This window comes from Selenomonas sp. WCT3, from assembly GCA_900100835.1.
Lineage (GTDB): Bacteria > Bacillota > Negativicutes > Selenomonadales > Selenomonadaceae > Selenomonas_A > Selenomonas_A ruminantium_E.
This window is the reverse complement of the sequence record FNCM01000013.1, coordinates 1-57,671: the sequence shown is the minus strand read 5'-3', so window position 1 is coordinate 57,671 and position 57,671 is coordinate 1. Positions and strand designations below refer to the sequence as shown.

Here is a 57,671-nt window from a genome sequence, read left to right as displayed (position 1 = left end):
CCAACGTCAAAAAGCCCTGCGGCCGTTCGCCGCCCCCCACCCGTTCCACATGACGGAAGCTCTTTTCTGCCTCTGGGTGCTGACGCGCGCAGGCCATTTCGCAGGCCCGGCAGCCGACACATTTGGACAAATCTACCTCAAATCCCAGTTGATGTGGTTTCATATCCACGCCTCCTTCCTAATCTATCTATGTTATAATGATAGCACAAAAATAGTCAGAAAGGGGAGTTTCTCATTGAACCGGCAAACCTATACCATCACCCGGCACATGTGTCCACGCAACTGCTACGACTCCTGCCCCATGCTTGCCTATACCAGTCACGGGCGCATCGACCACATAACGGGCGATTCCCTGACCCCCGGTGCCGCCAAACAGCTTTGCTCCAAGAGCAATCAAATCCTCTCCACCGTCTATCACAAAGACCGGCTCCTCTATCCCATGCTCCAGCACGAACGCGGCAGCGGGCACTGGCAGCGCATCTCCTGGGACACAGCCATCGATATCATCGCCCACAAAATTCTGGATCTCAAAGAACGCTTTCATTCCACACTGCCACTCTGCCTCAACAAATACTCGGGCAATTTTGGCCTGCTTCGCAACGCCTGCGAAGGCATGTTCAACAGTCTCGGCCCAACGACCCAGACCATCGGTACACCTTGTTTCTCCTCGGGAATTGATGCACAAAAATTGGATTTTGGCGGCAACGTCACCTCCCAGACGCAAGGCCTCGTCAACTCCAAACTCATCCTGCTATGGGGCGTCAATCCAGCCTGGACAGCTATTCATACGATGCCGGCTCTCTACGCGGCCCGCGAATGCGGCGCAAAAATCGTCGTAATCGACCCCATCCGCACCGAGACCGCCAGCAAAGCCGATTACTACATCCAGCTGCGCCCCGGAAGCGACGCCGCCCTAGCCTTGCTGCTGCTGTGCCGCCTCTATGCCCGCCACGATCTAATCACCGAATCCAATAAAATCAAAGGGCTTGAGGAATTCCTGACGGGACTTACGAAAATTGACCAGTCAAAACTACTGGCCGCTGTTGATCAAACCGATGAAACCATCGATTTTCTCGTGGAGCTCATCGCCGCCCACCATCCCATGCATATCTGGGCCGGTTTTGGCCTCCAGCGCCATTTGCAAGGCGGCCTTACCATCCGGCTTATCGACGCACTTTCCATGCTGACCAACAACATCGGCATCGCCGGCGGCGGCGTCAACTTTGCCGACCGTGAAGCCTTCCAGCTGCCATACTTCATCAAACAGTGCCGCGACGATACCCGCTTTGTCAACATCAATCAATTCTCCCATACCCTGCAAACGTTAAAAGACCCTCCTGTCCGCCTGCTTTGGATTGCCTGTCGCAATCTATGGTCGCAGGACGTCGGCCTCCAAGAACTCCACGCCCTCTGGCAAAACCTCGAGCTCATCGTCACGGCCGATAAATTCCTAACGCCAACGGCCCAAATGTCTGACATCGTCCTGCCTGTCACCACCGAATTCGAGGACCTCGATATCTACACAGGGTATTTCCAGCAGTGGCTCGGCATCAACGAACGAGCCATCCCACCCCAGGGCGAAACCAAAAGCGACCTCGAAATCGCCCGGCTGCTGACCCACCGCCTAAACGAACTGGCTCCAGGCACCAGCACCTTCCCCGCCCATCTCACCGATGAAGAATTTCTGGACCGGGAACTCCCCGAATCACTCTGTCTTTCCATCGGCATCAAAAACTGGCGCCAGCTGCGCAAAGGCGCCATCAAAGTGCGCCCCACGCCCATTGCCTGGGAGGGCCAGCACTTTGCCACCGACGACGGCAAATTCCACTGCTGTCCCATTCCCCAAAACCTTGTCCAACTACTCCCCTCGGAGGAAATGCCCTTCTACTTCATCACGCCACATGCACAACAGAACATCAACAGCCAGATTCACACGCGGCTAAAAGAACTTTCCGAATACCCCATCGTCTACCTGCACCCCCAACCAGCCAAACAGCGTGGGCTTTCGGAATCCCAGCAGGTTATCCTCTGGAACCAATACGGAAAACTGACCGGAATCGTCTGCTTCGACAGCAGCCTGCCTCCTGACGTCATCCTCTGTTATCAAGGCAGCAGCAAACACGGGACCGTCAACGCCCTAAACGGCGGCCGCGTCAGCGACCTTGGCAGCCTAAGCACCGGTGCCCCCGGCGTCGCTCTCTATGACGTATTAGTAAATATCCGCAGGAAATAAAATCGTGTTATAAATCCCAAAACGCCTTCCTATAGGAAGGCGTTTTTGCGTAGCAATCAATATCTATCAAATTGAAGCAATTAGGGGCAATGACTCGAGATTTAACTTAAACCTATGTGCACGATGACTTTTATCGACGCAAACATACTCCGATGGAATATTATTAATATGTGTCTTTATCGTCCGTTCATTCTTTCGCAAAGTTCCTGCAATCTCTGCTAGTGTTGCCCCATCCTCCGAAAACAAAGCAGCTTGGAGTAATACATAACAAATACTTTTATCCGTTCGATTATCAACAGCCTCAAGCCGTTCTAACAACCTGCTGTATTCTTCTAACAATCGCTCCTTCTCCTTTAAATCTTCTTTAACACGCACGATACTCTTTTCTATAATCCATAAAAAACCTGTAATGAATGGGGTTAAATCTCCCCTATTTCCATAGGAATTTGTCTCCTCAAACAATTTATAGTACATGCGAAGCGATTTTTTTATGGTTATGGACAACCGAATTGCCACTAGCGGGCTCAAAATACGCGCAAGATAAAACGAGGTGATAAATCGTGACGTACGACCATTGCCATCATAAAATGGGTGTATATAACCAAACAGGTAATGGAAAATTGCTACTCGCACCAAATTAGGAATTTGAGAATCATGCAATATCGCTAGTGCTTTATCCATGCTATCGATAATGCGTCTTTCTGGAAAAACGCCACGATGTATCACTTTTGTTTTTGACCATACCTCCACACTGTTTTTTCGAAATATTTCGCCATCAGGAATATTTTTAGGATCATCTCTGCGAATTTCATCTAAAATAAATTCATCATAGAATTTGCGCAAATCCGAACTGTTGCTAAAAGAAATATCCTGTTTATTCTGCAACTTGATATACTTATTAACAGTACTCCAAAGGCGTGTAGTTTCCGCTACCGATATATTATCCTGCGCATCAAGCGCCTGACTGATTTCCTTTCGCGTACTATTAACCCCTTCGATATCATTACTGGATTTTATTTCCTCTATCAAACATGCCCGTTGGAATGCCTCGATAGCAATAGCAGGAATACGGTTGGCAATTTTCGTCAACTCGTTCATTTGGCTCATCAGCGAGATAGTTGTTTGCATAAGTTCTTCCGTATAATAAAAGAACGCTGGATAGTGACGCTGACTCTTCGCAGGATGAATATCGAATGCAAGTACATGCGTCAAGGGCGAATTGTACAGCGATTGGTAAAGTTCATTCCATTTGTGCTCATCAGAATGAAACAGCGCGTTTAAATGAATACTCTCCATACGAACATCCCTTCTTATGACATAATTTCAGTACCCCAACTAGGAAAGAACAGCGTTTTTTTCCTAGTTGCTAATTTATGTAGGAAAAAACAGCGCTTTTTTCCTACATAAATTAGCTTCACTCCTGCAAAACTAAGAAATCCACTTTCCTTTGTTATATAATAACTTCCCTACTACGAAAACACAAGCTAACCAAAAGAGGCTGGTTCACATGCTCAAAACATGCACCAGCCCCTTGACTATGATTAAATTTTATACATTAAAGCGGAAGTTTACGACATCGCCATCCTGCATGACGTAGTCCTTACCCTCAACACGTACCTGTCCTTTTTCGCGGGCTGCGGCGACGCTGCCGTTCGCTACGAGATCGTCGTAGTTGACAATCTCGGCACGGATAAAGCCACGCTCGAAATCCGTGTGGATTTTGCCAGCAGCTTTCGGTGCCGTCGTACCTTTGACGATCGTCCAAGCACGGCATTCATCCGGGCCAGCCGTCAGGAACGTCTGCAGTCCCAAAAGGTCAAAGGCCGCCTTAATCAAACGGTCAAGACCACTCTCCGTCTCGCCGAGATCTTCGAGGAATGCTTTCGCCTCTTCTTCGTCGAGTTCAGCAATCTCCGACTCAACTTTCGCCGAGATAGCAACTACCTCTGCGCCCTCCTGAGCCGCGAATTCCTTAACCTTCTGCACATACGCATTTTCCTCGAAAGCCGTTGCCACTTCATCTTCAGCCACATTCGTGACATAAAGCGTCGGTTTCAGCGTGATGAGATTCATATCCTTAATGACCTCGAGGTCATCGTCGCTCAAATCAACCTGACGGGCCGGTTTCGCCTCATCCAGAGCTTCCTTGATACGACGCAGGATTTCATCCTCGACGCGGGCTTCCTTGGCACCGGATTTCGCCAATTTCGCCACCTTCATGATGCGCTTCTCCACGACCTCAAGGTCAGCGAGGCAAAGCTCCGTCTGGATGATGTCGATATCGCGCAACGGGTCGATTCCCCCCTCAACATGCGTGATATTCGGGTCTTCAAAGCAACGGACAACATGAGCGACTGCATCGACCTGACGGATGTGCTCCAAGAATTTATTGCCGAGGCCCTCACCTTTCGATGCGCCTTTTACGAGACCGGCAATATCCACAAAACGAACCGATGCCGGCGTCGTTTTCTTGGAATCATAGAGCTCGTGGAGCACCTTGAGGCGCTCATCCGGAACCGCTACAACGCCGACATTCGGCTCAATCGTGCAAAACGGGAAGTTGGCCGCCTCAGCGCCAGCCTTCGTAATCGCATTAAAAAGCGTACTCTTGCCGACATTTGGCAGGCCGACAATACCTACTTCTAAATTACTCAAAATACTTACTCCTTTAAATCAATCAAAGCGTGCCGAAGATACGGTCGCCAGCATCGCCCAGACCCGGTACGATATAGCCCTTTTCGTTGAGCTTCTCGTCGATGGCCGCAACGTAGAGCGGTACATCCGGATGATCTTCGTTGATGACCTTGATGCCTTCCGGTGCAGCTACGAGGCACATGAGAATCAAAGACTTCGCACCTTTTTCCTTGAGCAGGGAAAGCGCTGCCGACGCACTGCCGCCCGTTGCGAGCATCGGGTCAACGACGATAAGCGTACGCTCCTCGACATCATTCGGCAGTTTGCAATAATACTCTACCGGTTTGAGCGTCTTCGGATCGCGATACATGCCGACATGACCGACACGAGCTGCCGGAATCATGTTGACCACACCATTTAACATGCCCAGACCTGCACGCAGGATGGGAACTACGCCCACCTTCTTGCCCTCGAGAACCTTGGCCTTGCATTTTGCGACCGGCGTCTCAATCTCGATTTCCTTCAGCGGGAAATCGCGGGTAATCTCGTACGCCATGAGCATAGCAATCTCTTCCAAAAGCTCACGGAAATCCTTCGTTCCCGTATCCTTCTGGCGCATCAGCGTCAACTTGTGCTGAATCAGCGGGTGATCGATTACGGTAACTTTCATATCTTCAGACATTTTCTTTCTTCTCCTTTTTACTCATAAAGCGGGTACTTTTCGCAGAGAACAGCAACGCGCTTGCGTGCCTCCTCTTTCGTGGCTTCATCCTGTGGATTCGAAAGGACCATTGCTATGATGTTGCCTACTTCTATCATATCATCCTCTTTAAATCCACGGGTCGTAAGGGCCGGCGAGCCCAAACGGATACCACTCGTGACGAACGGGGAGAGCGGCTCGAAAGGTATCGTGTTGCGGTTGGCGGTGATATTGACCTCATCGAGCACAAACTGGGCCTCTTTGCCCGTGATGCCCTTGCTCGTGAGGTCGACGAGCATCAGATGGTTATCCGTACCGCCCGAAACGATGCGGAATCCATCCTGAATCAAAGTGTCCGCCAAGGCCTTGGCATTCTTCTTGAGCTGCTTTGCATACTCCTTGAACTCCGGACGCAGGGCCTCGCCCAGTGCGACAGCCTTAGCCGCGATGACATGCATCAGCGGGCCGCCCTGGATACCAGGGAACACCGCCTTATTGAACTGCTTGCCAAACTCGGCATCGCGGCAAAGGATCATTCCTCCGCGCGGACCGCGCAGCGTCTTATGGGTTGTCGTCGTGACAACATCAGCATAAGGAACCGGACTTGGATGCTCTCCAGCAGCGACGAGTCCAGCAATATGCGCAATATCCACCATCAGATAGGCGCCAACCTTCTTTGCGATCTCGGAAAGACGCGGGAAATCAATGACGCGTGCATAGGCAGAAGCACCTGCCACAATCAGCTTTGGCTTGCATTCCTCTGCCTGTTTCTCCAAGGCATCATAATCAATAGTCTCGGTCTCCTTCGTAACACCATACGGAACAATGTTGAAATACTTCCCAGACATATTGACCGGACTGCCATGCGTCAAATGGCCGCCATCCGTCAGATTCATTCCCATGACCGTATCCCCTGGCTGCAGCAGCGCAAAGAACACCGCCATATTGGCCTGCGCCCCCGAATGCGGCTGCACATTGGCATAAGCCGCCCCAAAGAGCTTTTTCGCACGTTCAATGGCCAGCGTTTCCACCTCATCCACGAATTCGCAGCCGCCATAGTAACGTTTACCAGGATACCCTTCCGCATACTTATTCGTCAGCACACTGCCCTGGGCTTCCAGAACGGCCTTGCTCACGATATTTTCCGATGCGATAAGCTCCAGCTTCGTACGCTGGCGGTTCAGCTCACGATCGAGCTGTGCAGCGATTTCGGGGTCAGACTTCTTCAGTGTTTCCATAAGACTCATAGGGAGAACCTCCTACAAAACAGATGATGAATGCGGACACTTGCTTCATTAAATTTTACAGTATAGCGGCAAATACAGGATTACTTCTGCTCGATTGCCATGATTTTATTTACCCGGCGCTCATGACGGCCGCCCTCGAACTCGCCTTCCACCCAGGCGCGAACGATTTCGCCAGCCGGGCCGAAGCCAACAACACGGCCGCCCATAGCCAACACATTGGCATTGTTATGCTGACGGGACATCTTAGCCGAATAAACATCATTGCAAAGCGCACAGCGGATTCCCTTCACCTTGTTGCAGGCAATGGAAATGCCAATACCCGTACCACAGAGCGCAATACCGCGGTCAGCCTTGCCCGAAACGACATCGGCACAGATCTTCTCTGCAATATCCGGATAGTCAACCGATTCCGTGCCAAACGTACCGACATCCGTAACTTCGATATCGCCGTATTCCTTGAGCACCATTTTGACTTCTTCTTTCAGCTGGACAGCACCATGATCGCTGCCAATGGTGATTTTCATGCTCCATTCCACCTTTCATACATACTAATCTTTATTGTATCATAAGCCAAACGAAAAAGATAGAAGTTCCCTCATGCAGGCCTCCGCTGAACAAACACAAAAATGATTAAAGCCGCGGAGAGCTACCTCCCCACGGCTTTTCCTTTTACATGACGTCGCTATCCACGAAGACAACAACGCGCCATTTTTATCTTATACTATCAAAAATATGCTTCATCCCCTCTTCTGAAATTGCCTCGGAAAAGTATTTTTTGAAGCACGCCTGGCATACCGACCTGCCATTGTATCCATTTTTCTCCATAATTGACTCCCACCCATCCCATGTATTCCTTTTTCCATCCGCAAAGTCTTCACTTCTTATATCTACGTCATCATAGCATACAAACCTCTCCCCATCCTCGTATTTATGCAGACAGGCTGCACAATGCGTGTTCGTTAATGTGTCCTGTGCCTCATATTCGTTCCCATCACACCAATGCACCGCCTTCGGAAAGACTGCTACCATTTCCAGGGCTGCCTCTTGGGAAATTTTTCCATCATCATACATTTCAAGTACCTTGGCCATTATTGTATCGACTCCACGGCCAATATCATGACAACTCATAATAAAACTACCTCTTTTCGTTTAAGTTAATATCACACCAAGCTATTTTATACTATATTAGTTAATTTTTCAAGTATAATTATTAGCTAAAACAACATTTTTTTTATTTTTCTATCCATATATACTTATTTACACAAGGAGTGATTACCATGTCCCGTTTTAAAGAACTTCGCAAAAAAATCGGCCTTACACAAGAAGAACTGATTGAGCAATTCAATTTAAACTATGGCAAAAAATATACTCCTGCAGCAATCTCTCAATTCGAAAACAACAAACGGATCCCCGAGACCCATTCTCTAGCAGATTTTGCAAACTTTTTTGGTGTGTCCATAGAATACCTGCTAGGGCGCGAAGGCCCCATCTCTTCAATTAAGTTGCGCCCTGAGGAGCAAGAACTTATAAAGGCCTATCGCCGTGCCCCAGATAATATCACCGTTGCGATTAACAAACTACTTGAACCATACAGCAAAGATGGCGAGTAAATAATCATTTATCGAAGCAAGAAGGAGGCTCTACTAACCACAGTAGAGCCTCCTTCTTGCTTCTTCACACAATCACAACAGATACGATATGTATACATCTTCTTTTATAGAATTTACGTTCTCCATGTGATATAATAATATTAAGAACATAAGTTCGTGCGTAATACTAATACCCCACCTACATTCTTCATGTTATAATATAAGAAAGGAGTGCTCCATTATGTCCGGTTACAAAATCAAACCTTGGGAAGAGCTCACCATCACCGATGACTACATGTTCAAATTGGTCATGCGGCACAAGCGATTTTGTAAACGTCTAATCGAACGAATCCTCAACATCAAAATCAAGGAGATCAAATACCTCGAGGAAGAGAAATCCTTCAAATTCAAGTACGACAGCAAAGGCATACGGCTCGATGTTTATGTCGAAGGTGATGATACCATCTACGACATCGAAATGCAGGTTCGCGACTACGGCGACCAGGAACTAGCATCCCGCAGCCGCTACTACCAATCTATGATTGACATGGATTCACTGGCCAGAGGCGCACTCTATAAGGAACTGCGTTCATCCATAATCATCTTTCTCTGTCCATTCCCGCTTTTTGACAAAGACCGCCATATCTACACATTCCGCAATCTATGCTGTGAAGATACGAGCCTCGAACTAAACGACGGCGCTACCAAAATCTTCCTCAGCAGTCAGGGCACCGCCAATGACGTAGCCCCAGATGTAAAAGCCTTTCTAGACTACATGAACGGCCTGCCCATAGCCGATGACTTCATCAAAGAAATCGACTCCTATATTAATGAAACGAAAACCAACCACGAAGAAAGGGTGAGTTACATGACCTACGAAATGAAAATGCAGGAAGCTCACGACGATGGCCGAGCTGAGGGCCGAGCTGAAGGCCGAGCTGAAGGCGAACGCAAAAATCAGGAACAAACCGCCCTTGATATGCTACGCGACAATATGGATATTCAGTTGATTATGAAATACACCCATCTTTCCGCCGAACGTATCGCCGAGCTTGCTAAGACACTTTAAAATCAACTTACCGCAATAACTACACAAAACCAGGTTCGTGCCATCGGCTTTTACCGATTGCACAGACCTGGTTTTTATTTGCTTCATCAACAGCAATCTCACAATCCATTTGGATATTCACACGCCATAAGGCTTTTAGCGATCCTTCGCAAAACCCATCAGAAACCTCTCACAGAATATGTACGCGCACAGGAAACATTCCCACACACTTTGCTTTTACCATCAAACATACTTTCGACCAAAATGCATTTCCAACCTATACTAAAAGCAAACGAAAGGAGATGTTCCTATGAACAACATGAACAAAACCGACGAAGACAACCTCATCGCCCAAGCCGCATCCGGAGACGAAAAAGCCACCGCCATCCTCTACCATCACTACGAAGGCCTCCTCATCAAAGAATCCCGTCAGCGCCACCTTGCTGCCATGAATCTCAGTGACGAAGCCCCCGGCATCGCCCGACTTGCCTTCTACGAAGCCATCAAAAGCTATGACGCCACCCGCGGCATCTACTTCGCCGCCTATCTCCAGCGCCAAGTCCGCGGCACCCTCTACACCGAATTCAAACGCCAGCGCCGCTACCTAGCCCGCACCATTCACCCAGACCAAACCGCCACCGAAGATATAAACTTCTGGGATGTCTACGAAGACACCGAAAGCAGCCAAAGCCACGAAGAGAAAATCTGCCACCGTGAACTCCTCCGCCAAGCCATCCACCTGCTAACCCCCGCCGAAAAACGACTCCTCTCCCTAATCTATCTCTACGAAATCCCTCAAAAGCAAATCGCCAGCCTCCTCCACATCACCCACCAAAGCATAACCAAAGCAAAACAGCGCCTCCTGAAACACCTCCGCCAAGCCATCTGCCAGCCAAAACTCGCAATCGAATAAAAAGCCCCTACCAATATATTTATACACGCCGCCCTATAGAATTATGTTTGCCATATGATATAACAGCACAATGAAAATATAAGAAGCTCACGACAATGGCCGGACTGGAGGCCGCAGTGAAGACCACACCGTGGGATTGCTCTTAGCCATTCGCAACCTAATGGCCGCATAAAACCTCAGTGTCCAAGAAGCCATGGATATCCTCAACCTTCCTGAGGAAACAAAAAAGACACTATTACCACAAATATAAACGAATCATACACCCCAAAGAGCCGTGGGGCACTGCATCTCCACGGTAACCGCAAAACCATCCAGTATGTCCCAGAATGAAAACGAGGATAATCGCATCAGCGATTATCCTCAAAGTTTTATTTGCATTATCTGTCAACTCTTTCTCCAGAGCAAACAATTCATTGATTCTCTTTATGACCTGTCCACTGATGGACGCATCTGCCTCTTCCAGGCTGAGTCCTTGGGGCAGATCATCTACAAAGTATCTGCGGACATGTGCCCAGCACAGAACGTGGCTCTGACTGTCCAATGCTCATAGCCAGCATAGCTGCTGCTCGGAAATTTCCAGCAGGTCGTCTGGTTTATCTGGCCATTGGTATTTACCATTCTCCAGCCGCTTATATAGGAGCAGAAAACCTGTCTCGTCCCAAAGCAATCCCTTTATACGGTCTTTTCGTCGGCCGCAAAACAAGAACAAGGGTCCATGACAACCTGCTTCCAATATTCCATGGATTTCTGATGTTTGATCTGTTGAATTTTTGTCAAAACTAAGGCCTCCCTGTGTGAAATATGGCTAAAATGACTTTTCTGGATTTTCTGGCTTTTTCATGTAAGTCATTTTTAGTCGACGAACTCGCGTCATTGGAACTTTTCCAGATGGAGAAAGCGCTTTGATGCTTGTTTGTGCCAGGCTTCGCCACATTGTAAGCACACAATGGGGTTCATGATTTTGCGAAAAAATATTGACAGTACCGAGTCATTCTTCACTTATTTTCAATCTCTTCGATAAATATCTCTCGTATAAACTTTATATCGCACATCCATCAATACATCACTCCACCGATTAGCTATAATAATATCGCTTCGATTCTTAAATTCAATTATGTTATCAACTACTTCAGAACAGAAAAAAGTATTTTCCTTCAATGTAGGTTCATAAACAATACAAGGTATACCTTTCGCCTTAATACGTTTCATAACACCTTGAACAGCACTTGCTCTAAAATTATCCGATGCTGTTTTCATCGTCAAACGATAAATCCCCACTAACCTCGGATGCTTAGCGATAATTGCATCTGCAATAAAGTCCTTACGCGTCCGATTAGCTTCCACTACAGCGCCAATAAGATTCTGTGGTACATCATGATAATTGGCTAATAGCTGTTTAGTGTCTTTAGGTAAACAATATCCGCCGTAACCGAATGATGGATTATTGTAGAAGTTGCCAATACGTGGATCAAGACAAACACCACGTATGATATCAGCTGTATTCAAAGATCGAGCATCAGCATACGAATCAAGCTCATTAAAAAATGCTACCCGTAATGCTAAACAAGTATTTGCGAATAACTTAATAGCTTCAGCTTCTGTAGAATCAGTATATAATATAGGAATATCTGCCTTAAATGCACCTTGTACTAACAAGTCAGCAAATATCTTTGCTGACTCCGAACGTTCGCCAACTATGATCCGTGAAGGATAAAGATTATCATGAAGTGCTTTACCTTCACGCAAAAATTCAGGAGAAAAAATGATATTATCCGTCTTATAATTTTTTTTCATCTTCTCTGTGTACCCTACAGGCACCGTAGACTTAATAACGATAATTGTCTTTGGATTAATAGATAATACTTCTTCAATTGACTTTTCTACAGATGAAGTATCAAAAAAATTTTTTTCAGGATCATAGTTTGTCGGGGTAGCTATAATGACAAAGTCAGCTCCATCTATTGCCATCCCAACATCTAAAGTTGCTCGGAAGTTCAACTTCTTATTCGCTAAAAAATCAATAATATCATCATCAACTATCGGAGATATTCCCTGATTCAACATCGTTACTTTTTCAGGAACAATATCTAGTGCCACCACTTCATTATGTTGCGCCAATAAAATTCCATTTGACAAACCAACATATCCAGTTCCTACAATTGCGATTTTCAAAACTACATGCTCCCTTCCTTAATCATAAAAAATGCAAACCAAACAATACAGTTATAGCAAAGCTATATATATTTGTCGATTTTATGAAACAAAAACTCATAAACCACTCCCGCCACACTCCCAATCGACGTTATTAATATCAGAAAAAAAACAATCAGTACAGCATCTGAAAGTAAATCACATTTTTTGTATAGTAAAAACCATTTAACAATATATTCGAACATACATTTTGTCGAGTGAAATATATATATATATATAACATATCTACTAATCTTTGCAAGATAATATTCAATTCTGCCGCCGCTCCTATTTAAAAAGAATAAAAACAAACAAATTGCAGCCCCCAAAACCAAAGGATTATTATACGAATACATATGCCAAGCATAAGCATACTTATTTGCTAAAATAAACTGATATATAATAAAAATATTTATCAAAACGAATAAACTAAAACCGCAACCATAAATAATGTTATCTTTTTTTATATGATAATTGTTTTTTCTTATCAACGCACCTGTTAAATATAAAAACACTGCATAATTCAACGAATATCCATCATTCACTCCAACAACCATATCTTTCACAACAAATCCATAGATACAAAAAATCCCAAAAAGAACGCAACACAAATATAACAATTCTTTTGTATTTAAAACATCTATTAATTTATTCAACCATACAGACAACGCCGACAGTATTACGTAAACAAAAACGAACCAAAATTTTGATATTGGAAAAACAAATCCCTTCAAGATATCAGTTGTTATGCTCAAATCGTTAAATAAATAAAACAAAACATTAATCGTGTAATAAAAAAAATATACTGCGATAATCAGTTTTAAAATTTTTCGAATCTTGAATTTTATTTTAAAATATCCTGAAATCAAAAAAAACACATCAACAGCGCATACCAAAACAGCGTTAATAAGGGTATATATACACTCTCCACTATACGCATTTATCTCTAACTGTCTCACTCCCTCTCCTCGCAATAATAAGTGATGTGTTACAATCATAACTATTAGTAAAACTCGCATAGAATCTATACTGAAATTTCTTGTTTGATTCATTTTTAGTCTCCGAAAATAAAACATTTATCAAAAAGAGGGTAGAATTTTAAAGAACACTATCGATGTCATTCCGTAAATAAAAATCCAACCAAACGCCTTAACTAATAAAAAAATTATATCAGAATCGACACATAACCCTATACTTATCGAAATATAATATAACACAGCGCCTACTAATAAAAATACACATCCCCAGGCACTAAATTGTAGCAAAGGCAAATCTTCCTTTACGTAATATGACTGTATAAAAGTCACACACAGCTCAGTTGCAATCGTTGCAACAATCGCACCATATGCGTTATATCTGGGTATCAACAATATATTTAATATTATATTCAATATCGCCCCCATCATCACAGCAAAAATATAAACATTATCCATATTATTGGGCAACAAATACTGCATTCGTATCACATTTGCCCACGCTATAATTGGTATCGTAATTGATAACAATACGATCATGTCTCCACAATTTGAAAACTCTGGACCAAAATACAAAACCGAAAACGATGGCGAAAAAGCAGCTAAGCCAAAAGCCACCCCGATTGAACTTGCCAACGTAAATTTCATTGATTTTCCTATATATTCAAAAACATTATTATTTGATTTTTGGGATATTAAATTAGAAATTCTCGGCAACATAACAGTCCCTAGTGATGTTATAATAGCTAGCGGCAACACTGTTATTTTTTGTGAATTATCAAAAAAAGCCAGCTCCTCATATGACGACATATACCCTAACATGATTTTGTCTACGATTGTATACAAACTAACCGCTACAACGGGAACAAATAATACCAAGCATTTTTTATAATGCTTAATATATTTCTTATAATCAAAATTAAATTCCACCTTGACATATTTATCAATATTTTTCCACAAAACAATTTGACTAATAAAATCCCCTAATGATACTATAAAAATATAAATCCATAGCCCATCTCTTGAAACCAAAGAAAAAATTCCAACAATAACTATTATCTTAGCTATTAAATTTCTGATTACTATTAATTTAAAATTCTCCATACCAGAAAAGAACCAGCTAATATCAAGACTAGCGGAAATAACGTAAAATCCCCATAATATTGTTATAAAGAAAATTTCCTTCTCGTAAAAAAATATATACAATGAGTAGATACTATATATAAGAGAAAAAAATATGCCGTTAACCAATTGTACAGATACTATTTCACTAAAACTATTATTTAACTCAATTTCATCATTTCTGACGATAGCTATTTGTCTACTCCCATATATAGTCAACCCCATCATTATAAAAATTGTGAAATAATGAGCTATTGAATTTGTGTAAGAATATACCCCCAAACTTCTAGCACCTAACACACGAGTTAAATACGGTGTTGTAATCAGCGGAACAAACAATAACAAAAACTGATAAATCGCAATAAAAAAATAGTTTTTTTTCACACTAGCCATTTCTATCTTTTCTCTCAAACATGAACACATTAAATAACAACGGCCATACTAAATAATTGATGATTGATGATATTTGCAACATCGAAAATAACAAATAGATGGAGATAAAAAAACTAAGATTATATATAGATAGTAAGGTTCTTCGTTCAATATATGAATGAAAAAAAACGCCCCCCAGCAGTCCATATATTAACGATCCAATAGCTACTCCTATCTCCTTGCCATCTACATAAAATTCCCAAAAACAAGTCGCATATGAATTATAATAGTGGCCAGGTGCGATCTGATAAACGGTACCATGTAATAATGCTAACTGTTTTGTAGCCATTTCATATATAGGAAAATCAACATCCATTATTTTTGTTAGCACTCCCAAAAAGGGAGCTATTAGCCCTCGGCAAGAAAACAATCCATATGTATTATCAGCAAAATCTATATTCGCTATACGCAAATCAAAATATTTTACGCATCCCGCGTAATAAAAATATATATTCTCAAGCAGTGAAAAATTTTCCTCTTCACCACTACGCATATTTGAAATCAATATGTATATGCCAAAAAAAACGAAAAAATATATAATATTTTTCTTATGCACGCCACAAAAGAAACCACTATTTGTCTTTTTTCTATCCTGTAACAGAAGAATAACAAATAATGCCATAAAGAAAAACATAATTAAAACTGTACGTTTTATATCTACTAAAAATCTTACAATCAAAAAAGTCAAAGAAATAAAAATATATTTCTTATTACCTTCTTTAAGTCCCTTACAAATTCCGCTTGCGATCAATAAATATTGCAACGGATATCCAATATATGTCGACAATATTTGTTGCCAAGCGGTGCCAAATTGTGTTACTACACTGTCAGTATCCCCATACGAATTCATCGCAACTATATAATATATATAATTAATATCAAACCCATTTTCAAAAAAGAAAAGCAACATTTGTAAATCTGGGGATATAGCTATCAAACATATGCATACACATACAAGATATTTTCTTTGGTCTATCTCCTCCTCATTAATATTAAACACGTTCTTAATTCTTATTTTCTGAGAAACCAAAAAACCAAAATCAAAAAAAGCCACTCCCAATGTAATTAATTCATATACATAATCGTTCGAAATAAAAACATCATATAAATTTAGCGATGACATCAGTACTATAACTAACCAAAATCCACTAAACAGGAATGCAACATTGTATACTTTTTTATAATATATATACATAATCACGGTCATAGCCGCTATCAATCCAATGCAAATCGGTATCATTTTTTCACCTATAATTTCATACATCTTAAATATCTCATAAGAGATTTCATGGCTTTTTCCATTGAGAATGTTTTTATTCCGAATTTAATTATTTTTCTTCTTATGTTCTCTTCTTTATCAAAATCATAAATTTTATGATAAAAGCTTAAAATTTTATTATAGTCCACCGGAACATCATTTGCTGGTATCCTTAAATAATAAGGGTAATTTTCTTCATAATCCAACTCATTTTTCACTGCAGATACAACGAGCAGCCCCTTCATAAGATATTCCTTACTTTTCAAGGAAGAATTATAATACACTTTAGATCTATGCCTGCCTAAGCTATCCATTCCAATTTTGCATATTTTATATAATTCTATCAACTCATCCTTAGATTTACGCCCATAAAATATAACTTTATCGCCCAAATTATATTTATCAACTATCCTTTTTAGTTTTTTTAATTCATTTCCCGTACCAACAATATGTAAAATTATATTCTCTTTTCCACCTGATGAGTAATAGTTATTTAACCCCTCTATCGCTCTATCATACCCATGCCAAAACGCCAAATTAGATACTGCGATAATGTTCACTTCATCATTTTCTGTAAATTCATCTAGCCTCTCATCCATTTTCACACCATTACTTATGCAAATAGTCTTTATCCCCCATATCGACTTGTCTTCAGAATATGTAACTATCCTGTCTACATATTTTTTTAACAAATGTCGATATATTTTATCTTTCACTAACAAAGGATACATACTTATTTTTTCCATTTCATAATCATACGGATATGTTGGTAATTCCATTATAATAATTATTTTATTATTTTCTTTTTTTATTTTTCGCAAAAGGAACAATGTATCGACATCCATCAGCCATGGTTTTCGTATATATACAAAATCATATTCTTGATAATCACACTCTACTACAGGTTTATTTAAATACCCCCACAGAGGCAACCTCCTACAAACTCTAAATATAATATTATCCATTTTATATTCATAGGGATTATAAAACTCCATCTTGCAAGGTAAACTTTCTAAAACTTCTTTTTGTGCATATATTTTTTTTGATATACCACTCGAAATATCAATATTTCTGGTCGAAAAATCATATAAAATAAACAACCCTTTAATCATAATAAAGTCACCTTTATAATCTCAAAAGTCTAAAAAACTTAACAATCATTCTTATCGAATAAATTATATATCTACAAATCATCCCAGAATGTAGATATTCTTTTAAATAATACTGCTCGCTTTCGATAAAGTATTGATATGAACGTAATGGATTTTGCTCAGTTGATTTTCCATGTGCATGTATAACATGCGTATTCGGAATGACGAACGCTTTAATATCCTTTTTCTCTAAGATGATGCCTAATATATATTCTTCCTCATACAAAAAAGTTTTTTCATCTAACGGATATATATTTTGGGCACAATATTTATCTATCATAAAACAACATCCACTAACTGAAAAAACATGCAAAGGTGCTTCTAACTCATTTTTGCAAATAAATTTTCTTTCGAACTCTCGAAAAAATATTCTTACCGGAGTCTTTAAAAAAATATTCTTTATTTTCCCAATCGCTGTCAATTTGTTCACCATGTAAATCGGCATGAACTCATTTTCTTTGTTATATATTTGCGGACCTACAATTCCCGCATCATTATTTTCTAAAAAAAGTTTCATCACTTTTATCGAATCATCACAAAACTCTACATCTGTGTTTACGATCATCACATAGTCACAATTATCATCTATAGCTCGTTTTAGTCCAAGATTATTTCCTGCAGAATATCCATTATTCTTCGGAGCTTTTATAAACACCCCATTTTCTCGTATAAACGCCAACTCAGAACTTGTAGGAACATGTGTCGAGCAATTATCCACCAAATATATCCTTATCGATAAATCATCAGTATGATTTTTTATACTTTTAATACATTTAATTGACAAATCCCACGTATTATAATTTAAAATAACTATTCCAATCATACTCTGATTCATATCTATTACCCCACAAAACTCATTTATAATAAGACATTAATGTTTTTTGTATCCTTTCTGAAAACTCATCATACACCTTTCCATTACAAACATCCCCAATTGTTTTAACGATATCCCCTAACGTTTTTTCTATAATGTTTGACGGAAGTATATATTCATCATATCTATCATTATAATTATCTATATCATTTAATATATATATAAAATCTTTCATTAAATCATCGATATACGTCAATTTCAATATTGTTGCAGGATTATGTATAAGTATAGGCCTTGATTTTGCAACATTATTACAGAACGTTGCTATCACATTATTGAAATCCGGCTTTCCGTACTTTCCATATATATTATTTAATTTAAATACAACAATATTTTTTTCATATTTCTTCCCATATTCTCGCAAAATTTTTTCCGCTTCTAATTTTGTTTTTGCGAAAATATTGTTGTTTTCTATCCCAGTTGATGACGAAAAAATAACTGGCACGTGATTTTTGCTTTTTTCTATCGCTTCTATTATTTTTTTTGTATATATAATATTTCCATTCACAAAATCTTCTTCATTTTCACTTCGTTGAACCGCTGCCAAATGATAAATCACATCACACTTCGAGCAGCATCTATATAGACATTCTTCTGATTCATTGTGCGATATCGACATAACATTATGCTGACCGCTTAGCGTTTCCAATAAATTTTTAGCTATGAAGCCATTTTTTCCTGTTATCAATATATTCATCATTAAATCCCTTTTATTTTTTCCGATATCTCTGATATAGACATTAATTTATCCATTGTCTCTTTTACTGTCAACAGTCTTGTATTATTACTATTAAATTCCGTAAGACCATTACGCATCACTCCTTTCGAATAATAATTATCATAGTTCAAATCTCTTTTATCACAAGGGACTCTATAAAAATCCCCCATATCAATTGCCTTTGTACACTCTTCATTTGTCAATAATGTTTCATATGTTTTTTCACCATGTCGAATTCCAATAATCTTATCATTTTTTTCATATCTAAATAATTTTTTTATAGCATCTGCTAAAACTCGAATAGTTGTCGCAGATGCTTTTTGCACAAAAATATCACCAGATGAACCATTCTTAAAAGCGAAAATGACAAGATCAACAGCCTCATCTAAAGACATAATAAATCTCGTCATAGTTGGGGATGTTATCGTCAATGGCTTATTTTCTTGTATCTGCTTAATAAACAAAGGAATAACACTTCCTCTAGAACACATTACATTCCCATATCGAGTACACATAATACTTGTTTTTTCAGGATCCACCGTCCTACTCTTTGCAACAATGACTTTCTCCATCATCGCCTTTGAGGTCCCCATTGCATTCACTGGATATGCCGCTTTATCTGTAGACAAACATACTACCTTTCTCACCTTATATTCTATTGCCGCTGTTAGCACATTATCTGTACCTATCACATTCGTTTTAACTGCTTCTAATGGAAAAAACTCACATGATGGCACCTGTTTCAGTGCCGCGGCATGAAAAATGTAATCGACATTATGCATTGCATTTCTCACAGAATTTATATCTCTAACATCGCCTATATAAAACTTAATTTTATCACTATACTCTGGATATTCTCTTTGATATTTATGTCGCATATCATCTTGTTTCAATTCATCTCGCGAAAAAATCCTTATTTCTTTTATATCTGTTTTTAAAAATCTTTTTAACACAGCATTTCCGAAGCTTCCAGTGCCACCCGTTATTAACAATGTTTTATTTTTAAATACATCCATTATATTTTCACTCCAAATATTTAAACTTTATGATTGAAAGGAGCCGCTTTATAACCCTTTTTTCTTTTGCTGATAATTTGGTACTCATCTTTCCCGCACACCAAAACTTAAATTCCTTCCACCGCGATAATCGCTCGCGCTCTCCTGTATATATTTTTATCCCTCTCTTTTTATAAAACTCAATCGTTGATCTTATCCAGCGCCCTCTTAACACACCGTTTTTATATCCCATAATATCCCGATCATCATAATAAGCTCCAGGTATATATGAACCATCACCAACTTCACTATTTTTTTTAAAATAAAGTTCAAAATCCCATGGTGTTACTCCATCTATCTCCTCTAATACTTTTATCAACTTTTCCCGATTCCATACTGCCGGTTGTAAATTAACAGGATAATTAATATCATTCGCTATTTTTACTACGCCGTTTATTTTCATTTTTATTTCAGGTTTATTTGTCAATTGATAAAACCATGCATTATGTTCTTCCATAAAACTTATTATTTTTTCATACTCTTCATTGTATTGTTTTCGGCTATAATAATAATCTTCCAACATAAACAGAACATATTTTGTTTTTATTTTCTTTAAAGATTGTATTGTTCTATAAAACCAATTTATTTCCACTCCGGTATGAATAACCATCGGTACCGTTTTTATTTCTTTTTTTTCATACTTAAATTTTTTTTCATTATTAATCAAATATATATCATACTCACACTCTCTCCAATACGTAAAAAAGATATCAAAGAAAGTCTGCCATAAATCCTCCGCTCCATCATATGAACTAACATATATAGAAAGCATTTTCTCCTCCATACTCATCATCTTCTCCCTCCTTAATATTAATAGCCCTCAAAATTACAACATCATTTTTCGTCATATGATTAAGAACGAAACATCCATCTGAACCTTTTATAACAAACATGTCTTATCTTTTATCTAAAAGCTTTATATTGTCTAGCTTATTTTAATCATCTACTACTTTCATATAACATCTCTCCCCCACCAATCGTCATCAAGATCTTATCTATCTCTTATCTATTTTTTTAATATATTTGATATTTTTTGACATGACCAATCAAATATATTCACGTTACAATATTCGTCTCACCTTTTCAATGATAATATCCCACGTAATGTACCAATTCCATAACTTACATGTATCATCATGCAAACAATAACTATCAACAAATACCTTATATCGCCTCGGTATTTATTCACTGTTACAACTGCCACAAATACTGCAGTAACACTATACCCCGTTAATATTGCAATCAGCAATTCCGGACATCTATTTACATATAACGCACATGCTACAAGCAGCGACAACACAAATATCAGCGGCATAAAATAATATATACTTAAACATTTCGGATTAACATAAATTGTTCTTCCAATCCAATAACCATTCATGTACTTCTGTCTAAGCATTTTCCCCAAGGTTGGTCTTACATACTGATAAGAAACGATATCCTTATCCATAAAAATCTTATATCCTGCCGCCCTGATTCTTTGATGAATATCATTATCTTCTGTGCGCCCCAAACGTTCGTCAAAAAAACCAATCGCCTCAAAAATCTCCCGGCGATAAGCTCCATGGAATATAGACTTTACATACCCGCTTTTCTCGCTATTACGAAAAGGAGATATGCCACTACCAAACACAGCACTTTCTGCCGCTAATAATAACTTTGCAGAGAATGAGTCATCCTCTGCAATACTTGGCCTTCTCCCCCCACATACATATTCACCTTTTTTTAATCGCTCTATATTCTTAGCAATAAATTCGTCTGGAATATGTGCGTGTGCATCTACGCGAACAATAATTTCACCCTCATATGCTCTTAGCGCAGTATTCCAGCCATTTGCCAATCTCCTACCTACGTTATCAAGCACTTTTATCTGCCAAAATTCATCTTGATATTTTTCCGCAAACTCCATCATTATTTCTTTTGTTCTATCTTGCGATATACTATCTACCAATAAGATTTCCATATCTTCATGTGAATACGTTTGATTCACTATATCCTGTAGTATAGTCGGCAAATATTTTTCTTCATTCAATGCTACAACGCTTATACTAACTTTCAAACCACAGCCCCCACTGTTCTAAGCATTATCTTTAAATCCTCAAAAATCCCCTGCTTTTTGATGCCTCGATAATTCCAACGCATTTTCTCCGGCAGCACTTTTGCCATGTAGACTTCATCTGCATTATCTGCTTCTGCTAGAAGTCGTTCTTCGTCTTTATACTCGATGCTTGCCTCACTGGTCACTCCCGCAGGAAGTAGCAAAGTTGCATACATTTCATCGGTATAGTACTTCACGTATCTTGGCACCTCCGGCCGCGTACCCACAAAACTCATTTCTCCCTTTAGAATGTTTATGAGCTGCGGGATTTCGTCCAATCGGCAAGCTCTGATTTTCTTACCGACTTTTGTTACACGCATATCTGCGTTGGTTGTTACCTGACTACCCAAAGCCTCTGCATTCTTTACCATGGTACGAAACTTGTATATGCGAAACTTCTTCCCATAGCGGGTTATACGCTCTTGGCGGAAGAACACTTCACCAGGCGAATCCGTTTTAATCCAAATCGCTACTATAAAAAATACAGGGGATAAAACCAGCAATAGAATCGCCGCGAGTATTTTATCCAGCAAAAACTTCATTGCCAGTGTCATTTTATGTTTTGCCAAATACTCATAATAGGGGCGTACCAGTTCATTTTTCATCTCTGCCGGCAGGTCTTCCCATTTGCGCAGAATCATGCATTCACTTCCTGATATACTTCTTTGAAATTCTCAATAATGTAGTTCACATCTTTATCCGTCAACTTGGTATGCAGTGGCAGTGTGACTTCATTTTTATATTGCTCATAGGCATTCGGATAGTTTTGTATATCAAAACCCAGATTCTTGTATGCCGTATGCATCGGTAATGGTTTATAATGGACATTCGTGGCAACACCACGCTCTGCCATCTTAGTGATGAAAGCATTTCGTTCTGCCTCTCCTAATCCCAGCAAACGAACTAAGTAAAGGTGCCCACTACTCTGATGGTCTTCGCTATAATGCGTTAGTGTCTGGATCGACATCCCCTTGAATGCTTCATTATATTTGCCGATAATTTCTTTTCGCCGCTCCAGCATTGCCGGGTAGCGTTTCATCTGGACGAGCCCAATTGCCGCCATGATATCGGTCATATTGCATTTGTACCACGGCCCTTTGATGTCGTATTCCCAGGCCCCAAGTTTTGTTTTGGCCAAGGCATCTTTTGACTGCCCGTGAAGACTAAAGAGCTGATACTGATGATAGATTTCCTCGTTGTCTACCCCATCGATGTCTTTCCAGACTACAGCACCTCCTTCAGCTGTGGTGAAGTTTTTCACGGCATGAAAGGAGAAACTCGTAAAGTCTGCTACGGAACCAATGGACTGACTTTTGTATTTTGCTCCAAAGGCATGGGCAGCATCTGCGGTAATAGCAATCCTGCCCATGGCCTGCTGGATTTTGTTATTCGGCTGGAATAGGTCTTTTTTCGCCTCGACAATGGCTTTTAGCTTGTCATAGTCGCAGGGAACACCCCCCAAATCGACGGGGATAATCGCCTTGGTTTTCCCGGTGATGGCTCTCTCCAGCGCATCATAATCCATTTCCCAGCTGTCTTTAGCGGTATCTACCAATACGATTTTTGCCCCCACATGGTCAATGACGCTGGCTGATGCCGTGTAGGTATAGGCGCTGGTGATTACTTCATCCCCTTTTCCGATGCCGAGCACGCGCAACGTTAGCTCAAGTGCTGCGGTTGCGGAGTTCAAGCAGACTGCCTTGCTCGTATGGCAGTAGTCTGCGATTTGTGCCTCCAGCTTCTTTGTTCTAGGGCCTGTGGTTATCCAGCCGGAACGCAGAGCTTCGGCAACTTCCTTGATTTCTTCCTCCGTAATGTCAGGAGGGGAAAAGCTTATTTGACGGGATTTCATTTTTCAATTCCTTCTTCCAATTGCTTGCTTTTATAAGTCGGTATCATATGTTTTAACGTCTGCAAGATTACCGTTCTATCTACGGTTTCTTTGAGTGTTTGCAGGCTTTGTTTTAAATCTTCCTCATCCAGCGGCTGTATTTGGGCCTTGAAGATTTTCTTGTGTTTGGTACTGGTTGTACCTTCTTCACTGGTCAGGAGTTCTTCGTAGAGTTTTTCTCCTGGTCTTAGGCCCGTGTAGGTTATCTGGATGTCCTCGCCCGGGGTGAGGCCGTGGAGTCTTATCAGGTCTTCGGCCATGTCTTTGATTTTTACAGGTTTTCCCATGTCGAAAAGGAATACCTCGCCGCCTTCGGCCTGGCTGCCTGCTTGGAGTACCAGCTGGACTGCCTCCGGTATGGTCATAAAGAACCGAGTCATTTCTTTATGGGTAACCGTTACCGGGCCACCTGCGGCGATTTGTTTTTCGAAAAGTGGCACCACACTGCCGCGGCTGCCGAGAACGTTGCCGAATCTTACGGTGACGAACTTTGTCTTGCTGTGCTGGTTGATTTCCTGCAAGACCAGCTCTGCCGTGCGTTTGGTAGCGCCCATGACGCTGGTTGGATTTACGGCTTTGTCCGTGGATATCAACACGAAGATTTCCGCGTGATTTACATCGGCTAGTTCTGCCACGTTTTTCGTGCCAAAGACATTGTTTTTGATGGCTTCTTCAGGCTGTATTTCCATAAGCGGAACATGTTTGTGCGCCGCAGCATGGAATACAACCTCAGGCTGGAATCGTTTAAAAACCCGTTCCATACGGTCTCTATCTGTGATGTTAGCGATTACCGTATGATAGCGCTGCTCCGGGAATTTCCGCTTGAGTTCCTGATGGATTTCGTAGATGCTGTTTTCCCCACGGCCTAGGAGGATGATTTCCTTGGCTCCTACCCGGCTGATTTGGCGGGAAATCTCGGAACCTATAGAACCGCCAGCGCCGGTGATTAGCACCGTTTTGCCGGCTATGTAGTTGGTTATCTTGGCAAAGTCGAGATGAATGGGGTCGCGGCGCAGTAAATCCTCCAAGCGGATTTCGCGCATTTCTCCCATGCCGACTTCGTCGGTCATCATTTCGTAGATGCCCGGCATGATGCGGACTTTTGCCCCCGTTTTGCGACATTGCATAGCAATATGGCGGATGGTATCGCCATCCGCCGAGGGTATGGCGATAACGATTTTGTCGATTTTGTTTTCCTGTACCACTCTAGGAATCTCGCTGATGGTGCCAAGTATAGGAAAACCAGCAAGTCTTCCTTTTTGTTTCTTTTCGTCATCGTCGACGAAGCCGACGATGCAGATGGTGGCGGTGGCTTTTTGCTCTAATTCGCGCACCAGCATAGCACCGGCATCGCCAGCGCCGACGATGAGGAGATTTTTCCGGTCTCCCTGGGATTCTGTCACCAAGTCCAGATTGACTTTGTAAGCCAGACGGCTGGCCCCTACGGCGCAAATCGTGAGCAGCCAGGTCAGGATGATGACACTGCGCGGCACGGAAATGGCCGCCATGGATATCACCAAGAAGACAATGGCTTGGGACAGGGTAATGGCGCCGATTATCGCAATGAGGTCACGTATCCGGGCATAGTGCCAGATACGGTGATACATGCCATAGAAGTAGAAAATAGCCAACGAAATCAGCACCATCCAGGGAAGACATGCCCGGAAGGTGTCGAATTCGGCGGCGGGAACTGTTCCCTCGAAACGGAGCAGTAAGGCTACCAAGGGCATTACAGCCAAGATTATGGCGTCGATCAATAGCAATTTTAATTTATCTCGTATTCGTTGTAGATATGTCAACACGTCAGACCTCTTCTCGTTTATAGCAAATCAGTCCATACCCAAAGCTAATCAGACAGCCAATGACGAAACCTATGGCGGCAATAAGCTTTTTGCGCGGTGCGGCTGGCTTGTCTTCATCCGGGAGATTAGCGGCGTCGATGATCTGGATGTCCATGGATTCCATAGCTTCCTGGATTTTGTCCTGCTCGCACTGCTGGACGAGGCTCAGGTATATCTGCTGTTTGATTTTGGCATCGCTTTCCAGCTGGATATAGTTCATCATGGCATCCGGGAGTTTGCCGATTTCGGCTTCTTTTTCGGATTTTTTCGCCTTGATGGCTTCTTCGCTGGCGCTGGCGGCACTGGCTTCGGCCTGGGCTACTGCCTGGTTCTTGAGGATTTCCATCTGGGCCGCGTTGAGGCTAGCAGCGTTGGAGCCAACGACGGCACCAACTTCATCGGTAAGGGCCTGCTGGAGCTGGGCCAGCTGGTTCTTGGCGGCAATTACGTTGGGATGATTTTCAGTGTATTTCTGCCGAAGGCCGACGAGATCGACTTCCTGTTTGACAATCTGGGAGCGGATGCTCTGGACCGTACTGTTGTCATTGATGTTGAAGTTTCTGGCACCGGCTTTCTGCTCACCGAGTTTTTGCGTAGCAACATCGTACTGTGCCTGGGCCGATTTCTGTTTGACCTGCATTTCCCCGATGGTCTTGTCGTAGGCATTTAACTGCTCGATGGCAAGTTTTGCCTGGTCCGTGGGGCTGTAGATTTTGTTTTCCTTGGAGTAGGCGGCAAGTTTGGCGGCGGCATCGTCGGCTTCTTGTTTGGCCTTTTCGATGCGGTCGTTGAGGAAGGTTACGAGCAGGCTCTGGGTCTGCTGGCTGTTTTCCGTCTGCATGGCAAGGAAGTTATCCACTACCCCCTGGGAAATCATCTGGGCCTCCTCCGGTGTGCGTCCTGTAGCCGTTACCGTGATGAGGTTGGTCTGCTTGGTGTTCTCTATTTTGAGGTTCTTTTTCGCAAACTCTTTAGCTTCCGGCTTTTTCTTCTCATCGGGCCAGTCTATCTGGTCGATAATCGGGTCGAGGACACGGCGGGATTTCATGAGTTCGATATAGTTAAGCGGCGATGCATTAGAACTGCCGCCGCCCAAACTGCCAAGATTTATCCCCATAGCAGCGGCCATGGCGGCGGCACCACCGATATCCTTGCCAGCACTGCGGGTCTGGACGAGGGTGGTGGACTCATACTGTTTCGGCAGGATGAAGGCTATGATGACGGCGAGGATGGTGCAGACGGCGATGATGCTGCCTACTACTTTCTTGCGCCCGATCATGATCTGCAGGAGTCTGCCGAGGTCGATGCTTTCTTCTTTTTCCATGTGATTGTTCTCCCCTATTTCTTCTTATATTTTAATATGCACTATTATCTATACGCACCTATTGCAATTATATATTTCGTGTACTTTTATGTCAATTTTACACACAAGAAAACGCCTAGATAATTCGATTATTTCGAATCATCTAGGCGTATTATCTTAGCTATCTGTTGTATTGTTAGGACTTTTCTCCTAACCAACCCGGTTCCATTCCTTTGCGCAGCATATGGTTGTCAATGCGTTGCAGGATGAGCCTTGTATGCTGAAGCTGCCGGAGATAGATGTACTGGGCCTCGACCAGTTTCTCCCGCACCGTTGCCACCGACCATAGCAAATGCAGGGGCCTTCCTCCCGTGAGTTCAATGTAGCTGTTCCGTTTGTTTTCCGGGTCTGCATGGAGTCTTTCCACATGGCCGATGTTGATGTAGGCCCAAGTCCGGTGATGGCTGCTGTAGCCAGGGGTACGGTACTTTAATCCCACCAGAAGCATATCGAGGGATATGGGGAGCAGAAAAGCATGGCGTGCCCCCAGACTCGGGGCATAGTGGTGGCCAATCAGTCGCAAGGTCTTGTCCTCGTTCTCGGCATAGTGCCGGACGATGTAGCTCACCGTCCGATTCTCCTGCAGGATGCTCTCTCCGCTGCTGGTCAAGATTTTCGTTCCCTCTCCGCCATCCTCGGCAGTAAAGGGAACAATGGCGCTTACTTCATGTTGGTTTGGATAAATCATGGATGGATTCCTCTTTTCCATTATTTAATACAGGTGTGAAACATTAGACGCCTTGTTATTATTATAAATTGATTAAATATAAATTACAATTGGTTTTGCATTGTTTTTCACACGAAAGACTCCCCGCAAGCTGCAGGGAGCCTTTCTCTATCTCAAGGGCGGCGTTGAAGTTCTTTTACCAGGTTTGCCAGCTGCTCGGTGAAGTTATCCATCGAACGCTGGAAACGGGTTAGCAGGTAGAAGGTGACTACGATGGGGAAGCCAACGGTGGATATTGCCGTCAGGATGGTGTTTTCCATGGTCATGCGACGATTTCCTGATCGTCCACGTTCTGGATGTAAGCCTTTTTGAGGCCCACGGCCGGATAGCCGGCGACAATCAGTGCTTTCGTGGAGGTGATGGCCTCAACGAAGGCATCGATATCCGCCTTCGTGATGTCGGCACGGGGATTCGGGACCGTAATCGTTGTCGTTTTGCCGTTGGCCAGATTCATGAGGATTTTGAGTGTGGATTTCATAATGCATTCTCCTTTCGCTATCTACGATTACGCTACGATGCTGCTGGCATCCTGACGGATGTAGGCGCTGACCGTGCCCGTCTGGAACTCGGCCAGTGCACGGGCTACCGCATAGAACTGATCGTCCGTGAGCTCGGCGTTGATGTTGCTATAGGTGCGCTGGGCCAGCTTTTCTTTGCCATCGGCCGTCTGGCCAATGACGACTTTGAAGATGAGTTTGGTGGTGTTGTCTTTGCGTTTTGCCATTTGGATTACTTCCTTTCTATATGGGATGGTAGTTTCTCGAGGAGTGGTTCCTTGCCCCTCTCACTTTTATACATGACGCGAAAAGAAAAAAAGCAGCCTTTCGGCTGCAAAAAATATACAACATTTTTATTTATTCTCAAGCGTCAACCGTCGCCACTTTGGCTACGGGGTCGGCATCTTCGCGAACCTGGCCGTTGAACTTATATTTAATAGAAAGAACCAGCAGGCCAGAGAGGAACATGAAGGCTCCCATGATGTAGTACCCGAGGTCGAAATTACCGGTGGTGGTTTTGACCCATGCCATCATGTTGGGGCCCACCCAGCCGCCGATGTTGCCGCAGCTGTTGATGAGGGCGACCGATGCGGCTGCAGCCGGTCCCGTAAGGAAAGTCGTCGGAATGGTCCACCATACGCCCATGGCAGCATGGATACCGATAGCCGAGAGGCAGACGAGGAAGAGGGCCATGCCGAGGCTGCCCGCATGGGGGGAGCAGGCTAGGCCAACCGCACCGACGAAGAGGGCGCCAGCTACATGCCAGACTTTATCCCCCGTACGCGTGGAGGTATAGCCGATGATGACCTGCACAACGAGTGCCGCCGTCATGGGGATGGCGATAGCACCGCCCAGGAGCGAGGTCGAAAGACCAGAGAGTTCTTTGAGCACCGTCGGCATCCAGAAATAGAAGCCCCAGAAACCAACGACCCAGAGGAAGTAAATGAGACAGAGTTTGAGGACTTTTGGGTCTTTGAAGGCTTTGAGGACCGTGTATTTCTTGCGGCCCTGCATAGCGGCCTGCTCGGCTTCGTAGTTTTCCGTGAGGTATTTTTTCTCAGCCGCCGTGAGCCAATGAACCTGATCCGGACGGTCTTTGACACAGAAGAAGAAGAATACGGCAAAAGCCAAGGCCGGAACGGCCTCGAGGATGAAGAGTTCCTGCCAGCCATGCATACCGAAGAACGAAGTCTCTAAGAGGACACCAGCCAGCGGCGCGCCGATGATGTTCGAGAGCAAAAGGCTCGTGAGCATCAGACTAGTGGCCCGGGAGCGTTCCGCCGCGGTAAACCAGCGGGGGAACAGGATGGAGTAGATAACCGGATAGAGGCTTGCCTCCGAAGCGCCTAACAGGAAGCGACAGAGATAGAAATGGAACTGGGTCGTCATAAAGGCCATGGCCACGCAGACCAGACCCCAGGTGAACATGATGCGGGCAATCCATTTGGTAGCCGAGAATTTCGCTGCCACCAGAGAGCCGGGAATCTCGAAGATGAGGTAGCCCACGAAGAAGATGCCAGCACCGGCACCGAATACCTCCGGGGTAATCCAGGGAAGGTCCTGGGTCATGGTGAGCTTGGCATAGGCCACGTTGACGCGGTCAATGCAGGCGATGATGGAGACTAAGAATACCGGCAGGATGATCCGCCAGTCCCGCTTGCGTTTGAGTCTGTCAAGGTCCAGATTTTCCATAGATGATTCCTCCTAAAATAAATTCCTAAGTGCTGATAAAATAAAAAACGCCCGTCCCCGTAAAGGGACGGACGTTATATCCGCGTTACCACCCAGATTCCATAGCTTTATCCGCTATGGCGCTCTACTACGTACTCTGGCAGTATCGATATCATTTCCTCATGGAATCAACGTACCATCATACGCGGCTCCTGTAACGGGGAGCTGCCGTGGCCACTTACTGACAGCGAATCGCTGCCGTTCGGCGCCATGTCTCGGAGATGATTTTCCGCTCCCGCTATCCCACCGGCTTTCACCATACCCGGCTCGCTATAGGTCATCACGCAAACGTACTCTTTCTCGTCATCAACTATGTGTGATATGTGTTTTGTTATTTACAACTTTACATACGATAATAGCATTCGTATGTAAAGTTGTCAACCCTTTTATAAAAAAACATGGAACCAACCAAACAAACGATCTTCCTATTCCTTTTCATATATGATATGCTATATACAGCCTCCAAAGGAAGGAGGTGTATCTTTTGTTTCTCAAGAAATTCGTTGAGCTCATCGTTGCTCCGTTAATCGTCGGTGTGCTACTCAAAATATTTGAGTGGTGGTTGACGCACTGAGATTAATCAAAAAACGTAGAAAACCCCGTTAATCAGGTCCTAAGCTGATTAACGGGGTTTTCGCATCTTTTGTTTCTCATTCGTTATCTTGATGATAACACGCCAACCTATCCCTGTCAAGGTAATGGAAGATAATTATGGCTGCTCCTGATGCATTTCTGCCAAAGGAAAAATCTATGGTGCGCATCGATAAAATATATCGTGAAATTTGTGCATCTGGTGCGTATTTAATGATATAATGTCTTTTGCATATGTATAGAGCGAAATAACCTTGGTTTGTCAGTTGACAAGTTGTCAACCCTGTGTTATATTCAAAACATATAATACTAATAGGAATTGGAGGAAATGTGCTTATGATTAAGCTCTCTCATATAGAGAAGACTTATGACAGCCCCAGCGGGCCGGTCAAGGCACTCAAGGGAATCGACCTTGAGATTGCGCGCGGCGAGATTTTCGGCATCATCGGGCTGTCCGGCGCTGGCAAGTCAACGCTGGTGCGCTGCATCAATATGCTGGAACGGCCCACAGCCGGCCAGGTCTTCGTCGATGGCAAGGAGCTGACGAAGATGTCTGCCCGTGAGCTGCGGGAAGCCCGCAAGGATATCGGTATGATCTTCCAGCATTTCAATCTGCTTTCGTCGGCTACCGTTTATGAGAACATTGCATTCCCGTTGAAATTAGCAGGAATTTCTGCCGACAAAATCGAAGAAAAGGTACGGCCCCTGTTGAAGCTGGTGGGACTGGAGGCCAAGGCGGACCAGTATCCCTCGCAGTTATCCGGTGGCCAGAAGCAGCGCGTCGGCATCGCCCGGGCACTGGCCAGTGAGCCAAAGGTACTGCTTTGTGACGAGGCCACCAGTGCCCTTGACCCGCAGACCACCAAGGCGATTCTCGAACTCATTCGCGACATCAACCGCAAGCTGCAACTGACGGTGGTGGTCATCACCCATGAGATGCAGGTCGTCAAGGATATCTGCGATAAAGTCGCCGTCATCGACAAAGGCGTCATTGCCGAGCAGGGTTCGGTCATCGATGTCTTTACGAATCCCCAGCAGCCCATCACGAAAGAGTTCATCAGCGTTCTGCTCTCGAACGATTTGCCAGCGGCCTTCCGCGGCGGCATTGTTTCCCAGGAGCCAGCCCCTGATGCTTATCTCTTAGTGCGGCTGACCTTTATCGGGGAACGGGCCGATGACCCGGTTATCGCCGGTATGATACGGAACTTCCCGGAGGTGGAGACCACCATGCTCTTTGGCAACCTCGACCAAATCCGGTCGACGCCTTTTGGCCGCATGATTGTCGGGCTCACGGGCCCTCATGAGCGGGTTCAGGAGGCCCTCGCCTATCTGCAGGCGAAAGATCTCAAGGAGGAGGTGATTGGCTATGTTCGCCGACATGATTCCACTGCTAACTAAAGCTTTGGGTGAAACCGTTTATATGGTGGCGGTATCCATGGTCATTGCTTCCATAATCGGCATTCCCTTGGGCGTGTTGCTGCATACCACCAGCAAGGGCCAGATTCTGGAGGCCCCAGGCTTTAACCAATGCCTGGGCACCGTTGTCAACGTCATCCGCTCCATTCCTTTTATCATCTTGATGGTGGCCATCATCCCGCTGACCCGCGTGATTGTCGGCACGGCTATCGGCACCTCGGCGGCTATGGTTCCGCTGGTCATCGCCTCGATTCCCTTTATCGGCCGTCAGGTGGAAACCAGCCTCAAAGAGGTTCCCTACGGTCTTATTGAGGCCGCCCAGTCCATGGGTGCTACCCCCTTCCAGATTATCTGGAAGGTTCTGCTGCCGGAATCGCGGGCCAGCATCACGGCCCAGCTCACCACCGTCATCATCAGCCTGGTTGGCGAATCCGCCATGGCCGGTGCTATCGGTGGCGGCGGTCTCGGCGACCTGGCTATCCGCTACGGCTATCAGCGCTTCCGCCCGGAAATCATGATTGCCACCGTGGTTATCCTCATAATCTTAGTCCAGCTAGTCCAGCTTGTGGGTAATACCCTGGCGAAAAAACTAGATAAAAAGTAATCCGATTATACTTCAAGGAGGCTTACCTATGAAAAAGATTCTTGCACTTATCGCGACCCTTGCCGTCGCCTGCCTTGCCCTCGCTGGCTGCGGTGGCAGTGACTCTGCTAGCTCCGGCACCAGTGCCGTAGCCCAGAATTCCTCGGGCATGAAAACGCTGAAGGTCGGCGCAACGGCTGTCCCCCATGGCGAAATCCTCGAGATTGTAAAACCGATGCTGGAAAAAGACGGCATCAAACTGGACATCGTCGAGTTCAGCGACTACGTTCAGCCGAACCTGGCCTTGAACGACAAGGAGCTGGATGCCAACTTCTTCCAGCATGAACCGTACCTCAAGAACTTCATGGAAGAACACAAAGAAGTCAAACTCATTAATGCTGCTGGCATTCACATCGAGCCGATGGGCGTCTATTCCAAGAAGGTCAAAGACCTCAAGGAGCTCAAAGACGGCGCATCGATTTCCATTCCCAACGACCCGACCAACGGCGGCCGCGCTCTGCTGCTGTTGGAAAAAGCAGGTCTCTTGAAGCTTAAAGACGGCGCCGGCGAAAAGGCTACGGTTCAGGACATCGCCGAAAACCCGCACAACTTCAAATTCCAGGAAGTAGAAGCAGCTCAGGTACCGCGTACCCTGGAAGATGTTGATGCCGCTGTCATCAACACCAACTATGCTATGCAGATTAACCTGGTTCCGACGAAGGATGCCCTGTTCATGGAGGACAGCACGTCCCCCTATGTCAACATCCTTGCTGTCCGCGAAGGGGACAAAGACCGTCCGGAAATCCAGGCCCTCATCAAAGCTCTGCAGAGCCCGGAAGTAAAGGCCTTCATCAACGATAAATACAAAGGTGCTGTCGTCGCAGCCTTCTAATCTTATCGCTAAATTTTAAATGCAACAAAAAAGCATGTGGAATCGTCCACATGCTTTTTGTTGCGTTTTAGAAGTTTCGCCAATACGTCCAATGTACGTTCGTAGAATTTACTTCAAACTCATCAAACTCTGGAATCGACTGACCGTTTGTCGTTACCCAGAGGCTCTGGTTCTGACGTCCTTTCGGACTCAGCGAGCCGAGGTACATGTCGTTGTAAAAATAGAAGTGATCCGAATATACCTGCGCACCGTTATTATAGAGCGTGATATTCAGCGTCATGCTGCTTACTTTCTGGATGGAATTATACGAACCGTTGTAGAAATAGCCGTCGATATCCAGTCGATTTGCGCTGGTGCGGCGAACACTGGTGGCCAGGAATTCTACGCCATTGGAAGCATCGATAATCCGCTGGTTGCGTGCAGCCTGGCGGTCACGGATGGCCTGTTTACGCGCGGCTTCGGCTTCAGCCGCACGGCGTTCGGCCTCGATACGTTTTTGTTCCTCGATGGCCTTTTTCTTGTTAATATAGGCCTTGAGATCATCGGGTAGCGCACTAAGCTGCATCGCCGTGGCAAAATCCGTCTTGGAAATCTGAATCTCGCCTGCACGTTCAGCCAAATCTTTGGTGTTGGCCTGAACGCGTTTTACCACCTCGTCTGTCCCCTTATCGAGAGGCTGATTGACGACTGTTTTGGTGTCATCGATGAGGCTTCGCTCCAGCTGAACGGCCTCAACCAGTTTCTGATTGGCATCCTTGTACTTGCTGCCAGTACGCGAAGACTTGAGGTCGCGGGCCAGTTTATCCAGGTTCTCGCCCGCTTTATCCAAGCGGACAACAAAGTCCTTGGTCGCATCGGCATCGGGGTCACCATTGAGGTCTTTTGTCTCTTTCAGGAGATTCTGCACCTCGGTGACAACTTCCTCGCCCTTGACACATTTGGCTACATAGCGGTCTTCCGCTCCGCGGACATAGGCAAAGGCACCTACGGCAACGATGAGGAGCGCTACTACGATGCCGATAAGAATCTGCGTCGTATGTTTCTTTTTCGGCGGCATTGGTCCATAGCCGTAACCCGGCGGTGGCGGCGGTGCCATGTATGGTGGCTACTGGGGCTGTACCATCGGCTGCTGCGGCATGCCCTGCTGCCAAGGCTGCTGCTGTGGCATAGGAGCAAGTTCCCGCACAGGCGGCATGCTCTGGGTCGCATCCATTGGCGGCTGCTGGGGCTGGGGTGCCGGCGGTACTTCCTCCTGGGACGCAGCTTGGGCTGCCGCCTCCATCTCCGGTGTGATTACCGGCTGGGGCTGGGTATCCTCGGACACCTCACCATTAACGTCCGTTGCGGGTTCTGCCGCCGCCCGCGGCTTGCCGCACATCTCACAGAAATTTCCCATATTCTTATGGCCGCAGGAGCAGGTCCATTCCTGCTCCTGTACCGCCTGTTTTTCCTGCTGTTCTTCCATTGGTTACTCCTTCCCTTGGTGCAATAATTTTGCTTTTACAATCCTTTTTACGGATTCATCGATTCGCTGTTCCGGAATCTCACCCGTTTCGACAGCTTCGAGAATCCCCAGATAGGCTTCCGTTGCATAGGAATATTCATGACACATCATAATCATGTCAACGCCCGCCTTAACCGACTGGATGCCGCGGTCGCGGGGACTGCTGTATTTGGCAACGGCCCCCATATTCAGGTCATCCGTTATGATGATGCCATCATAGCCCAGTTCCTTCCGCAAAAGGTCCGTCACAATCGCTGGCGATTGGCTGGCCGGCCGGCCGGGGTCAAAGGCCCTGTATTTCAGATGCCCCACCAAAATGAAGGAATCTTCATCCGCGCGGCTGCTGATTATGTCCTTGAAGGGCACGATATCCTTTTGCATGAGTTCCTCACGGCTGGCCATGACGGATGAGACATCAAGATGGGTATCCACCGTTCCACGGCCAATTCCGGGGAAATGCTTGAGGGCATACATTACCCGGTTTTTCTCGTACCCCTGGGCTGCAGCCGCTAAGAATTTGGATACCTGCCCGGGGTCCTTTCCATAGGAGCGGCCGCGGGTGCCGCCCAAATCAGCCACCGGGGCAAAATTTACATTAATTCCCAAGCTTTTTAACTGCTGCGCGGTCCTATCTGCCCAGCCTTCCGCCTGGGTGACATCCCCCGATGCGCCGATTTCCTGCTGGGACGGCGGCGGCGTGATAAAGGCCTTGCCACGAACTACCGCCCCACCCTCTTCATCAATCCCAATAAAGAGGGGCACTTTCTGCTCGGCCTGCTGGCGAAGGTGGTCCGTAAGGGCCTTGGTCTGCTCAGCCGATTCCAGATTGCGGTCAAACAGGATGATATTGCCGATATGGTACTGATGCATCATAAACAAACTATCATCATTTACATCGGTACCATAGATACCAATCATGACCATCTGCCCAACTTTTTCTGGTAGGGTCATGGATTCCACGATGGTATCCACCTGCTCATCCAGCGTCTGAGCGGGTTTATCCTCCAGCGCCCTGCCCGTATCAGCGGTCAGCTGACAGCCGGTACAAAGTGCCAAGGCCCCCACCATAAAACTTAGGGCGATTGCCCATTTTTTCTTATTCATAGTGATTCTCCTGCGTTACTCCGTAGCCCGGCGGATACTGATGTAGTTAACCGTATCCGTTCCCTGAACTACCGCAAAGCGCAGGATGCCCGTCTGTCCCTGAAGATCCGTATAGCGGTATTCGTAAAGGTCTTTGCCGCCATACTCCGACTTCATGTAGTCCGTACCATAGGTGTTCGTTACCTCACGCAACAGAGAGCCTTCATGCAGGCCGCGTTTCGTCAGGGCACTGCCCGTCTCCGATACCAGGGAAGTGACGATATCCCCACGGGTACCAACCTCCACGGTCGGATATTGGTAGAATACCATACCGTCCTTCTGCTTCGTGGACAGTTCCTGCCCCAGCGTCTCGTGCATCTGCGCCACGGTCATGCCCAGGTCCATTCCTCCCAGGGAAAGATCTGTCTGCATTTCGCGGCTGCCATCCTGCTTCTTGTCGGCATTCTGGTTTTGGGCCGCTTTCTCGCCGTTTTTCGATACGGAACTGTAGTTGCTCGGTGCCGGTTCATCCCCCAGGGCGCCTTCCTTCATCGCAAAGAATACCAGCACCAGCACCAAAATCAGGGCAGCAATCCCCAGTCCGATTTTGAGGTTCTTATTCTTGTCCTCCGGCTGCTGGTATGGCTGCTGATAAACCGGCTGGCCATACATCGGCTGCTGATACTGCGGCTGATAAGGTGGCTGACTGTATTGCTGCTGCCCGTAAGGCGGATGTCCATAGGCCTGCTGGTTTTGCGGCGGCAGCTGCTGCATAGGCTGCTGTGGCTGCTGCGGTTGTGATGGTTGTGGCTGGCTTATCGGACGCGGCTTTCCGCATTTCACACAGAAATTGCCCTTGTTGCCAGACTGACCGCAACTGCAACGCCATTCAGCAGTCGCAGTTTCCCTATTTTCCATGAATAAACCTCCTAATGCCAATGCATTCTAACGTCTCATATGCATCGAATTATTCCAAAAATAATTATAACGCCAATGTTCAAAGTTTGCCAAGAATAAAATATCCAGCCTTGGGCAAAATACAATACCCCCGCTGACTCGAATCCAAGTCAGCGGGGGCATAGGCCAAGGCTTTTACAGCCCATTTTTACTTACTGAAAAACAGCGCATGATACCCGTTAATGAAGATGACGAGTACGATAAGCGGCAAAATCCAAGTCACATAGAAACGCACGCAGGTGGGGAAGGCCGTTCCTTTGCCCGTGTTGGCCTCCTTGATGAAGTTATCCCAGCCCCAGCCATAGCGGCTCGTGCAGAACGCCAAATAGACGAGCGACCCCAAGGGCAGCAAATTGTTGCTGACAAAGAAGTCCTCCAGGTCAAGCACCCCCGAACCTGGGCCCAGCGGCTGGAAACCGCTCCAAAGGTTAAAGCCCAACACGCAGGGCATCGACAGCAGAATGATGACCGGAATCCCCCAACGGATGATGGTCTTGCGATTCTTGTGCAAGAGCTCGAAGAAGCAGACAATGAGGTTTTCAAATACCGCAATGACTGTCGACATGGAGGCAAAAGTCATGAACAGGAAGAACAAGGTTCCCCAAAGGCGGCCAAAGGGCATCGCGTTAAATACGTTCGGCAGCGACACGAACAACAGATTCGGGCCACTGGCCGGATTGACACCATAGGCAAAGCAAGCCGGGAAAATAATGAGGCCCGCCATGATTGCGACGAAAGTATCCAGCAGAACCACCCAGATTGCCTCACCCGTTAGGCGTTTGGTCTTGCCAATGTAGCTGCCGAAAATCGCTAAGGCACCAATGCCGATGGACAACGTGAAGAACGCCTGGCCCATCGCCGCAAAGATGACTTCCTTGATGCCAAACTCCATTAACCGTCCGAAATCCGGATACAGGTAGTAGCGCAGGCCTTCCTCGCCACCTGGCAGCAGGACGCTGTTGACCGCTAGCACCACCATGAGCACCAGCAGACAGGACATCATGGATTTGGTAATCCGCTCAACACCAGCCTGTACCCCTAAATAGCAGACGCCGCCGCAGAGCAGTACGATGGCTATCATATAACCAGCCATGGTCACCGGGTCCTGCAGCAGAGCACCAAAGACAGCGCCAACCCCCGCGGCATCCAGCCCTTCCATGCCACCCGAAGCCATCTTATAGAGATAGTAGAGCATCCAGCCGGACACCGTGGTGTAGAACATCATCAAGAGCAAATTGCCCGCAATGGCTCCATACTTATAAAGATGCCACTTTGTCCCTTTCGGTTCGAGCGCATCGAAAGACATTGCCGCACTGCGGATACTCGCACGGCCAACGGCAAACTCCGCCACCATGATTGGCAAGCCCAGGATGGCCAGGAACACCAGATAAATCAGCACGAATGCCGCGCCACCATATTCTCCCGTAATATAAGGGAAACGCCAGACATTACCGAGGCCGATGGCACAGCCAGCGGAAACCAGAATAAAGCCCAGACGGGTCGAAAAACTTCCTCTTGATTCCAATAAAGCACCTTCTCTAATTAAAATTCCGTTGCGGCCGGAAATGTATCTCTTTTAGGTTTACAATGATACACTCCTATACACAATTACCTATCTATATTACCGCATCGGCTTAATTTTGTCCAGCAGGAATCGACATCCCTTCGTAACGTCTGCATAGGTGACTTCAAAATTCCCCGTATACCAGGGATCGGCCACCTCACGGGATTCCCCGGCATATTCCAGCAGCAAGTGGCACTTTCCCTGCGGATCGCCGCCTGTCAAGCGCGATAAATCGCACATATTTTCATCATCCATGGCGATAATCAGGTCATATTCCTCGTAATCACTGCGCCGAATCTGCCGTGCTTGCCGCGGCGTAAAGGGAATGCCATGAGCCGTCAGTACCCGCTTTGTCCCCGGATGCGTATCACTGCCAATCTCATCCGTGCGGCAGGCCTTCGACTCGACAAGAATCTCCTCCGTAAGCCCAGCCTTTGCCACCATATCCTTCATCACAAACTCCGCCATCGTCGACCGGCAGATATTGCCATGGCAAACAAATAATACTTTTTTCATACTCAAAACTTTTCTTCCTTCCTTGATTTATGAGGCTTCACTGCCTTCCCTTTTCCGTCGCAGCCTAATGAGCGAGGCAATCAGTAATTTTCACTCATATAATTCGCAATTGCTAGGGCGATGTTATTGTTCACCGTACCACCGCTTAAATAGCGGCAATCCACGCCCTTTCCCCAGCGGACGTCTACCACCGTATACGGGTCATAGTTTTTGCGGCCCGGAATCAGATTCTTGCACCGAATTCCAACATGCGCATGATTGGTTCCTACCATGGCGACCGAAGAGTCATCAATTTCTACCAACCACGCACCGTCGTAGGTCTTCACCGTACCAGCTTCTGCTACGGAAACTGCAAAGGGAGCCGGCGCCATCAACGGTGCCGCAGCCAAAACGCCCCCCAACAAGATACCTGCTAAAACCTTTTTCATAAGAAATTCCTCCTTTACCAATAACCAAGGTAATAGACTCTTTTCTATTATATCGTATTTTTCCTCTTTTCTATAAAAACAAAACGCAAAATGGCATCACCACTGAAACGGTAATGAGACAAATATCTGTGGTATAATGAAAAACGAAACTGCAAGAAAGATGGTGCATATTTTATGCTTACAAAAGATATCGAAACGATTATCGCCAAGGAACTGAACGTCCGCCCGAAACAGGTGGCGGCAGCTATCGAACTGCTCGACGATGGCAACACGGTTCCGTTCATTGCCCGTTACCGCAAAGAGGCTACGGGGTCTCTCGAAGACGAACAGCTGCGCCAGTTAGAGGAGCGCCTTTCCTATCTGCGCAATCTAGCCAAGCGCCAGGAAGAAATCCTCGGCCAGATTGCGGAACAGGGCAAGCTCACCGACGAACTCCGTACGGCCATTGAGAAGACCACCAAACTGCAGGAACTGGAGGACCTTTACCTCCCCTATAAGCAGAAAAAACGCACCCGCGCGATGATGGCCCGGGAGCGGGGATTGGAGCCCCTTGCCAATGCCATGATGCTGCAGGCCCAGACCAAGGGCTCGGCGCTTGCGGAAGCCGCCGCCTTTGTGGATGAAGAAAAAGGCGTCAAAACCGCCGAAGACGCCCTTGCCGGTGCCAGGGATATCGTGGCCGAAACCACCATGGAGGATGCTGCCCTGCGCAAGAAAATGCGCAATCGCCTCTGGAACATGGCCATCCTCACTACGAGCCTTTGCGAGGATGCCGCCGAAGAGGATAAACAGGTACTCGAAATGTATGCCGAGTACCGTGAACCCGTTCACACGCTCCCCTCCCACCGCATCCTGGCCATTAATCGCGGCGAGAAAAAAGGCGCCCTCAAAGTGAAACTTGAAATCGACCACGAGGAGAACTGCCGCCGTATCTATAACGAAATCCACCGCCAGCCATCCATCTTTGATGACTGCCTGCGCGCTGCCATCGAGGACGGCTACAAACGCCTGCTGCTGCCGGCTCTCGAGCGCGAAATCCGCGCCCAGCTCACCGAAGAAGCCGAAGCACAGGCCATCAAGGTTTTCGGCGTAAATCTGCGCCAGCTGCTGCTGCAAGCACCTCTGGCCGGCCATACGGTCATGGGGCTTGACCCAGGCTACCGCAATGGCTGCAAGATGGCCGTCGTCGATGCCACCGGGCAGGTTTTGGACCACGGTGTCCTGCAGGTTACCCAAAGCGACCGCGCCAAGGAAGCAGCCGCCAAGACAGTACTGGCATCCATCAAGAAAAATCACGTTACGCTGATTTCTATCGGCAACGGCACGGCCTCTTATGAGACGGAGCAGTTCACCGCAGAACTCATCCGGGAAAACAACCTCACCGATGTGCACTACATCATTGCCAACGAGGCTGGTGCCTCCGTTTACTCGGCCTCGGCTCTTGCCAAGGAGGAACTGCCGGAATACGATGTCGTCATCCGTGGTGCTGTCTCCATTGCCCGCCGGGTACAGGACCCGCTGGCCGAACTCGTAAAAATCGACCCGAAGGCTATCGGCGTTGGCCAGTACCAGCACGATGTCAATCAGAAGGAACTTTCCCAGACGCTTGATGCTACCATCGAAAGTGCCGTCAACCATGTCGGCGTCGACCTCAACACGGCTTCTGCCGCACTTTTAAAGCATATCGCCGGCATCAACAGCACCATTGCCAATAACATCGTTGCCTACCGTAACGAAAACGGCACCTTTATGAGCCGCCGCCAGCTGCTCAAGGTCCCCCGTCTCGGCCCCGCCGCCTTTACCCAGTGTGCCGGTTTTCTGCGCATTGCCGGGGCCAAATCGCCGCTGGATAACACACCGGTTCACCCGGAATCCTATAAACTGGCGGAAGCCATCCTCGAAAAACTCGGCTTTGACCTGCAGGATCTGTCTGACAAGAATCAGCTGGCCATGCTGGCCACCAAAAGCAAACTGGTCGATATCACCAAACTCGCCAAAGAACTGGATGCCGGTGAACCAACGGTCAAGGATATTCTCGATGCACTGGTGAAACCTGGCCGCGACCCGCGTGAGGACCTGCCTGCACCGCTGACCCGTCAAGCGATTGTCAAGCTGTCCGATATCAAACCGGGCACCATCATGCGCGGCACCGTACGCAATATCACGGACTTTGGCGCCTTTGTCGACATCGGCCTGCATCAGGACGGCCTCATCCACATTTCCGAACTGTCCAAAAAACGCGTCAAGCATCCGCTTGATGTTCTGTCTATCGGTGACGTCCTGAACGTCATGGTCATCAGCATTGACGAAAAGCGCAACCGCATCGGTCTGTCACTAAAACAAGTGCCAAAGGAGGCGCAAATCGGATGAGCCTGCTGGAACAAACCATCGCCATCATCGAACCACCCAACCAGGAAATTCCTCAAGCGGCCGCCAAGCGCATCAATCAGGTAATGGAAGATGATGACCTGAGCCTCGGCGGCCTCCGCGGCCTCTTACTACGCTATCTTTCCATAACCGGAAAGCGCCATCCCCAGGCCCCAGAAAAATGCACCATTATCTGCTGTGCCGACCACGGCGTGGCGGCAGAAGGCGTCAGTGCCTATCCTCCGGAAACCACCTTGCAAATGACCCGCAACTATCTCATCAACCAGGGGGCCGCCGCCAACGCCTTCGCCCAATACTGCGATTCTGAGCTGCTCATCGTTGATATGGGGATCGCCGCCGATGCTTCGGACATTCCGGGGCTTATCGACTGTCACATTGCCAACGGCACTGCCAATATTGCCAAAGGCCCCGCCATGACCCGGAAGCAGGCCATCCTGGCCCTCGAAACGGGCATCGACATCGCCAATCAGGTCATGGACAAGGGCTTTGACTGCATCCTGCCCGGGGAAATGGGCATTGCCAACACAACCGTCAGCGCGGCTATCACCGCCGCCTGCTGTGGCCGCCGGGCGGTGGAGACCACGGGCCGGGGCACCAACATTTCCGACGAACGATTGCAAAAGAAGATAAGCATTGTCCAACAGGCCCTAGATATCAACCAGCCTGACCGTAACGACGGCATCGATATTCTGACCAAAATCGGCGGCTTTGAATTCGGCACCATTGCCGGTATTATCCTCGGTGCCGCTGCCCGTCACGGCACGGTAATCCTCGATGGCGCCAACACCAGTGCCGCCGCGTTGATTGCCCAGGCCATCGCCCCGGAGTCCATCAGCTATGTGATTGCCTCCCACCTCAGCGCGGAAAAATCCCATGCCTTTGCCCTGGAAAAACTCGGCCTGCGGCCGCTGATGAACCTGGATTTGAAACTGGGCGAAGCCTGCGGCTCCAGTATTTTGGTCACGATGCTAGAAGCAATGCTCTCCGCTTGGGATGTAATCGACAAGCTCCCCCAGGAACCTGTCGAAACGCCATTTCATCAGGAATTCATGCGCCATACCATCCCCAAGATTACCGATAAAACCTTTGATTTCTACCTGCGCACCATGCAGGACCTGGACTATGAGGCCCTCCATAACTGCCAGCACCGCATCAATAATCTGGCCAAACCCTTGGACAGTCTCGGCTATCTGGAACAGATTGCCGCCGAAGTTGCCGGCATCATTGGCAGTGACCAGCCCGAGTGCGGCATGGAACGGGCACTTTTGGTCTTCACCGGCCGCCAGACGAATTCCCTGCAGGCCCAACTCACCGCGGCCTTTGCCCAGCATGCCGGCGCTGAAGTGACCCTGGCCCATTTGCGGGATGGCCTGCCCCCCACCGCCGCCTTTGATTTTGGCCGCGAACAGGCTGAGTACCTGTCCCTGACCTACCCATTATTGGGGCTGGCCCTGACGGAACTGGACGAAGATGCCCCCTTTGGAACGGCAGCTACGGAATTTGCAACTACCCTGCTGAATCCAGACGGCAGTCTGCGCTACGCGGCGGACGAATTCCTGCAAAAGGCTCCCGAAGCCTATCAGCCAGCCATTGGGGCCATTATCGGCGCTATCATCGCCGCCGCCCACAATAGCAGCTTTATCCTGCTTGACGATGAAGCCACGGAAATCATCGCCCGCTACACCGAGCTTTTATGTCCGGAAGTCCGGCCCTATATTCTCCATATCCAGCCGGCACTGCTGCAGGCTGATATCACCCTGCCCGGCGGCATTATCGCCGCCCTGGGCCTAAATATCACGGAAGCCGCCCTGCACATGCTAAATGACATGCGTACCTTTGCCGATACCAAAGTATCGGTCTCCCAGGACGGTCCCGGGGCCAGCAAACAAATTCCATAAACCCGGACGCGAAAAACCGGCTGACTTTCTGTCAGCCGGTTTTTCACTGTGAATTTATGTTTAGGGAATTATTTAGAAGGCTTATTTTATCTCAATTTCTGTGGAATGCTGAACCTCCGCGGCCTTCGGCATATTCACATGGAGAACACCATCCTTGAATTCTGCCGTAACGCGGGCCTCATCGATGTTGTCGATATAGAAGGAACGGCTCATAGAGCCGGAGCGGCGCTCCCGCCGGATGTAGTTTCCAGCCTCATCTTTTTCTTCCTTCGACTCATCCTTCTGGGCCGATATGGTCAGATAGTTGTTCTGATAGCTCAGATGAATATCTTCCTTTGCCATTCCCGGCAAGTCGGCCGTAAGCTCATAGCTACTTCCGTTGTCTTTGACATCGACGCGCATGCCGCCCGCGCTATTCCAATTGTTCATAGCCGGGAAGAAATCATCCTTGAAAAATGGTTCATCGAATACATCCCAAATCGACTGTGGACGCTCACTGCTCTTTGCGAGATTGTTTCTTGCACCAAATGGAACTAAACCAAACATAACTGTCGCCCCTTTCAAGACTGCGCCATAAGTTTCAACAGCTCATGGTATTGATTTATCTCAGGAGGTTTCCCTCTTTTCAACTCTTATTATAAATCAAATAGACAAAAAGTCAATAGGTCAAAGAAAAAATAATAACAAGGCCATGCCCTAGTGGCATGACCTTGGCGGAAGTATATAAAACTATATCAGAATCTAAACTGCTTGAGTGCCTGCTCCTGCTCGGCTGCCATATGGGAAAGGGTATCGCTGGCAGAGGCAATTTCCTCCGAAGAAGCGGACTGCTCTTCGGTTGCTGCCGATACAGATTCCATATGCTCGGACACTTCCTGGCCCTTGCTGCTGACCTCGGTGACCGAATCAGAGATGTTCTGCGCATCCTTATTTACCATGCGGATCGCTTCATCCATCTCCTTCGTCTTCTCGGCACCATCCTGTACCAAGTCATGGATGCGGTTGAATACGGCCTGGAGTTCCTCAACGGATTTAGCACCAGACACAACAGCATCACAGCCCTGTTTCATGGATTCAACGGCCTCAGAGGTATCCTGCTGCATCGCGTTGATGAGCTCGGCAATCTTCTGGGCGGCTTCCTCAGACTGCTCCGCCAGTTTGCGGACTTCCTCAGCCACGACCGAGAAGCCACGGCCCTGCTCGCCGGCACGAGCTGCCTCGATGGCAGCGTTGAGCGCCAGCAGGTTCGTCTGGCTGGCAATCTCCGAAATCGTATCAACGATTGCACCGATTTCTTCGGAACGGTTGCCCAAACGGCCTACCATTTCGGCTGTGCTGCTGACCGTTGCCTCCACATCGCGGATTTCGCGGACGGAGGTCTCCAGTGCCTTATTGCCCTGTTTGGCCTCATCGGCAGCTGTCATGGAATTCGTCGTTACCGCATTAGCATGGGCACGCATGGTCTGAATCGAAGCATTGACCTTCAACAAAAGATCCTGGCTTTCCTTAATCTTGTTTTCCTGTTCAATAACCAGATGAGCAGCCTCACCGACGGACTCCGCCGACTGGACCGATGCCTGGGCCGACTGCATGGAAGCCTCTTTCAGGTTGCCCGACGACGAGCTGATATCCTTGATGGCGTTGCTGATGCCCCGCATATAGGTGCCAAGTTTCTGCTGCATCTCCGAAAGGACCCGGGACAAGTGCCCGAATTCATCGCCACGGTTAAGGGCCAGTGCCGTACCACGGAAGTCGCCATCACGGAGTTTTTCACATACGGCCCGCATTGCATCAAGGGCATTAGTGATATTGCGTGCCGTCATAAGGCTGGCACCTGCCTGCACCAGCAGTGCTACCAGCGTAACCACCATAATCATCATAGCCGCCGTGCTGTTGGCATCGCGGCTGGCCTGTTCATTGGCCTCAGCCTGTTCGTTGACCTTCTGCTGCTGGTTGTGGAAAGCATCGCGCAGCCCGCGGGTTGCCGGCGAACCTTCTTTTTCATAGTAGCTCAAAGCTTCGGCATTTTTCCCCTGTTTCGCGAGCTCAACCGTTTGATTCATAATCTTTTTGTAATTGGCCCACTGCGCATCGATATCGGAAGTATCCTCAATCGGCATGCCTTTGACGGCTGTTTTGTATTCCGCGATGGACTTCTCGACATTGTCCTCAGCTTCTTTTTTCTGTCCTAATACCTTATTAAGACGCTCTGGATTGTCTTGCAGAGTTACTGCCTGCAGCGTCTTTACCATCATGACGCGGCTGAACTCTACTGCCGTTCCGAGTTTCTGTACGCCCTGCATCTCGTGTTCATACATGCTCTTCATCTCATTATCGGCATTGCTAAGCGAGCGATAACCGGTAACGCTGATTCCAATCATAGCTATTGCCGCTACCGCGACAATCAACATTAGCTTATAGGCCACTTTTAGTTGATCAAAACCCATAATCGACTCCTCCTAATTACACATCTCTAACATTACATCTACACACCTCTAAGATTTTACCATTACCCAAGATTGTATACTAATTATTTTTTCCTATATCATCCATAAGTTTTTCTTATGGAAATCGGACTTCTGACCCTTTTTTCCGTCGTACTTATTATTTTTTTTACATTATGCTATTGACACACCTCATTTCTGCCGCTATAATGTAAACATATTAAACATGTATGATTTATTGTTTATAAACTCTACTATCCCACAAGCAAGAAAGAAGGTATTTTTATGACCGATTCAAAACATGACCGCGTCAAAACAGCACGTGACGAAGCTTTGCGCCAGCATAATCCTGGTGCCAGCCGCCAGCAGATGCTTCTCTGGTTCAGTGCACTGATTCTCGGTGGCATACTCGGCTCTTTCGGTATCACCGCCCTAAATGAGCTATTCAACTTTATCGCGACGGTATTCACGCGGCTTTTCCAATTTATTGCCGTCCCAACCATTGCCCTCGCGGTTATCACGACTCTTTCGTCCCTGGGCGGGAAAAAAGAGACCAAGACGATTTTCGCTCATGCCGTGACCTATACCCTGCTCACGACATTTTCGGCCGCAGCGGTTGGCCTGCTGCTCTATCTCTGGATTGCCCCGGGCAATCTTCCTGCTGAGGTGGTCGGCGCTGGTTCCGCCTCTGTACCATTGGATAAAGTCGGTTCCCTATCCTACTATGACCATATCATTTCCGTCATTCCGAACAATCTGTTGCAGCCGTTCCTGGCTGGCAATGTACTGTCGGTTATGCTGATTGCGGCTTCGGTTGGCCTGGCTCTTGCCTTTATGCCCAAAACCGAGAATCGCGCCGTTCTCATCAAGGGGCTTTACGGCGTCCAGGAATTACTGTTTACGCTTATCAAAGCTATTCTTTGGGCCCTGCCCCTGGGCATCCTGGCTTTTGCCGGCCAGCTGGCAGCCCAAATCCAGGCCGGGGTCATTGTCGGAGCCCTGGGCAAATACGTGGCCGTTGTCCTCGGCGGAAATGCCATTCAGTTCTTTGTAATTCTCCCCATCTTCCTGCTCCTGCGCGGGCTAAATCCCCTCGACGTGTTCAAGAAGATGAGCCCCGCCGTGGCGGTTGCCCTCTTTACCAAGAGCTCTGCTGGCACCCTGCCGGTGACCCTGGCTTCGGCCGAACAGAATCTCAAGGCAGATACGCGCATCTCCCGCTTCGTTCTGCCAATCTGCACCACCATCAATATGAATGGCTGCGCTGCTTTTATTCTCGTCACCTCGCTCTTTGTCATGCAGAATGCGGGCTTTGAGCTGACATTGGGCACGATGATTTCTTGGTTGTTTATCGCGGTTCTCGCCGCTGTTGGCAATGCCGGTGTCCCCATGGGCTGCTACTTCCTAACGCTGTCGCTGATGAGCTCCATCGGCGCCCCCATCGGGCTCATGGGCATTATCCTGCCGATTTACACCATCATCGATATGATTGAAACGGCAGAAAATGTCTGGTCTGACGCATCGGTATGCGCCATGACGGACCACGACTTGAAGGGCAAACTTACGGAAGAAACCACACCGATAACATCGCTCTCCTAAACATAATTTCATAAAGAAGGACCTGGATTATTCCAGGTCCTTTTTATTTCGCGTTACTGGCAGCTATTTCCTGCCAAATCATTCTTTTTATTTGGTTTTCAAACATGGCGCTCGACTTCAAATCGCCAGAGCTGATACGGTTCGTTTTCGCCAATATTGCCTTTGCGGCGCGCGATGGCAATCTGCTCGCCAACACTGTCTATGCCGGGCAAATCCGGCAATAACAGGCCGCGGCGGTCGCCGCTCTGAACGATGACGCCATAACGTTTGGTATCCAGCTGCTCCGGTGAATCGATGGGTTCCGGCTCCGTAAGTACATCCACATCGTAGACCAGCTGGGCAAGTTCTTCCGGCTCCACCGGCGAAAACCGCGGGTCCCGTGTTCCAGCGGAAACGGCATTGTAGAGGATTTCTTCGGCCAGATTCTGCCGAACGGGCTGGATGGTGCCGATGCAACCGCGCAGCTGGCCGTCCTTTTTAAGGGAGACGAAGGCCCCGCGACGCTGGTTCTGCAACGCCGCCAGCATATCCTTGGGGATGGCCGCCAGCTTATTGTTGCGCACAAAGGTCTCCAAACTTAGCCGCGCCAGTTTTACCAGCGAATCTTCCCGTTCCCGGATAGCCTGCATGGCCTCGGCTTCACACCGTGCCAGCTGGGCACCGATGTCCCGGGTGGCATCAACCGCCCCAGGCAGGAACCAGCCCACGCCATAGCCAACACCAAAGGGCCCTTGATAGGAAAGCAGTTCGGATTTTACCTGCCGCCCATCCAGCGTCCCCGCCATAATCCAAAAGGACCGCAAACCGCATTCCGCCGCTCCATTCGCGAGGTCTGCCGATGTCAAAAGCAAATCCAGGAAATTTCCACTGCGGAAAACCGCCTGCATCCGCCCATCAAATACCGGCCCCTCAGCCGCAAAGCCATAGGGGCCCTCTTCCTTTAGCTTATGGGACAAGTCGCCGCTGGCAATGACCAGCACCCTTCGCCCCAATTCCTCGGCCACGGCGGCGATATGCTGCCCGAGACGGTAATGATCCCGGGCCGGCAGTCCCGACAGGCCAATCCGCAGGATGGGAACATTATGCAGATGCTGCTGCAGGAAATACAGCGGAATCATCGTGCCATGGTCTAACGCGGGATCCTTTTCCCCCAGCGTTCCCGCGGGAAAATCCGCGGCTTTCCAGCGCTTGACCAAGGCCTCGGAAAACTCGGTGTCATACCTAGCTTCCACCCGAACCTGGGGCGCCCGGAAGGCGGCAAAGGAGCCCGACGCCCCCGCGCCGGGGGACAGGTGGAAATAGTCCGCGTACAGGACCGTATGGGGGCTTAGAATCACCACCGTATCCGGCCGCAGGGCCGCCGCCCGCTCCATGACCCGCTGATAGGCCGCAATCGTCGGAGCTATCTGTTGTTCTTCCCCGTGACCGACTTCGGGAATGATTAGTGGCGGATGCGGCACCGCCATCGCTGCCAAAATTGCCATCAGAATCTCCTCCCATCATCTGAGACATTTCCTCGACAAGTCCTCGTCTTTATTTTACTCTGCCCGATGCGCCGGAGCAATCATCGTGTAGAAACAAATAACCCCCAAAGCATAACCCATAACCATAATCACCGCCATGGGAATTGCCGTATGGTCTCCCATGATGCCCACCACCGGCATCATGCAGGCACCGAGAATCATGGAGAAAAAGCCGATAAGGGCGCTGGCACTACCCGCATTGCGCCCTTGACGGGAAAGGGCCAGTGAGAAGCTGGCGGCCCCCATAACCGACAGCGGAACCACCGTCACAAACAGCACCGCCACCGTATAGGTGATGGGCGCAGCCAGCCAAAAACCTGCCAGCAGGAAAATCGCCCCCACCAGCGGAATCAGAATCGACCATTTTAGCAAGAGCACATCCGATACCCGGCCAGCCAACCGCGCCGGCAGCATGCCCGCCAGCATTAGGCCTGCACCGATAAAGCCAAAAATCAGGCTGAACATCTGGGGCGATACCTGATAGATATTCTGGAAGACAAAGGAGGAGCCTGCCAGGTAGGCAAAGAACGCACCAAAGATAAAGCACTGCAGCAGGCAATGCCCCAGGAAGTAGCGGTCTTTTAGCAGCTGCGGATATTTCTTGAAGGATTCCCCCAGGTTTTGCAGCCGCTGGTCCCGGGGCAGCGTTTCCTTATAAACGAGGGTTGCCAGCGCCTGCAGGATGCCGATGAAAACCAGCACCACAAAGACGCCCCGCCAGCTGGTAAACAGCAGGATTTGGCCGCCCAGCACCGGCGCCAGTATGGGGGCCAGGCCATTTACCATCATCAACAGGGCAAAGAAGCGCGTAAGCTCTGCCCCTTCACAGACATCCCGCGCAATGGCCCGGGCAATGACGATGCCACTGGCCCCGGCAAAGCCGGCCAGGAACCGGAAGGCCAGGAATAACCCGATATTCTGGGCAAAGACACAGCCTGCTGTCGATACGATAAACAACAGCATCCCGATGAACAGCGGCCTTTTCCGCCCATAGCGGTCACTCAAGGGCCCGGTAAAAATCTGTCCTAACGCCATGCCGATAATCGTCATCGTCAAAGTCAGCTGGGCCAAGGAGGCCGATATACCCAAATCCAGCTGCACCGTTGGCAGAGCTGGCAGGTACATGTCCGTCGATAACGGTGCCATGGCGGACATGATGCCTAAAAATACCGTCAGCCACAATCGCGTTTTATTTGTCATTTGCATATTTTTTCCTTTCTGATAAGCGTAATGGAGCCATTTTAACAGGATTTTCTTAAATATTTTATTAAAATCAGATTAAATTTCCCACTATATTTTCTGGACGGCAATCCGCGTGATAAAACCGCTCGAATCACTCAGACTCATATTTTCCAGAATACTTTCTTCATAGGAAAAGGCACCAACCTGGCAGTCATTCTCCTTGATATACTGCCGCAGCAGTCGGTAGGCCTCAGCCGTATCATCATAATCCCCCTGGAAATAGGTGACGAGATAGGTCCCTGCCGGCCGCTCGTACCGGTATTCCCGTTCCACACTGTGATAGGGGCCATGGATTATGGTAAAGAAATGACTGAGTATGCCCTCCTGCCCGGGCTGCAGGAAATCCCTCGCTGCCACCATCGCACCAACGCCCAGACCGGCACTTAACTGAAGCTCTGTTACCTGCCGCTCATGTTCCGTTGCCATCTGCTCGACCATAGGCCAATCCTCAGCAGCAGCCTGCCGCCTCGTATTGCGCGAGAGTACCAGCCGCGCCGCGGGCAGTTCCAATTCCTCCACTTTTCCGCAGGCCACTGTCTTGGCGAGTTCCAGCAGATGGCGCTGATTTTCTACAATGCGCAGCTGCCGCCGGATTTTGGCCTGCTCCTGTTTCAGCCATTGCTGCTGCTCCCCCAGCAGGGCATCCAGCCGCGCCGGACTGCGATGCTCCATGTATTCCTTGATTTCGGAAATTTCCAGCCCCATGCCGCGCAGCATGCGCAACAGATAAAAGGGATAGAACTGCCGGAATGAATAACTGCGGTAGCCGTTTTCTGCCACATGGTCCGGCTTGAAAATTCCCTGTTCATCATAATAATGAAGGGTGCGTTTGTTGACCCCGACAATCCTGGCAAATTCCCCGGTGTGAAATGTCAGCCTCCGTTTCATGGTCTCCCCTCCCTTGACATTACAGTTACTGTATACTTTAAGATAACTATACAAGGAAATTACAAGAAAGGAAAGATATTTATGGAAAATAGCAACTCCACACCACTGGCGCAGCGGTTCACTATTTTTTCCCTGCTGCGCTTCGCCGCTCCTTCGATAGGCATGATGCTCGTCATCTCGCTCTACACGGTGACCGACGGTATCTTCATCGGCCGCTATGCCGGGGCGCTGGCCCTGGCAGCTTCCAATATCGTCTATCCAGTCATCAATCTGGTATTGGGGCTGGCGATCATGCTGGCTTCAGGCGGGTCTGCCATCGTGGCGAAAAATCTAGGGGAAGGGCAGGTTGCCGCCGCCAACCATCGCTTTGCCTGGCTGACCGCAGCTGGAGCAGGGATTGCCCTTTGCCTCGCCTTAAGTGTTGGCCTGTTTCTCGCTCCCATCCTGGATTTCCTCGGCGCCAGTCCAGCAATGCTGGCTGACTGCCGCCTCTACCTCGGCATACTGCTGCCCTTCTTCCCGGCAGCAGCTCTAATGGTCATCTTCAATGCCTTTTATATCGCCGATGGCCGGCCCATCCAAGGCTTCCTCGTATCCGTAGCCAGCGGTATCACCAATGCTGCTTTGGACTACCTCTTCTTAGCCCATTGGGGCCTCGGCATCAGCGGTGCAGCCCTGGCCACCGGCATAGCCGACCTGCTGGCTGCCGGCATTGGCCTTATCTACTTCACACGCTTTAGCCGCACCCTGCATCTTCGCGCCTTCCGGCCAGAGCTTCCGGTTCTGCGCGCTGCCTGCAGCAATGGCGTCTCCGAACTCGTCACCCAGCTTTCTGTAGGGCTGGTGACCTTCCTGTTCAACCTTATCACCTTCCGCTGGGCTGGCGAAAACGGCGTCGCCGCCATCTCGATTATTCTTTACGCAGAAATGCTGCTGACGTCTATCCTCATGGGCTTTACCAATGGCGTTGCCCCCATTTTCTCCTACCATTACGGAGCCCTCCACCATCAAGAACTCAACCGCCTGCTGAAAATCAGCCTTGGCGTCATCACCAGCCTCGGCCTGCTGGCCTTTGCCGCCTCCCGCCTGCTCGCCACGCCGCTCATCACGCTGTTCCTGCCCAATGGCGGCCCCGCCTTTACCCTGACGCTGTCGGGATTCCTGCTGTTTTCCCTGAGTTTCCTGCTCGTCGGCTTCAACCTTTTCGCCTCCGGCTTTTTCACCGCCCTGTCCAACGGCAAGACCTCTGCCCTGTTATCCTTCGTGCGCAACCTCGCAGGCATCGTGATTTTCCTCATGCTCCTGCCCCACTATCTAGGTCTCCCAGGCGTATGGCTGGCCGTTCCCGCAGCAGACCTTGCCGCCCTGCTGCTCACATTGTTCTGCCTCTATAATGAAAATCAGGCACTGCTGCAACGGCAAAAAGAACTTACCGCCAAATACAAAACCATCTTCTCCACCAAAGTCCTATGATGCGATTTCGTGCAAACTCCGCTATACTAAAAAGCTCCACTAGCATAAATCACGCAGTGGAGCTTTCTTTGTCTTATTCGGTCTGTCCGTGGTACTCCACGTGGCGGACCTCTTTTATTTTGTTCTTTTCATCAACCATGACAACTTTGGGCTTATGTGCCTTAGCCTCGACTTCGTCGAAGAGCGCGTAGGCCATGATAATGACCACGTCCCCTACCTGGGCACAGCGCGCCGCGGCCCCATTGAGGCAGACAACCCCCGACCCCCTTGGCCCTGGTATCGTATAGGTCTCCAGCCGCGCGCCGTTGTTGTTATCCACCACCTGCACCCGTTCATTGGGGATGATGCCGGCTTTTTCCATAAGCTCTTCATCAATCGTGATGCTGCCCATATACTGGAGATTGGCCTCCGTCACCGTTGCACAGTGAATCTTTCCCTTTAGCAGATTCAACATCATTTCACGCTCTCTCCTTTCCCAGAATGGTATTGTCAATCAAGCGGGTCTTGCCAATTTTCACCGCAATGGCCAGCAGTGCCGGTTCTGCCACCGTGTACATGGGCGTAAGGCCCGGGAACGAATACAAATCTACATAATCCACCGCTGCCAGAGGCTCATCGTTAAGGGTGTTCTTTACCACCGACTTCAGTTTTTCCACATTGCGCTCCCCATGCGCATAGGCTTCCTCTGCCCGCTTCAAACTACGGGAGAGCACCAGAGCCGCTTCCTTCTCCTCAGCGGACAGGTACTGGTTGCGTGAGCTGCGGGCAAGGCCGCTTTCCTCACGGACAATGGGAACCATATTAATATGGACGTTGAGGTTCAAATCCTCTACAAAGCGGCGGATAACTACCACCTGCTGGGCGTCCTTCTGTCCAAAGAAGGCCTCATCGGCGCGCGCCAGATTGATGAGCTTCGTCACGACAGTCGCAACCCCGCGGAAATGACCGGGACGCTGTGCCCCGCAGAGTTTATCGGTAATCTCTCCCTCCACCGTCACATACGTCGAAAAGCCCTCCGGATACATCTCCTCAGGCTCTGGATGGAATACCGCATCCACGGATACGGACTCCAGCTTTTCGCAATCGGCCTCAAACCGGCGTGGATAGGCCTCGTAATCCTCATTGGGACCAAACTGGACCGGATTTACGAAAACCGAAGCAATGACAATATCGCAGGTTTCCCGTGCCTTCCGCATCAGCGTCAGATGCCCCTCATGCAAGGCCCCCATCGTCGGCACCAAACCGATTTTCTTCCCAGCAACTTTCATTTCCTTTGCATAAGCCTGAATTTCTTTGACGGTACGTAAAATTTTCATGATTGCTTCCCCTCTTTGTACGATTACGCATGAACTGTCCTTAACGCTTCCTTCTCCTCCTTGCGGGCAAAATAATTTGCCACGATGGAGCCCGACACGTTATGCCAGACGCTAAAAATTGCCCCCGGGATAGCGGCCGCCGGATTAAAATACAGGATGGCAAGACTAGCCGCCATACCCGAATTCTGCATCCCCACTTCAATAGCCACGGTCCGTGCTTTCCGCGAATCCAAATGGCAGACACAGGCCATAAAATAACCCAGCAACAGCCCAAAGCCGTTATGCAAGATGACCAGACCGAACATCAATAGGCCAACTTCCACCAGCTTGTCAGCCGACAGGGCCACCACACAGCCCACCAGCAGTACGATGCAAACCACCGATACCAGCGGCATAACCGGCATAATGCGCTCAACCTGGCGCTCGGCGAAGTGGTGGATGGCCAAGCCTAACAGCACCGGTGCCAAAACCATCTCCGCAATGGAAATCATCATAGACACGAACGAAACGTTCACCCAGGCATCGGCAAAAAACCAGGTCAAAGCCGGGGTGACAATCGGTGCCAACAGGGTTGTCGTCATCGTCATGGATACCGACAGGGCCACATCCCCTTTCGCCAGATAAGCAATGACATTCGAGGCCGTTCCCCCGGGACAAGTCCCCACGAGAATGACACCTACCGCTAATTCCGGCGGCAGCTGGAAAACCTTCACGAGTCCATAGGCGACCAAAGGCATGATGAGAAACTGGGCCGCCACACCGAGCCCGACCTGCCATGGAGCTTTGAGCACATTGCGGAAATCCTCTACCCGAAGGGTCATGCCCATTCCAAACATGACCACCCCAAGCATCCAGGAAACATACGGCCCTACCCAGGTCAGGGTCCATGGTGCCACAGCTCCCAGCACACCGACAGCAATAACCAGCAGTGCCAGGTTATCCACCAGCATCTTGATGATTTTCTTCAAAAGAAAAACCTCCTTAAAAATATAAAATTTTCCGAGGCAAAAGAATGATAAGCAAGTGGTCCGGAAAATCAAAAACGCGCCTCTCAGGGAGACCTGAAAGGCGCGCAAAAAAGCCCATAATCAAAAATAAAATTATCGGGAAGTCGCACGGGTGTCCTCTCTGTCTCAGTCCTTAGGATCTAAGCAGTTCACAACCGAAGCGTATTCGATTTTAAACCGGAAAAGTATAACTCACCATCGTGATGTCATCTTTTGCCATCTCCCTTATGCTAGCACAAACACACCAAAAACTCAAATTTCCCTCTCCGCCATTTATCCACACATTATTTCCCTTATCCTGTGGATATTGTGGATAAACTCCTCCTTTTCCCCTAGCAACGGCTAGTTTATACACCAAAACTGAGGATTAATCCCCGCATTTCTGTGGATAACTTGGATAAAAGGTTAATTTTCATCTAATAAATGACACAAGACCGTTTAATTCCTTTCCTTTATAATTAGCTCAGAATATCCGGCAGGGATTGCCTTGAAGGAGTGATTATACATGAAAGGGATTTACGTAAAAAAATACCGCCAGCTGGCGGCAATACTGGCCCTCGCACTGACTACCGGCGTGGGAGGAGCCTCCATCTGCTCGGCTCAGGACATCGCCGATCAGCCCCTCTCCGTCAATCTGGATGGCGCTATTCCAGCTCCACCGGAGGAACAGTCAGCCCTAGGTGCTCCCCCCCAAGGTCCAGGAAGGCCACCAGCCCCAGGACAGGAGCAACAGGATGCCTCCAAACTCACAGCCCAGCTTATCAGCGACCACGAAGCGGGCACCTATGATAACCAAAATCTTACGGCCTCCTCCGCCGATGAAAATGCCTTTTTGGCCCGAAACGGTGCCACCGTCACCTTGACCAACTCCACCCTTTGCAAAACGGGCGATTCCAGTGACGTAGATGCCAGCAATTTCTCTGGACAGAATGCGGTCTTCCTGTCGAGCAACAGCATCGCTACCCTGTCCAATCTCAAGCTCGATTCCAATGCCAATGGTGCTAATGCTATCTTTTCCACGGGCGAAAAGAGCGTCGTCAATGTGAACCATGTAGTTATCCACACCAAAAACAATTCCTCCCGCGGACTTGATGCCACCTATGGCGGTACCATTCACGCCAAGGATGTAGAAATCACCACGGAAGGCGCTCACTGCGGGGCCCTGGCCACTGATCGCGGGGAGGGCAATGTCATCGTCGAAAACGCGAAAATCGTCACCTCCGGCGAAGGCAGCCCCTGCATCTACTCAACAGGCAATATCCAACTTACCAATGGCACTGGCGAAGCCATGGGCAGTGAAATTGCCGTTGTCGAAGGCAAGAACTCGATTACGCTCAACAATGCCCATCTCACTGGCCACATCAAACACGGCATCATGCTCTACCAGAGTTTTTCCGGTGATGCTGGCGTTGGCGAAGCAAAATTCACCGCCAAGAACTCCATCCTCACCAACAAATCGGATGGACCTATGTTCTATATCACCAATACCACAGCTACCGCCAACTTGGACAGCACCCAGCTAATCCATGACGGGGATGTACTGATTCAGGCTGCCAGCGACCGCTGGGGCAACGAAGGGAGAAATGGTGGCAGCTTTACCCTAAATGCCACCCATCAGGAGCTCAAAGGGAAAATCCTCGCGAACACCATCAGTCAGGTCACCTTGAACCTCCAAAGCGGCAGTCATTGGATCGGCTCCTTCAATGAGGACTATACCGCCGATGCAGCAGTCTTGAATCTAGCTAAGGACGCAGTTTGGGAGGTTACCGGCAATTCTTATCTCACCACCATCAGCGATGCGGATATGACCTTCAGCAACATCAATAGCAACGGCCACAAAATCTACTACGACAAAAAAGCCAATCCAAACCTCGGCGGAAAAACCTACAAACTCCCCGGTGGCGGAAAATTAATAGCAAAATAAAAAGAGACTGTGAAAATCGCTTTTTATTGGCATAAAATATAAACGCCTCCATAAGTTAGATTGATTAATCTAACTTATGGAGGCGTTTTCGAATTTATCCACTCACTTTTTACAAATTACAGTTTGCAGGTTCGTATTAGCGAGTTCGT

55 protein-coding genes and 1 other annotated feature (1 of these 56 running past the window's edge) are annotated in these 57,671 nt (G+C 47.8%); of the genes, 12 read left to right on the top strand and 43 right to left on the bottom strand.

The window, feature by feature from the left end; translation table 11 throughout:
* Positions 1-163, bottom strand: partial view of a 4Fe-4S dicluster domain-containing protein gene (locus BLQ36_RS10765; protein ID WP_074515593.1) — the start only. 398 nt of this gene lie to the left of the window's left edge; 163 of the gene's 561 nt are visible here — the first part of the coding sequence; the start codon lies at positions 161-163; its stop codon lies off the left edge, out of view.
* Between the two features lie 72 nt (positions 164-235).
* On the opposite strand from BLQ36_RS10765, the gene BLQ36_RS10760 reads away from it, so the two are divergent.
* Positions 236-2,233, top strand: a complete 1,998-nt coding sequence (locus BLQ36_RS10760; RefSeq protein WP_318260979.1) for a molybdopterin-dependent oxidoreductase — start codon at positions 236-238, stop codon at positions 2,231-2,233.
* Between the two features lie 66 nt (positions 2,234-2,299).
* On the opposite strand, the gene BLQ36_RS10755 is transcribed toward BLQ36_RS10760, so the two are convergent.
* The 6 genes from BLQ36_RS10755 to BLQ36_RS10730 form a co-directional block, all read right to left on the bottom strand.
* Positions 2,300-3,529 carry a Fic family protein gene (locus tag BLQ36_RS10755; protein ID WP_074515592.1) on the bottom strand — a complete coding sequence of 410 codons (1,230 nt, stop codon included), beginning with the start codon at positions 3,527-3,529 and terminating at the stop codon, positions 2,300-2,302.
* Between the two features lie 252 nt (positions 3,530-3,781).
* On the bottom strand, positions 3,782-4,888 hold the full coding sequence (gene ychF, locus BLQ36_RS10750; protein ID WP_033170655.1) for a redox-regulated ATPase YchF: 1,107 nt from the start codon (positions 4,886-4,888) through the stop codon (positions 3,782-3,784).
* Positions 4,889-4,910: 22 nt separating this feature from the next.
* Complete coding sequence (gene upp, locus BLQ36_RS10745; RefSeq protein ID WP_033170656.1) at positions 4,911-5,549, bottom strand: uracil phosphoribosyltransferase; 639 nt, start codon at positions 5,547-5,549, stop codon at positions 4,911-4,913.
* Positions 5,550-5,566: 17 nt separating this feature from the next.
* Positions 5,567-6,814 carry a serine hydroxymethyltransferase gene (gene glyA, locus BLQ36_RS10740; RefSeq protein WP_074515591.1) on the bottom strand — a complete coding sequence of 416 codons (1,248 nt, stop codon included), beginning with the start codon at positions 6,812-6,814 and terminating at the stop codon, positions 5,567-5,569.
* A gap of 80 nt (positions 6,815-6,894) precedes the next feature.
* On the bottom strand, positions 6,895-7,338 hold the full coding sequence (gene rpiB, locus BLQ36_RS10735; RefSeq protein WP_033170658.1) for a ribose 5-phosphate isomerase B: 444 nt from the start codon (positions 7,336-7,338) through the stop codon (positions 6,895-6,897).
* 187 nt (positions 7,339-7,525) lie between these two features.
* Positions 7,526-7,942, bottom strand: a complete 417-nt coding sequence (locus BLQ36_RS10730; RefSeq protein ID WP_074515590.1) for a hypothetical protein — start codon at positions 7,940-7,942, stop codon at positions 7,526-7,528.
* 149 nt (positions 7,943-8,091) lie between these two features.
* On the opposite strand from BLQ36_RS10730, the gene BLQ36_RS10725 reads away from it, so the two are divergent.
* The 3 genes from BLQ36_RS10725 to BLQ36_RS10715 all read left to right on the top strand — a co-directional run bounded on the left by BLQ36_RS10725 (position 8,092) and on the right by BLQ36_RS10715 (position 10,364).
* Complete coding sequence (locus BLQ36_RS10725) at positions 8,092-8,424, top strand: helix-turn-helix domain-containing protein (RefSeq protein ID WP_051635289.1); 333 nt, start codon at positions 8,092-8,094, stop codon at positions 8,422-8,424.
* 220 nt (positions 8,425-8,644) lie between these two features.
* Positions 8,645-9,472, top strand: a complete 828-nt coding sequence (locus BLQ36_RS10720) for an Rpn family recombination-promoting nuclease/putative transposase (protein WP_074515589.1) — start codon at positions 8,645-8,647, stop codon at positions 9,470-9,472.
* A 289-nt stretch (positions 9,473-9,761) separates the two neighbouring features.
* Positions 9,762-10,364, top strand: a complete 603-nt coding sequence (locus BLQ36_RS10715) for an RNA polymerase sigma factor (protein ID WP_074515588.1) — start codon at positions 9,762-9,764, stop codon at positions 10,362-10,364.
* A 235-nt stretch (positions 10,365-10,599) separates the two neighbouring features.
* On the opposite strand, the gene BLQ36_RS13685 is transcribed toward BLQ36_RS10715, so the two are convergent.
* The 21 genes from BLQ36_RS13685 to BLQ36_RS10610 all read right to left on the bottom strand — a co-directional run bounded on the left by BLQ36_RS13685 (position 10,600) and on the right by BLQ36_RS10610 (position 30,247).
* Positions 10,600-10,905 carry an IS66 family transposase gene (locus BLQ36_RS13685; protein ID WP_074515587.1) on the bottom strand — a complete coding sequence of 102 codons (306 nt, stop codon included), beginning with the start codon at positions 10,903-10,905 and terminating at the stop codon, positions 10,600-10,602.
* 3 nt (positions 10,906-10,908) lie between these two features.
* Positions 10,909-11,031: an IS66 family insertion sequence element accessory protein TnpB gene (gene tnpB / locus BLQ36_RS13680; protein ID WP_412583038.1), complete on the bottom strand. Its 123-nt coding sequence runs from the start codon at positions 11,029-11,031 to the stop codon at positions 10,909-10,911.
* Positions 11,032-11,369: 338 nt separating this feature from the next.
* A complete protein-coding gene (locus tag BLQ36_RS10700) occupies positions 11,370-12,536 on the bottom strand; it encodes a nucleotide sugar dehydrogenase (protein ID WP_074515585.1) in 1,167 nt (388 codons plus the stop codon).
* A gap of 62 nt (positions 12,537-12,598) precedes the next feature.
* Positions 12,599-13,606, bottom strand: a complete 1,008-nt coding sequence (locus BLQ36_RS10695; RefSeq protein WP_074515584.1) for an acyltransferase family protein — start codon at positions 13,604-13,606, stop codon at positions 12,599-12,601.
* 27 nt (positions 13,607-13,633) lie between these two features.
* Positions 13,634-15,043 carry an oligosaccharide flippase family protein gene (locus tag BLQ36_RS10690; RefSeq protein WP_074515583.1) on the bottom strand — a complete coding sequence of 470 codons (1,410 nt, stop codon included), beginning with the start codon at positions 15,041-15,043 and terminating at the stop codon, positions 13,634-13,636.
* A complete protein-coding gene (locus tag BLQ36_RS10685) occupies positions 15,036-16,346 on the bottom strand; it encodes an O-antigen polymerase (RefSeq protein ID WP_074515582.1) in 1,311 nt (436 codons plus the stop codon). The genes BLQ36_RS10690 and BLQ36_RS10685 overlap by 8 nt, the downstream gene beginning before the upstream one ends.
* On the bottom strand, positions 16,331-17,452 hold the full coding sequence (locus BLQ36_RS10680; RefSeq protein WP_081342326.1) for a glycosyltransferase: 1,122 nt from the start codon (positions 17,450-17,452) through the stop codon (positions 16,331-16,333). The genes BLQ36_RS10685 and BLQ36_RS10680 overlap by 16 nt, the downstream gene beginning before the upstream one ends.
* Before the next feature lie 13 nt (positions 17,453-17,465).
* Positions 17,466-18,326, bottom strand: a complete 861-nt coding sequence (locus tag BLQ36_RS10675) for a glycosyltransferase (protein ID WP_074515581.1) — start codon at positions 18,324-18,326, stop codon at positions 17,466-17,468.
* A gap of 19 nt (positions 18,327-18,345) precedes the next feature.
* A complete protein-coding gene (locus BLQ36_RS10670; RefSeq protein ID WP_074515580.1) occupies positions 18,346-19,065 on the bottom strand; it encodes an NAD-dependent epimerase/dehydratase family protein in 720 nt (239 codons plus the stop codon).
* A complete protein-coding gene (locus BLQ36_RS10665) occupies positions 19,065-20,099 on the bottom strand; it encodes a polysaccharide biosynthesis protein (protein WP_074515579.1) in 1,035 nt (344 codons plus the stop codon). The genes BLQ36_RS10670 and BLQ36_RS10665 overlap by 1 nt, the downstream gene beginning before the upstream one ends.
* A 7-nt stretch (positions 20,100-20,106) precedes the next feature.
* A complete protein-coding gene (locus BLQ36_RS10660) occupies positions 20,107-20,931 on the bottom strand; it encodes a hypothetical protein (RefSeq protein WP_081342325.1) in 825 nt (274 codons plus the stop codon).
* 282 nt (positions 20,932-21,213) lie between these two features.
* The gene (locus BLQ36_RS10655) at positions 21,214-22,197 is read right to left on the bottom strand and encodes a glycosyltransferase family 2 protein (RefSeq protein ID WP_074515578.1); all 984 of its coding nucleotides are present in this window, start codon (positions 22,195-22,197) and stop codon (positions 21,214-21,216) included.
* On the bottom strand, positions 22,194-22,871 hold the full coding sequence (locus tag BLQ36_RS10650) for a sugar transferase (protein ID WP_412583059.1): 678 nt from the start codon (positions 22,869-22,871) through the stop codon (positions 22,194-22,196). Before BLQ36_RS10650 ends, BLQ36_RS10655 begins: the two co-directional genes overlap by 4 nt.
* Positions 22,872-22,873: 2 nt before the next feature.
* Positions 22,874-24,088 carry a DegT/DnrJ/EryC1/StrS family aminotransferase gene (locus BLQ36_RS10645; RefSeq protein ID WP_074515576.1) on the bottom strand — a complete coding sequence of 405 codons (1,215 nt, stop codon included), beginning with the start codon at positions 24,086-24,088 and terminating at the stop codon, positions 22,874-22,876.
* The gene (locus BLQ36_RS10640) at positions 24,085-25,890 is read right to left on the bottom strand and encodes a nucleoside-diphosphate sugar epimerase/dehydratase (protein ID WP_318260978.1); all 1,806 of its coding nucleotides are present in this window, start codon (positions 25,888-25,890) and stop codon (positions 24,085-24,087) included. Before BLQ36_RS10640 ends, BLQ36_RS10645 begins: the two co-directional genes overlap by 4 nt.
* A 40-nt stretch (positions 25,891-25,930) precedes the next feature.
* Positions 25,931-27,292 carry a GumC family protein gene (locus tag BLQ36_RS10635; protein ID WP_074515575.1) on the bottom strand — a complete coding sequence of 454 codons (1,362 nt, stop codon included), beginning with the start codon at positions 27,290-27,292 and terminating at the stop codon, positions 25,931-25,933.
* A 175-nt stretch (positions 27,293-27,467) separates the two neighbouring features.
* Positions 27,468-28,019 carry a hypothetical protein gene (locus BLQ36_RS10630; RefSeq protein ID WP_074515574.1) on the bottom strand — a complete coding sequence of 184 codons (552 nt, stop codon included), beginning with the start codon at positions 28,017-28,019 and terminating at the stop codon, positions 27,468-27,470.
* 152 nt (positions 28,020-28,171) lie between these two features.
* Positions 28,172-28,324 (bottom strand): YvrJ family protein, encoded by a 153-nt coding sequence (locus BLQ36_RS10625; RefSeq protein WP_231473885.1) that lies wholly within the window; start codon positions 28,322-28,324, stop codon positions 28,172-28,174.
* Positions 28,321-28,536: a DUF2922 family protein gene (locus BLQ36_RS10620; RefSeq protein WP_033170673.1), complete on the bottom strand. Its 216-nt coding sequence runs from the start codon at positions 28,534-28,536 to the stop codon at positions 28,321-28,323. Before BLQ36_RS10620 ends, BLQ36_RS10625 begins: the two co-directional genes overlap by 4 nt.
* A 27-nt stretch (positions 28,537-28,563) precedes the next feature.
* Positions 28,564-28,782, bottom strand: a complete 219-nt coding sequence (locus BLQ36_RS10615; protein WP_033170674.1) for a DUF1659 domain-containing protein — start codon at positions 28,780-28,782, stop codon at positions 28,564-28,566.
* A gap of 136 nt (positions 28,783-28,918) precedes the next feature.
* The gene (locus tag BLQ36_RS10610; protein WP_074515573.1) at positions 28,919-30,247 is read right to left on the bottom strand and encodes an MFS transporter; all 1,329 of its coding nucleotides are present in this window, start codon (positions 30,245-30,247) and stop codon (positions 28,919-28,921) included.
* Positions 30,248-30,307: 60 nt separating this feature from the next.
* Positions 30,308-30,602: a binding site (T-box leader), on the bottom strand.
* A gap of 611 nt (positions 30,603-31,213) precedes the next feature.
* Here BLQ36_RS10610 and BLQ36_RS10605 point away from each other — a divergent pair.
* The 3 genes from BLQ36_RS10605 to BLQ36_RS10595 are packed head-to-tail and all read left to right on the top strand — an operon-like array spanning position 31,214 to position 33,768.
* Positions 31,214-32,275, top strand: coding sequence for a methionine ABC transporter ATP-binding protein (locus BLQ36_RS10605; RefSeq protein ID WP_074515572.1), 1,062 nt, complete (start codon positions 31,214-31,216; stop codon positions 32,273-32,275).
* Positions 32,244-32,897, top strand: coding sequence for a methionine ABC transporter permease (locus BLQ36_RS10600; protein WP_074515571.1), 654 nt, complete (start codon positions 32,244-32,246; stop codon positions 32,895-32,897). The genes BLQ36_RS10605 and BLQ36_RS10600 overlap by 32 nt, the downstream gene beginning before the upstream one ends.
* Before the next feature lie 28 nt (positions 32,898-32,925).
* Positions 32,926-33,768 carry a MetQ/NlpA family ABC transporter substrate-binding protein gene (locus BLQ36_RS10595; RefSeq protein ID WP_074515570.1) on the top strand — a complete coding sequence of 281 codons (843 nt, stop codon included), beginning with the start codon at positions 32,926-32,928 and terminating at the stop codon, positions 33,766-33,768.
* A gap of 67 nt (positions 33,769-33,835) precedes the next feature.
* On the opposite strand, the gene BLQ36_RS10590 is transcribed toward BLQ36_RS10595, so the two are convergent.
* The 7 genes from BLQ36_RS10590 to BLQ36_RS10560 all read right to left on the bottom strand — a co-directional run bounded on the left by BLQ36_RS10590 (position 33,836) and on the right by BLQ36_RS10560 (position 39,820).
* Complete coding sequence (locus tag BLQ36_RS10590; protein WP_074515569.1) at positions 33,836-34,864, bottom strand: hypothetical protein; 1,029 nt, start codon at positions 34,862-34,864, stop codon at positions 33,836-33,838.
* A 9-nt stretch (positions 34,865-34,873) separates the two neighbouring features.
* Positions 34,874-35,233, bottom strand: a complete 360-nt coding sequence (locus tag BLQ36_RS10585) for a hypothetical protein (protein WP_074515568.1) — start codon at positions 35,231-35,233, stop codon at positions 34,874-34,876.
* Between the two features lie 3 nt (positions 35,234-35,236).
* Positions 35,237-36,376: a glycoside hydrolase family 3 protein gene (locus tag BLQ36_RS10580; RefSeq protein ID WP_074515567.1), complete on the bottom strand. Its 1,140-nt coding sequence runs from the start codon at positions 36,374-36,376 to the stop codon at positions 35,237-35,239.
* Positions 36,377-36,391: 15 nt separating this feature from the next.
* Positions 36,392-37,273: a hypothetical protein gene (locus BLQ36_RS10575; RefSeq protein WP_074515566.1), complete on the bottom strand. Its 882-nt coding sequence runs from the start codon at positions 37,271-37,273 to the stop codon at positions 36,392-36,394.
* 187 nt (positions 37,274-37,460) lie between these two features.
* Entirely contained in the window at positions 37,461-38,837 is a 1,377-nt protein-coding gene (locus BLQ36_RS10570) for a sodium-dependent transporter (protein ID WP_074515565.1), read from the bottom strand.
* A 96-nt stretch (positions 38,838-38,933) separates the two neighbouring features.
* Positions 38,934-39,392, bottom strand: coding sequence for a low molecular weight protein-tyrosine-phosphatase (locus tag BLQ36_RS10565; RefSeq protein WP_074515564.1), 459 nt, complete (start codon positions 39,390-39,392; stop codon positions 38,934-38,936).
* Positions 39,393-39,472: 80 nt separating this feature from the next.
* On the bottom strand, positions 39,473-39,820 hold the full coding sequence (locus BLQ36_RS10560; protein ID WP_033170684.1) for a hypothetical protein: 348 nt from the start codon (positions 39,818-39,820) through the stop codon (positions 39,473-39,475).
* A 174-nt stretch (positions 39,821-39,994) separates the two neighbouring features.
* On the opposite strand from BLQ36_RS10560, the gene BLQ36_RS10555 reads away from it, so the two are divergent.
* Together BLQ36_RS10555 and cobT are read left to right on the top strand one after the other, a co-directional pair.
* Positions 39,995-42,190: a Tex family protein gene (locus BLQ36_RS10555; protein WP_074515563.1), complete on the top strand. Its 2,196-nt coding sequence runs from the start codon at positions 39,995-39,997 to the stop codon at positions 42,188-42,190.
* Positions 42,187-44,106, top strand: a complete 1,920-nt coding sequence (cobT, locus tag BLQ36_RS10550; RefSeq protein ID WP_074515562.1) for a nicotinate-nucleotide--dimethylbenzimidazole phosphoribosyltransferase — start codon at positions 42,187-42,189, stop codon at positions 44,104-44,106. The genes BLQ36_RS10555 and cobT overlap by 4 nt, the downstream gene beginning before the upstream one ends.
* 81 nt (positions 44,107-44,187) lie before the next feature.
* Here the strand turns inward: cobT and BLQ36_RS10545 are convergent, their stop codons facing one another.
* Together BLQ36_RS10545 and BLQ36_RS10540 are read right to left on the bottom strand one after the other, a co-directional pair.
* Positions 44,188-44,652, bottom strand: coding sequence for an Hsp20/alpha crystallin family protein (locus BLQ36_RS10545; protein ID WP_074515561.1), 465 nt, complete (start codon positions 44,650-44,652; stop codon positions 44,188-44,190).
* 188 nt (positions 44,653-44,840) lie between these two features.
* Positions 44,841-46,553 (bottom strand): methyl-accepting chemotaxis protein, encoded by a 1,713-nt coding sequence (locus tag BLQ36_RS10540; protein ID WP_074515560.1) that lies wholly within the window; start codon positions 46,551-46,553, stop codon positions 44,841-44,843.
* 282 nt (positions 46,554-46,835) lie between these two features.
* On the opposite strand from BLQ36_RS10540, the gene BLQ36_RS10535 reads away from it, so the two are divergent.
* A complete protein-coding gene (locus BLQ36_RS10535; RefSeq protein WP_074515559.1) occupies positions 46,836-48,149 on the top strand; it encodes a dicarboxylate/amino acid:cation symporter in 1,314 nt (437 codons plus the stop codon).
* Between the two features lie 98 nt (positions 48,150-48,247).
* On the opposite strand, the gene amrA is transcribed toward BLQ36_RS10535, so the two are convergent.
* From amrA to BLQ36_RS10520, 3 genes are all read right to left on the bottom strand, one after another.
* Positions 48,248-49,633, bottom strand: coding sequence for an AmmeMemoRadiSam system protein A (gene amrA, locus BLQ36_RS10530; protein WP_074515558.1), 1,386 nt, complete (start codon positions 49,631-49,633; stop codon positions 48,248-48,250).
* Positions 49,634-49,687: 54 nt separating this feature from the next.
* On the bottom strand, positions 49,688-50,878 hold the full coding sequence (locus BLQ36_RS10525; RefSeq protein WP_180364871.1) for a multidrug effflux MFS transporter: 1,191 nt from the start codon (positions 50,876-50,878) through the stop codon (positions 49,688-49,690).
* Between the two features lie 84 nt (positions 50,879-50,962).
* The gene (locus tag BLQ36_RS10520) at positions 50,963-51,802 is read right to left on the bottom strand and encodes a MerR family transcriptional regulator (protein WP_074515557.1); all 840 of its coding nucleotides are present in this window, start codon (positions 51,800-51,802) and stop codon (positions 50,963-50,965) included.
* 162 nt (positions 51,803-51,964) lie between these two features.
* On the opposite strand from BLQ36_RS10520, the gene BLQ36_RS10515 reads away from it, so the two are divergent.
* On the top strand, positions 51,965-53,275 hold the full coding sequence (locus BLQ36_RS10515) for an MATE family efflux transporter (protein WP_318260977.1): 1,311 nt from the start codon (positions 51,965-51,967) through the stop codon (positions 53,273-53,275).
* 73 nt (positions 53,276-53,348) lie between these two features.
* Here the strand turns inward: BLQ36_RS10515 and panD are convergent, their stop codons facing one another.
* The 3 genes from panD to BLQ36_RS10500 are packed head-to-tail and all read right to left on the bottom strand — an operon-like array spanning position 53,349 to position 55,541.
* Positions 53,349-53,732, bottom strand: a complete 384-nt coding sequence (gene panD / locus BLQ36_RS10510; protein WP_074515555.1) for an aspartate 1-decarboxylase — start codon at positions 53,730-53,732, stop codon at positions 53,349-53,351.
* Between the two features lies 1 nt (position 53,733).
* Complete coding sequence (gene panC, locus BLQ36_RS10505) at positions 53,734-54,591, bottom strand: pantoate--beta-alanine ligase (RefSeq protein ID WP_074515554.1); 858 nt, start codon at positions 54,589-54,591, stop codon at positions 53,734-53,736.
* 23 nt (positions 54,592-54,614) lie between these two features.
* On the bottom strand, positions 54,615-55,541 hold the full coding sequence (locus BLQ36_RS10500; protein ID WP_074515609.1) for a bile acid:sodium symporter family protein: 927 nt from the start codon (positions 55,539-55,541) through the stop codon (positions 54,615-54,617).
* A gap of 562 nt (positions 55,542-56,103) precedes the next feature.
* On the opposite strand from BLQ36_RS10500, the gene BLQ36_RS10495 reads away from it, so the two are divergent.
* Positions 56,104-57,522, top strand: a complete 1,419-nt coding sequence (locus tag BLQ36_RS10495) for a hypothetical protein (protein ID WP_074515553.1) — start codon at positions 56,104-56,106, stop codon at positions 57,520-57,522.
* The last annotated feature ends 149 nt before the right edge of the window (positions 57,523-57,671 follow it).

What these genes read in the sequence shown, in the direction of transcription:
- BLQ36_RS10585 (WP_074515568.1), bottom strand. Translation starts at nt 35,233, where the DNA reads ATGGAAGAACAGCAGGAAAAACAGGCGGTACAGGAGCAGGAATGGACC.
- BLQ36_RS10600 (WP_074515571.1), top strand. Translation starts at nt 32,244, where the DNA reads ATGTTCGCCGACATGATTCCACTGCTAACTAAAGCTTTGGGTGAAACC.
- BLQ36_RS10615 (WP_033170674.1), bottom strand. Translation starts at nt 28,782, where the DNA reads ATGGCAAAACGCAAAGACAACACCACCAAACTCATCTTCAAAGTCGTC.
- BLQ36_RS10515 (WP_318260977.1), top strand. Translation starts at nt 51,965, where the DNA reads ATGATGCTCGTCATCTCGCTCTACACGGTGACCGACGGTATCTTCATC.
- BLQ36_RS10565 (WP_074515564.1), bottom strand. Translation starts at nt 39,392, where the DNA reads ATGAAAAAAGTATTATTTGTTTGCCATGGCAATATCTGCCGGTCGACG.
- BLQ36_RS10725 (WP_051635289.1), top strand. Translation starts at nt 8,092, where the DNA reads ATGTCCCGTTTTAAAGAACTTCGCAAAAAAATCGGCCTTACACAAGAA.
- cobT (WP_074515562.1), top strand. Translation starts at nt 42,187, where the DNA reads ATGAGCCTGCTGGAACAAACCATCGCCATCATCGAACCACCCAACCAG.
- BLQ36_RS10715 (WP_074515588.1), top strand. Translation starts at nt 9,762, where the DNA reads ATGAACAACATGAACAAAACCGACGAAGACAACCTCATCGCCCAAGCC.
- BLQ36_RS10605 (WP_074515572.1), top strand. Translation starts at nt 31,214, where the DNA reads ATGATTAAGCTCTCTCATATAGAGAAGACTTATGACAGCCCCAGCGGG.
- BLQ36_RS10560 (WP_033170684.1), bottom strand. Translation starts at nt 39,820, where the DNA reads ATGAAAAAGGTTTTAGCAGGTATCTTGTTGGGGGGCGTTTTGGCTGCG.
- BLQ36_RS10755 (WP_074515592.1), bottom strand. Translation starts at nt 3,529, where the DNA reads ATGGAGAGTATTCATTTAAACGCGCTGTTTCATTCTGATGAGCACAAA.
- BLQ36_RS10690 (WP_074515583.1), bottom strand. Translation starts at nt 15,043, where the DNA reads ATGGCTAGTGTGAAAAAAAACTATTTTTTTATTGCGATTTATCAGTTT.
- panD (WP_074515555.1), bottom strand. Translation starts at nt 53,732, where the DNA reads ATGATGTTGAATCTGCTAAAGGGAAAGATTCACTGTGCAACGGTGACG.
- BLQ36_RS10540 (WP_074515560.1), bottom strand. Translation starts at nt 46,553, where the DNA reads ATGGGTTTTGATCAACTAAAAGTGGCCTATAAGCTAATGTTGATTGTC.
- BLQ36_RS10580 (WP_074515567.1), bottom strand. Translation starts at nt 36,376, where the DNA reads ATGAATAAGAAAAAATGGGCAATCGCCCTAAGTTTTATGGTGGGGGCC.
- glyA (WP_074515591.1), bottom strand. Translation starts at nt 6,814, where the DNA reads ATGAGTCTTATGGAAACACTGAAGAAGTCTGACCCCGAAATCGCTGCA.
- BLQ36_RS10630 (WP_074515574.1), bottom strand. Translation starts at nt 28,019, where the DNA reads ATGATTTATCCAAACCAACATGAAGTAAGCGCCATTGTTCCCTTTACT.
- BLQ36_RS10680 (WP_081342326.1), bottom strand. Translation starts at nt 17,452, where the DNA reads ATGATTAAAGGGTTGTTTATTTTATATGATTTTTCGACCAGAAATATT.
- BLQ36_RS10545 (WP_074515561.1), bottom strand. Translation starts at nt 44,652, where the DNA reads ATGTTTGGTTTAGTTCCATTTGGTGCAAGAAACAATCTCGCAAAGAGC.
- BLQ36_RS10555 (WP_074515563.1), top strand. Translation starts at nt 39,995, where the DNA reads ATGCTTACAAAAGATATCGAAACGATTATCGCCAAGGAACTGAACGTC.
- amrA (WP_074515558.1), bottom strand. Translation starts at nt 49,633, where the DNA reads ATGGCAATTTTGGCAGCGATGGCGGTGCCGCATCCGCCACTAATCATT.
- BLQ36_RS10675 (WP_074515581.1), bottom strand. Translation starts at nt 18,326, where the DNA reads ATGAATCAGAGTATGATTGGAATAGTTATTTTAAATTATAATACGTGG.
- BLQ36_RS10520 (WP_074515557.1), bottom strand. Translation starts at nt 51,802, where the DNA reads ATGAAACGGAGGCTGACATTTCACACCGGGGAATTTGCCAGGATTGTC.
- BLQ36_RS10535 (WP_074515559.1), top strand. Translation starts at nt 46,836, where the DNA reads ATGACCGATTCAAAACATGACCGCGTCAAAACAGCACGTGACGAAGCT.
- BLQ36_RS10500 (WP_074515609.1), bottom strand. Translation starts at nt 55,541, where the DNA reads ATGCTGGTGGATAACCTGGCACTGCTGGTTATTGCTGTCGGTGTGCTG.
- BLQ36_RS10670 (WP_074515580.1), bottom strand. Translation starts at nt 19,065, where the DNA reads ATGATGAATATATTGATAACAGGAAAAAATGGCTTCATAGCTAAAAAT.
- BLQ36_RS10495 (WP_074515553.1), top strand. Translation starts at nt 56,104, where the DNA reads ATGAAAGGGATTTACGTAAAAAAATACCGCCAGCTGGCGGCAATACTG.
- upp (WP_033170656.1), bottom strand. Translation starts at nt 5,549, where the DNA reads ATGTCTGAAGATATGAAAGTTACCGTAATCGATCACCCGCTGATTCAG.
- BLQ36_RS10595 (WP_074515570.1), top strand. Translation starts at nt 32,926, where the DNA reads ATGAAAAAGATTCTTGCACTTATCGCGACCCTTGCCGTCGCCTGCCTT.
- BLQ36_RS10635 (WP_074515575.1), bottom strand. Translation starts at nt 27,292, where the DNA reads ATGGAAAAAGAAGAAAGCATCGACCTCGGCAGACTCCTGCAGATCATG.
- BLQ36_RS10695 (WP_074515584.1), bottom strand. Translation starts at nt 13,606, where the DNA reads ATGAATCAAACAAGAAATTTCAGTATAGATTCTATGCGAGTTTTACTA.
- BLQ36_RS10620 (WP_033170673.1), bottom strand. Translation starts at nt 28,536, where the DNA reads ATGAAATCCACACTCAAAATCCTCATGAATCTGGCCAACGGCAAAACG.
- panC (WP_074515554.1), bottom strand. Translation starts at nt 54,591, where the DNA reads ATGAAAATTTTACGTACCGTCAAAGAAATTCAGGCTTATGCAAAGGAA.
- BLQ36_RS10610 (WP_074515573.1), bottom strand. Translation starts at nt 30,247, where the DNA reads ATGGAAAATCTGGACCTTGACAGACTCAAACGCAAGCGGGACTGGCGG.
- BLQ36_RS10575 (WP_074515566.1), bottom strand. Translation starts at nt 37,273, where the DNA reads ATGGAAAATAGGGAAACTGCGACTGCTGAATGGCGTTGCAGTTGCGGT.
- BLQ36_RS10590 (WP_074515569.1), bottom strand. Translation starts at nt 34,864, where the DNA reads ATGGCACCGCCGCCACCGCCGGGTTACGGCTATGGACCAATGCCGCCG.
- rpiB (WP_033170658.1), bottom strand. Translation starts at nt 7,338, where the DNA reads ATGAAAATCACCATTGGCAGCGATCATGGTGCTGTCCAGCTGAAAGAA.
- BLQ36_RS10625 (WP_231473885.1), bottom strand. Translation starts at nt 28,324, where the DNA reads ATGACCATGGAAAACACCATCCTGACGGCAATATCCACCGTTGGCTTC.
- BLQ36_RS10645 (WP_074515576.1), bottom strand. Translation starts at nt 24,088, where the DNA reads ATGAAATCCCGTCAAATAAGCTTTTCCCCTCCTGACATTACGGAGGAA.
- BLQ36_RS10720 (WP_074515589.1), top strand. Translation starts at nt 8,645, where the DNA reads ATGTCCGGTTACAAAATCAAACCTTGGGAAGAGCTCACCATCACCGAT.
- BLQ36_RS10730 (WP_074515590.1), bottom strand. Translation starts at nt 7,942, where the DNA reads ATGAGTTGTCATGATATTGGCCGTGGAGTCGATACAATAATGGCCAAG.
- BLQ36_RS10660 (WP_081342325.1), bottom strand. Translation starts at nt 20,931, where the DNA reads ATGATGAGTATGGAGGAGAAAATGCTTTCTATATATGTTAGTTCATAT.
- BLQ36_RS10665 (WP_074515579.1), bottom strand. Translation starts at nt 20,099, where the DNA reads ATGGATGTATTTAAAAATAAAACATTGTTAATAACGGGTGGCACTGGA.
- BLQ36_RS10685 (WP_074515582.1), bottom strand. Translation starts at nt 16,346, where the DNA reads ATGTATGAAATTATAGGTGAAAAAATGATACCGATTTGCATTGGATTG.
- BLQ36_RS10525 (WP_180364871.1), bottom strand. Translation starts at nt 50,878, where the DNA reads ATGCAAATGACAAATAAAACGCGATTGTGGCTGACGGTATTTTTAGGC.